The organism is Polaromonas sp. P1_F6 (genome assembly GCF_056405695.1).
Genome location: NZ_JBFUBQ010000002.1, coordinates 732,030 through 779,323 on the forward strand (window position 1 = coordinate 732,030; position 47,294 = coordinate 779,323).

Genomic DNA, 47,294 nt, shown 5'->3' on the forward strand with positions numbered 1-47,294 from the left:
CACCGGCTGCCCGAATGCCGTGAACCGCACTGCAGCGGCCCACGGCAGCATGGCCTGCAGACCCTTGTTGCCGCGGTAGACGCCGCTGGCGCGGTTGGCGCCGGGCTGGAACCATGCCATGTCCGAAGCGCCCCTGGCAAAGATGCCGGTGAAGTCGCCGGCTTCGAGCGCCGTGCGCAGCGCTTGCGCAAAGGCGGCCAGTGCTTCGGGGCTCATCTTCGGGTCGTCTACCGCCATGCCCAGTGAGGCCGCGCTGCTGGCGCCGAAAAACTCCAGCACGTTGCGGGCAACCTGTTCGCGGTCGTTGTCGACGCAGATCATGTGATAGCTGTTTTCCAGCACCACCATGCGGGCTTTGGCGCCGCCGATCTGCTCGACCAGGTAGTTGGCCGAGCTCAGGCTTGTGAGTTCGTCCTCGCGTGCGTGGATGACCAGGGTTTCGCTGGCCATGTCTTTCAGGCCCGTCATCACCCAGCCGCGAAGCCGGTCTACCTGCCGCACGCAGGCCAGCGGTACCCAGCGGTAATGAAAGGCTTCACCACGCGCAAATTTGGCTTTAACGATGGCGCGCAGCTGTTCGTTCTTGATGCCGAAAGGGTCTTCTTCCTCGACCTTCATGCGTGCCGCAACGCCGGGCACGTGGTACATCAGGTGGCGCAGCGGGGTGTACCAGGCGGTGGCCCAGCCGTCGATGTAGATAGGCGGCGCCAGCGCGATCAGCTTGCCGCGCGTGTGCTTTTGCCGCTTGGCCAGCTCGGTGGCCAGCAGCGCGCCCATGCACATGCCCATGATGTGGAAGTTGTCGTGCAGCGCGGCTACCTCGTGGTACTTGGCCGTAACGGCATCCATCCACTGTTCGGCGGTCACGTTCACCAAATCCTCGGGCGTGGTGCCGTGGCCGGGCAGCGTCAGGGAGTGCGTGACGAAACCGGCGTTTTTCAGCCGCTTGTGCATGGAGCCCAAATCGTATTGCGTGCCGCCCAGCCCGTGGATAAGGAAAACGGCCGGCGTTTTCGTGTCCGCGGCCGGCGCTGGCGACTCGGCGGACGCGGTGCTGGAAGTGTCCAGAGCCACGTCAGGCCTCGACTTCCAGCAGCGCTGCAACCTGTTCGACATTGCCGTCGGCGCCGCGCACACCCGACAGGCGCGCGTTCACGCTGGCCACGCGGCCGTCGCTCCAGCGCAGGGTGTTCTTCCACAGCACGTGGTCGCGCTGGCCCTGCGTCAGGTCGCGCCAGTCGGCTTGCAGTCCGGGCTGCTCTTGCGGGTCGGCGTGGGCGATGAAGTCCTGCACGGTCAGCAGCGCGTTGGCGTTGGTGCGCAGCAACTCGCTGGCGCCTTCGCCCCATTCGGCAGCGCCCGTCCTGGCGTCAAAATTGGCGACCACCGTGCGGTTGGAGTCCAGCACCTGGCGGTAGCGGGTGCGCCAGTCCTGCGCCTGCGCCAGGGCCTGTGCGGCGGTGGCGCCCAGGGCATTGACCACGCCGACCAGCAGCGCCATCACGGCGACATAACCCTGGATCTCGATCACGGCCTCACCGGGAAAGCCTTCCACCTCGGCGAAGGGGCCGCCGCCGACGTTGGTCCAGGCTACCAGGGCCAGCGCGCCGATGAGCGTGGCCACCGTGGCGCCGCGTTCTTTCCAGAGGATGGCGGTTACCACCATGAAGGGCAGCGGCAGGTAGGTGAGGGTGGGGCCCAGTGATGCGCTGAACCGGTCGGACACATCGCTCGAAAAGATCAGCCCCGCCACCACAAAGAAAAGCAGAAAGGTGCCGGCGCCCGCCAGGAACTGGCTGGTGGCCATGCCGCCCGATCGCTTGACCTTGAAGCTGGAAAACGCAGTGATGAGCGGCGCAATCAGCAAGATGCCGACAAAGGTGGTGCAGGTCCACACGCGCCATTCGGTCAGCAGGACAACGGGCTCGGGCAGGGCCCAGCTCCAGAGCATCACGCCGATGCTGGCACCCAGCGCGGAGGTCAGCAGTGCGCCCAGCAGCACGCCGGCGTAAGCCTTGCCCGGCTCCATGCCGCCGTCGGGCCCGGTGCTGCGCAGCAGGCGCGCCACCCAGGCGCCCAGGCTTGCGCAGAGGGCTTCGTTCAGGCCAAAAGCGATGGCCGGCAGCACGGCCAGGCCGTCCAGCAAAGCCAGCGCGATGGCCGCCAGCGCGGCGCCCGCCAGCACGGAAGGGCGCTTGGGCGGTTTCACGGCCAGCAGCGCGCCAAAGGTGACACCCGTGGCCAGCCAGACGGATGCGCTCAGCGTCATCGCGTCGCCCATGCTTTGGGACAGCACCGCTGCAACGGCCCAGGCTAGAAAGGTCACGGCAAGGGTGACGATAAAGGACAGGGCCATGAGAAACCTCCTCTGAGAGTCGTTCTGATGCGCGGCGCAGGGGCTACCGGATGATGTGGGCTAGTTTATCCAGTCTGTTGCAAATGTAGAACCGCGGTCTTAAGGGTAAGTCCCCCGCGGCGTCAACATCGCTGAGATCTACACTTTTAGGTGATTTTTGGCCTTTGGGGAAATAGGAACGGGCGCTGGCAGCTATTGAATTGATAGCGGTTCCTTGAGGCCGGTTTGTGTTCCGACTGGGCGCTTTCGTCTAGGAGCTGCTGGCCGGGGGTTGCCCGGCATGCAAGTAACTTTCTTTTGCTTCGCCAAAAGAAAGTCACCAAAGAAAAGGCGACCCTGCTGTCTGCGACCCTTCGCTTCGCTACGGGCAACCTGCGGTGCTCGGTTCAGGCGGGGTCTCGCTCGAACTCGCTTCGCTCAGACAATCGCGATCCCTGATCCGCCTGAACCTCCGCTCCTCGGCGCAGACAGAAGGGGCTAGCGGGAGCGGGGACCGAATACCAATACCCAAGACAAATACCAACAAGGACTCGCCACGGCGAGTCCTTGTTTCTTCCGGAATTTGGGGTTTGTCTTCGGCTGTTGGGTATTGGGTGTTGGCTCCCTCCCACCCCCTTGTGGATGCGCCGAGGAGCGGAGGTTCAGACGGATCAGGGCAAAAACTTGTTTGAGCGAAGCGAGTTGTTTTTGACCCCGGCTGGACCGAGCACCGCAGGCTGCCCGCAGCGCAGCGGAGGGACGCAGGAACCAGGGTCGCCTTTCTTTTGCTTACTTTTCTTTGGCGAAGCAAAGAAAAGTGAGTTGCATGCCGGGCAACCCCCGGCCAGCCGCCCTCGGCAAAGAGTGCACCGCCGGAAACAACAGCAGCCTACTCGAGGAAATTCCTCAAAGCCGCCTCAATCGCAGCCGCCGTTGCCAACGGCTTCTCCATCGGAAACAGATGACTCCCATCCAGCATCATGATCCGCCCCTTCGTCACTTTTTCGGTCATCGCCATCCCAACCTGCTTCATCTCCACCGATTGCCGCCCGCCGATAAAGGCAACGGGGCATTTCAGCGGATGGCGTTTGAGCAAACCTTCCAGATTGTGCGGAAGCGTGTTGTAGATCGCGGTTTCGACGTCGCGGTCGAAGCTCAGCAACTGCTTTCCATCGTCGTCGCCGGTGCCTTCGTAGGTGCCATGCTCGATGTAGTCACGCAGCACTTGTTCGTCCCAGGCGGCAAACGCCTTCTTGCTGCGAAAGTGTTCAAACACTTCCTCCTTGCCCAGCCACTGGTTCTTGCGTTTGCGGCTGATGGCGCCGGGGGAGATGGAGCCCACCAGTTGTGCGCGCTTGGCGACGCTCAGCGCCGCAGCGCGCCAGCCGCCCAGGATGGGGGAGTCGACCAGCACCACGCCCTTGACGGGCTGGCCGCCCAGCACAGGATTACGTGCGGCGCACATCAGGCTTAAAAAGCCGCCCAGCGAATGGCCCACCAGGAAAGCCGGCTGGCCGGATTTTTCAACCTCGCGGGCCGTGAAGTCGGCCAACTGCTGCACCAGGTGCGGCCAGTTGCTGGTGACCGGGTAGCGCGGGTCGTGGCCGAATTTTTCAATCGCCTTGACCTGAAAGCCGCGTGCTTTCAGGCTCTGGAACACCGCGCTGTAGGTGCTGGCCGGGAAGCTGTTGCCGTGGGAAAAAATGACCAGCGGCTTTGCGTTGGCGGGCACGGCTTAAATCAGTTTTTCGTCAGGCGTGCTGATCTTCTTCAACGGCTCATGGCGCGTGGCCGGCATCTTCAACGGGATGTCGGTGTGCGCGTCGTCCCACACCGGGTCTTCGATGCTGTCGAACACCTCGCGCAGCTTCTGGCCCCAACTGCTGTGCATCATGCGGTAGTAGGGGTTGTCGTTGTCGATGCAGACGATCTTGTCGCTCTGGTAGGTGTCGGCCTCATAGACCACCAGGTCCAGCGGCAGGCCAACCGAGAGATTCGACTTCATGGTCGAGTCCATGGACACCAGCACGCACTTGGCGGCTTCGGCCAGCGGCGTGGCCGGGGTGAGCACGCGGTCCAGCACGGGTTTGCCGTATTTGGATTCGCCGACCTGGAAATAAGGCGTCTCGTCGGTGGCTTCGATGAAGTTGCCGGCCGAATACATCTGGAAGAGGCGCATGTTCTCGCCGCGGATTTGTCCGCCGAAGACCAGCGAGACGTTGAAGTCGACATCGGCGTTTTTCAATGCTTCGGCGTCGCGGTCGTAGACGCGGCGTATCGCCGAGCCCAGCACGCGGGCTGCGTCGAACATGCTTTTGGCGTTCCAGATCGTGATGGCTTCGCCGCCGTCGGGGTCCTTGAGCTGCTCGACCTGCAGGATTTCGCGGATCGACTGGGAAATCGACAGATTGCCGGCCGACAGCAGCACCATGAAACGGTCGCCCGGCTTTTCATAGACGATCATTTTGCGGAAGGTGCTGATGTGGTCCAGGCCCGCGTTGGTGCGGGAGTCTGACAGGAACACCAGCCCGGCGTTGAGTTTGGCGGCGACGCAGTAAGTCATGAGGTGGCTTTGGTGGCTTGGAAGTGTGGGGGCGGTCGGGTTGCGCTGGGTCACGGTGAGGCGGAGATCTTTTTCAGGCGGTACAGGGCGTCCAGCGCTTCGCGCGGACTCAGTGCGTCAGGGTCTATGGTACCCAATGCCTTGTCCACGGCACTTTGCTCGGGCGCCGCCGCTTCGGGAGGGGCGGCAAACAGGTCGACCTGGGCGCGGGCTTCGGTCTGGTGGGCTTCCAGCGCGGTGAGCGCATGACGGGCGTGGTTGACGACGGCGGCGGGCACGCCGGCCAGCTTGGCCACGGCAATCCCGTAGCTTTTGCTGGCGGGGCCGGGCTCGATGTGGTGCAAAAACACGATGTCGGCGCCGGACTCGACCGCGCTCACGTGCACGTTGATCGCACCGTGGTGCTGCGCCGGGAATTCGGTGAGCTCGAAGTAATGCGTGGCAAACAGCGTGAAAGCCTGCGTCTTGTTGTGCAGGTAGGCCGCGATGCCGCCGGCCAGCGCCAGGCCGTCGAATGTCGAGGTGCCGCGGCCGATTTCGTCCATCAGCACCAGCGAATGCGGTGTGGCGGCGTGCAGGATCTGCGCGGCCTCGGTCATCTCCAGCATGAAGGTCGATTGCGCGTTGGCCACGTCGTCGGCCGCACCTATGCGGGTGTGGATAGCATCTATGGGCCCGAGCCGGCAGCTGGCCGCCGGCACGTAAGAGCCCACGCTGGCCAGCAGCACGATCAACGCCACCTGGCGCATATAGGTCGATTTACCGCCCATGTTGGGGCCGGTGATGACCTGCATGCGGTGTTTGCCGCTCATGACGGAATCGTTGGCGATGAAGGCGCCGCCGCCCGTCTCGGCCAGGCGTGCCTCCACCACCGGGTGGCGGCCCTGGACGATGTCGATGCAGGGCTCGCGCACAAACACCGGCGCGGCCCAGTTGAGGGTGAGCGAGCGTTCGGCCAACGCGCACAGCGCGTCGAGTGAGGCGAGAGCGCGCGCCAGGCGGCTCAGCGCGGGAATGAAGTCCTGCAACTGGTCGAGCAGCTGTTCATACAGCCACTTCTCGCGCGCCAGTGCGCGCTCCTGTGCCGACAGGGCCTTGTCTTCAAAGGCTTTGAGCTCGGGCGTGATGTAGCGCTCGGCATTTTTCAGTGTCTGGCGGCGTCGGTAGTCGTCGGGCACCTTGTCGAGTTGGCCCTGCGTGACTTCAATATAAAAGCCGTGCACCTTGTTGAACTGCACGCGCAGGTTGGCGATGCCGGTGCGGGCTTTCTCGCGGCCTTCCAGGTCCAGCAGAAAGTCGTCGCAATTGGTCTGGATGGCGCGCAGCTCATCCAGGTCGGCATCGCAGCCGTGGTTGATGACGCCGCCGTCGCGTATCAGCGCGGCAGGCTCGTCCAGCACATAGCGGCCGAGCAGTTCACGGCAGCCTTCCGGCGGCTTCAGGTCTTCAAAAATTTTGGTTAAAAGTGCCGGCAGTCCAATACTGGCGGGCGCAACCAGCTCTGTTTTTTGTAGCGTGTCTTTCAGGGCCACGAGCTCGCGCGGTCGCACCTGGCGCAGCGCGATGCGCGCCGTAATGCGTTCCACATCGCTGCAGCCCTTGAGTTTGGCGCGCAGGGTTTGCTGGGAGCCGCTGCGCAGGTGGGTAATGGCATCCAGCCTGTCGGCGGCCTGTGCCCGGTCACGGCGCGGGGTGAGCAGCCAGCTTTTCAGTGCACGGCTGCCCATGCCGGTGGTGCAGGTGTCCAGCAGCGAAAACAACGTGGGCGAATCTTCGCCGCGCAGGGTCTGCGTGAGTTCCAGGTTGCGGCGCGTGGTTTGCGGCAGCTCGATCAGCTCGCCCGAACGCACCACCTGCAGGCCTTGCACGTGCGACAGTGCCCTGCCTTGCGTGTGTTCGGCGTAGCCCAGCAGCGCCGAGGCGGCGGCGTGCGCCTCATTCAGTGCTTCGGCATTCCAGGATGCGAGCGAGGCGACCTTGAGCTGGTCCAGCAAGCGGCGCGCGCCCAGGGCGGAATCAAACTGCCATGCCGGGCGGGCGCTGACGGCGCAGCGCTGGGCTTTGAGGCGCTGCTCAAAGGCCGGCGTCACATCGACGTTGTAAAGCAGTTCGCTGGGCGCCACGCGCGCCAGCCAGGCTTCGAGTTCGTCATTGGCGCAGTGCGCCAGATGGATTTCGCCCTGCGTCACGCTGAGCCAGGCCAGGCCGCAGGTGTTGCGCGCGCCCTGGTGCACGGCCAGCAGGATGGATTCGGTTTTGTCGCTCAGCAGTTCAGTGTCTGTGAGTGTGCCGGGCGTGACCACGCGCACCACTTTGCGCTCCACGGGGCCTTTGCTGGTGGCGACGTCGCCGACCTGCTCGCAGATGGCCACCGACTCGCCGAGTTTGATGAGTTTGGCCAGGTAGCCTTCCAGCGAATGAAAGGGCACACCCGCCATGACGACCGGCTCGCCCGCGGACTGGCCGCGCCGTGTCAGCGTGATGTCCAGCAGGCGGGAGGCCTTTTCGGCATCGGCAAAGAAGACTTCATAGAAATCCCCCATGCGGTAAAAAACCAGGGTGTCGGGGTACTCCGCCTTGATGCGCTTGTATTGCGTCATCATGGGCGTGTCTTCCGGCGCGCTGCCTGTTGGGTTTTTGCCCCGAATTGTTTCTTTTTGCATCAATGACCTGGCGCATGCGCGCTTCCTTCTTTTCGCATTTTCGTCTCACCTGGCGCCTATCTTAGGGGCCGTTCTTCGATGTTTCCGGACCCTGATTGTCCTTTACTATCAGGCACTTACTGCCACCACCGGCTTTTGCCGGGAAAGATTGCGCTGGACCCGTCAGTCGGCATAAAACCTTACGCTGGAATCCGGAAATCCGCCAAAGAGAGGCATTTTTGGGGAGGTAGACTCGCTTGCATTCATCTATTCAAAAAGCAAACCGGATACGGTCTGCGCCAGGGCCCACGACCTCAACCGAAAGGCAAGCAATGACCGAGCCGAGTATCCCGCCTTTCAACAGCGTAAGCGGGGCGGAGCCGACTGACACTGTGCTGCTTGCCGAGCCGTCCCTGGCCAATAAGGGCCGCAGGGCGGTGCATGAAACTGCCCGTCTTTGCGTGGGTTACCTGGTGCTTGTCGGCGTCAGCCTGGCGGTCTCGTTGCTGGCGGTGGTCATGCGGCCATTGTTGCCGAGGGTATTAAGCAAACGCTGGGGGCGCAGGCTTGTCGCAGCCACTTTCCGGTCTTACCTGCGCCTGCTGGTGTTGATGGGGGCCTGCCGGTTCGACCTGACGGCGCTGGATGCGCTTCAGGCAGGCCCTCCAGTGATCATCGCGCCCAATCATCCTTCCCTGCTGGACGCCATCATGATCCTGTCGCGTTTGCCGGACGCCACCTGCATCATGAAGGCGGACATCGTCAACAGCGTTTTTTTTGGGGCCGGTGCGCGGCTGGTAGGTTATATCCGCAATACGCCGCTGCGCACCATGGTGCAGCTGGCTGTCGCCGACTTGCGCCAGGGCAGCAGCTTGTTGCTTTTCCCGGAAGGCACCCGCACGCGGCGGTTTCCTGTAGGGCGTATGCAGGGAACGACCAGCCTGATTTCCAAATACGCGGGTGTGCCGGTACAAACCGTTTTTATCGAAACCGATTCGAGGTTTCTGGGCAAGGGCTGGTCCCTGCTATGGACGCCGAAAATGCCGGTCACTTACCGTGTTCGCCTCGGCAAATGCTTTGAGCCGGTCAGCGACACGGCGCACTTCACCGCAGAGCTGGAGCAATATTTCCAGACCGAGCTGGGGCGTACCCGGGCGTCCTCCCTGACTGCTTCTGCGCCGCCGGCGTGAAGCTGCACGCAGTTTTCCGTTCAAGCTATATCCCTCGATGAATGACTCCCTTCGCGACATGTCCAGGACGCACCTCGTCCTGATTCCCAGTTACAACCCCGGTGTCAAAGTTGACGAAACAGTTCGCAGTGCGCTTGCGCAGTGGGCGCCGGTCTGGGTGGTCGTTGACGGCAGCACGGACGGTAGCACCGACCGTCTGCTGGCAATGGCCGCAGACGATGCGCGCTTGCGTGTCGTGGTGTTGCCGCGCAATGTGGGCAAGGGTGCCGCGGTGCTGCACGGCATTGAGCTGGCTGCGGCCCAGGGGTTCACGCATGTGCTGACCATGGACTCCGATGGGCAGCACCCCGCCCACCTGATTCCGGAGTTCATGGTCGCGTCGCTGGCCCAACCCGCTGTCATGGTGCTCGGCGTGCCGGTGTTCGCCGCAGATGCACCGCGCCTGCGTGTCAATGGACGCAAGGTGTCCAATGGATGGGCCGACCTGGAAACCCTGTGGGCCGGCATCGGGGACTCCCTGTTCGGCTTTCGTGTGTACCCGATCGCGCCGCTGCGTGATGTGATGGCCGGGCAGCGCTGGATGCGCCGGTTTGATTTTGACCCGGAAGCGGTGGTGCGCATGTGCTGGCGCGGCGTGAAACCAGTCAACCTGCCGGCCACCGTGAAGTATTTTCGGCCCGACGAAGGGGGGGTGTCGCACTTCAACTACTTGCGCGACAACCTTTTGCTCACCTGGATGCATTCCCGGCTTTTCATCGGGTTTGTGCTGCGCTTGCCGGTGTTGCTGGCCCGGCGCCTGTTTCAGCGATCGTGATGAGTTGAGGCCAGGGCCGCGGAGCCGGGCAGCGACTTGACTGCCTGGTATTCTGAAAATACGCCGGCTTCCAGGTGTTGCCGGACATCCGCCAGGCCCGCCGCGCGCAGCGTGGCCAGCACCTGTTCGGGCGGCACGCAGGCTTCTATGCTGTCCCAGTAGTAGCGCCAGATGGACGCGGTTTCTTTTTGCCGCGAAACGAAGCGCGTCAGCAGCGGTATGACGCCGCGCATGTAGGTTTTGAGCAACCAGCGGCCCCAAGGGCTTTTTGCCTGGGTGATTTCGAGCACGCAGAGCCGTCCACCGGGCTTCAACACGCGTTCAAATTCTGCAAATGCCACCCTCAGGTCGCTGATGTGGCGCAGGGCATAGCCCATGCTTAAAAAATCGAAATGGTTGTCTGGAAACGGCAGGGACTCGGCCCGGCCTTCCACCAGCACCATGGTTTTTGGCAGCTTGCTGGCGGCCATCATGCCGGGGCTGGGATCAAGGCCGGTCACCAGCGTGGGGTCTCCGGTCAAGAGACACGCCTGGGCGGCAACCAGGCCGGTTCCCACGCCCACGTCGAGCACTTTCATGCCGGTTTTCAGGCCGCCGCGAATCAGTGCGTCGCGTCGATAGCGTGAACCGCTGCCCCAGGCCAGGATCGCCTCGATGCGGTCGTAGTCCGGCGCCGTGCTGTCAAAAATCCTGCGCAGATAGGTTTGCCGGTCCTGCTCTGTCTGGTAATACTCGGTCAGCGGGACATGAGGTGCATGCACCGTGGGAGTGTTTTCAGGAATGGTCATGGAGTGCCTTTTTAAATCATGCCGCCGTTGATGGAAATAACCTGGCCGCTGATGTAAGCTGCGCGCTCTGAAGTCAGAAAACTCACGAGGTCGGCGACTTCTTCGGGTCGGCCGGCTCGTTTCATGGGTACCAGCTGCGCGATGGCAGTGGCATCAAAACTGTCCTGGCTCATCGGCGTTGCGATGATGCCGGGCGCGACCGCATTGACCGTGATGCCGCGGCTGGCCACCTCCAGTGCAAGGGATTTTGTGGCCGAATGCAATGCGCCTTTGGCAGCCGAATAATTCACCTGTCCGCGGTTGCCTGCCACTGCGGCGACCGACGTGATGTTGATGATACGCCCCCAGCGCGTACGGATCATCGGCATCATCAAGGGCTGGGTGACATGAAAAAAACCATTCAGCGAGACGTCAATGACCTGTTGCCATTGCCGCAGCTGCATGCCCGGAAAGACCGCGTCGTCATGGATGCCGGCGTTGTTCACGATCACCTGGACCGGCCCCTGCAGCAGCAGGGTTTCCAGGGCAATGGCGGTTGCGGCGGCATCAGTGACATCAAACGCCACAGCCTCCGCATGACCGCCTGCCGCCTGGATGGAGGCCACCAGCGCTAAGGCGGCATCAAGGCCGCGGTTGGCATGCACGATGACGTGAAATCCATCGGCAGCCAGTTGCCGGCAAATGGCCGAGCCAATGGCGCCACTGCCACCGGTGACCAGCGCGCGTTTGAGTACGGAGGCGTTCATGCAGTCCCCTTGGATGGTGCGCCGAGCATCACCACGGCGCGGCCTGACAGAAGCAATGCAGGGCCCGCGTGGACCGTGAACCCATAAAGAATACTGCCGGCGTCGCCGCTCGTGCGCTCGGCATGGATGGTGAGCGCGAGGTTGATGTCGTCGAGTCTTTCGACATGCAGGGTGACGCCGCGAACGCTGACCAGGTAGCCGAAGGGGGCGGCATCGCCGGCCTGCGGGTGATTTTCCTGGGTACCGGCCACGGCTTCCGAGATCAGTGCGCCATGCACGGCCATGGCTTGCGCCGCATATTCAATCCCGCATGCGGCGCCCAGCCTTCCGTAGGCACGCAGGGGATTGCCGGCAGCGCGGTGGCTCGTGGCTTCGCAAGAAATTTGACTGTTGTCCCACGCCGTGACGCGTTCAAGCAGGCACATGCTGCCTTGATGGGGAATACGGCGCGCGATCTCGTCGTGCCCAAGGCTCAAAGGCGCGCTGCAGGCCTTGGTGGGCATCAGGCCTGCAAGTATCACGGTGCCACCTGCAGGGCCAGCTGCCGGCCGTCAAGGTAGTCCAGCACGATCCGGCCGCTTTGCTGCCGCGCGATGCTGCGCAGTAGAGGCAGGCAGCGTGCCGCAGGAATGTCTGTGCGCAGCTGTTCGAGCGCGGCGTCATCGAGCCGGTCGGCAGGCAAGGCCGTCAGGCAGTTGTCTGGTTCCAGCGTCCACTGCGCCTGGCTGCGTTCACTGCGGTGGGGTGTCAGCACCAGTCCCAGGCCGAAGGTGTCGGGAATGGGGCGTGTGCTGTACAGCGGCTCCGGGTAATCGGTGTCATAAGCGACCAGCAGCACGGGTATCTGGTCCACCGCTACCTGGGTCATGGCCTCCAGCAGGCCTGCCGAAAAACTTGCATCGCGCGCGCAAAGCACCGAGGACGAAACCATCGAGCCGCTTGAAATGCTCCAGTAGCCGGAGGCGGCGTTGTGCACTGAATTGTGAAAGCGCGTCGGGGAGATCAGCCTGTCGCTGGAGGCCAGCGCATTGCAGATTTCGTGGCAATTGACGGCGTCGCCGCTGGAAGATGAAAACACGGATGCCAGCATGGCAGCTTGCAGGCCCGAAGCTGCAACCGCTTCCTCGCTCACTGCCAGCGACACCTTGACCACCGCGCCGGCCCGGCGGCGTTCGGCCTGCGGCAAAGCCATGGGTGGCGGAAGAACGCAGCGCGTGGCTTGATAAGCGGTGCTGCCTTTGAGATATTCGCGCCCTTGCGCCCACCCCGCCAGTCCGGGGCCCAGCAGCCCGATACCTTCGACAAAAACCGTCAGCGCTGTTGCGGATGGGGATTGTGCTTGTGTCATGTCGGAACCTTAACCGGCACGGCCAAAAATCAGGCTGCAATTGGTTCCGCCGAAGCCGAAGGAATTGCTGAGCACATGCCGGGGGGCGGCCTCCTGGTTGTCCATGAGGTAGTTGACGGCCAGGGCCGGGTCGCGCTCGTGGGTGTTGATGCCGCCGGGCAGCAGGCCGTGCTGCAATGCGAGCGCGCAGATCACGGCTTCAAGCCCGCCTGCGGCGCCCAGCGTGTGGCCGGTGGCGCCCTTGGTGGAACTGCAGGGGGTGCCAGGGCCGAACAGCCCGGACACTGCCTTGGCTTCCGCGGCATCGTTGCTTTGTGTGGCTGTGCCGTGCAGGTTGATGTAGTCGATCCCGGCCGTGGTGAGGCCGGCCATATCCAGGGCCTGCTGCATGGCCAGCCGTGCACCCAGGCCGTCGGGATGGGGGGAGGACATGTGGTGGGCGTCGCTGGATTCGCCGACGCCCAGCAGCAGCACGTCACCTGGGGCGGGTTGTGCCGGCGTGGGCTCCAGCAGGGCGAAAGCGGCAGCTTCGCCAATGGTGATGCCGTTGCGCGCGGCGTCGAATGGCCTGCAAGCCTGGGGGGAAATCAGACCCAGCGAGTTAAAGCCATACAAGGTTGTGAGACACAGCGAATCTACCCCACCGACCACGGCAGCATCGATCAGACCCGCCCGCATCATTCTTCGCGCTGAAGCGAACACCTTGGCACTGGATGAGCAGGCTGACGAGACGACGGCGGCCGGGCCGGTCAGCCCAAGGTACTGGCGCGTGAAATCAGCGACAGAAAATGTATTGTGTGTTGTGCCGTAAATGAAATCGGGGGGCAGGGCGCCGGTTCCCGGGTCGCGCCGGCGATAGGCCAGTTCGGTTTGCAAAATGCCCGATGTACTGGTGCCGATGAAGACCCCCACGCGGTGCGCGCCGTATTTTTTGCTGGCGGCTGCCGCCGCTTCAGTAAAGCCGTCCTGTTGAAGCCCCAGCAGGGCGAGCCGGTTGTTGCGGCAGTCGAAGCGGGCCCATTGCGCAGGAAGCTGCACGCTGTCCGTGCCCGTGACCTCGCCTGCAAAGGTCGGCAGGTCGACTGTGTCGAACGTGCATGGGGCGAGCCCGCCCCGCCGCGTACGCAACGCGTCGAGAGTTTGTGCAAGACCGCGACCCATGCTGCTGGTTGCGGTGAAGTGGGAGAGCCAAAGTGGATACAGAGAAAAAACCAATCTGAAGAAAAAGACACTTTAGCAAATCAGGTGGAAAATCCGGCGCCGTTGCGATGCCGGACACCAGCTGTTACTTGCCTGCGGTGTGCTGTTTGTGAAGATACAGGGACAACCAGGCTGCCACCCCCCCGAGGAGCAGGCCCCCGGCTACGTCCACCGCGACGTGCTGCCTTGTGGCCAGTGTGGAATAGGCAATGCCGAAACACCAGAGCGCGTTTACCGCCAGCAACCACGCGGGTACGGAGAATCGGCGCAGCAGATGGTGCAGCCAGATGCCCGAAAAAAAGGCTGTTGCCACATGAAGCGAAGGGCAGGCGTTGCCCGACGCATCCATGTTTTTCAGGAAAAGCATCTGAGGGTATTTCGGCCAGTCAATGTCTGGAGCGGGTGCGGCCGTGGGCCAGAAATAAAACACCAGCAGGCCCGCCAGGCAGGTCAGCGCAATGGCGCCGCCATAGCGCAAGAGTTCACGCCGGTCACCAAAGAAGAGGGGTGGCAGCGAGACATAAACCCACAGCGAGAGGTAAACCGGCAAGGCCAGTGGTTCAAAACCGATGAGGTGGTCGGGCCAGGTGAGAGGCATCACCGCGATCGGAAAGGCCGGGTGCTTGAGCAGGTAAAAGTAGGCGCCAAAAAATACGCCGATGAAAAGCATCGTCCCGATGGCTTTCAGATAGATGTGCTGAAAGACGACCCGTCCCATGTGTGACCACGGGCCTTGCCGGGTTTGCACGGGATTCATGCGAGGGCCTGCTGCAGGGTCACGGTGCGCAGGTCGGCCGCTGCAATGGACTCCAGCAAGGCGGGCAGGACATCCAGGATGACCGGAACACCTTGCGGTGTGCGTGCCGCATTGCCGTCATGCAACAGCAGGATGGCGCCGGCTTGCAGCCCGGCCGTGAGTTTGCGTTTTACACGCTCGGCATTGGCGACGCGGGTGTCGAAGCCGCGCACGGACCAGCTGGCGAGCTTCAGGCCGAGCCGGGCCAGTACCGGATCAAGAAAGGGGTTGCGCAGGCCGGCGGGAGCGCGAAAGAAGAGAGGCCGCTGGCCTGTCAGGCCGCTCAGTGTGTTTTGCGCTGCCTGCAACTCGCGAAACATGCTGCGCGGGCCCGTCAGGGCAAAGTAGTGGCGGTGGTGCTGGCTGTGGTTTTCAACGGCATGTCCGCGCCGCACCAGCTCGCGGCACAACTCGGGATGGCGGGCGGCTTTGTCACCGACGCAAAAAAAGGTCGCGCGGGCCGCATACCGGTCGAGCAGGTCCAGGACTTTGGGTGTCACGGCGGGGTCGGGGCCGTCATCGATGGTCAGGGCGATTTCCCGCCTGGCGACGGAGGCCTGGGGCAGGCGGGTCCAGTTGGGGCCCAGCCACTGGCTGCGGGGCCACATACCCACGACGGTAAGCAACAGATGGTTGAGGACCACGGCGGCAAGCGCCCAGCGCCACCAGCCGGAATCAACAAGAACGGCCGCAAGTGCCGCCGCGTGTAGCGCGATGCTCGCACGTACCAGGATGCTGGGCTTCCACCGGAGGTCAGGCATGGGGCTTCCTGGCAAAAATTGCGGCATAGACCAGCGCCAGGATGACGCCCGGTGCAACGGTGACACCCATGGCCTGCAGGATGGATACTTTGGAAAATGCGAGCAGGCCAAACCCTGCGACGGTAGTCAGATTGGCCAGCAACATGGACGCCAGGGTTCGGGGCGCTATCGGGGCATGGGGATCAGGCCGGTCAAAAAACAGCGCGTAGTTGGAGCCCACGGCCACGACCAGCAACAGGCCCACCAGGTGCAGGATGATCAGTTGCTGGCCCAGCAGGGCCAGCCCGGCCGTGACTGTGACGACCGCGGCCGCCAGCGGCGCAATGATCCGCAGCACCCGGGAAGGGGAGCGGAAAACCACCAGCAACAGGGCCACGAGGACTGCCAGCCCGCCCAGTGACAGCACGATGGCTTCGTGCAGGTAGCTGGAATACAAACGGTCAGACTCGGTTTTCATGTCGACAAAAAGTACGCCAGGCAAGGGCTTGGTGGCCAGCGCGGCACGAATGTTGTCGGCGTCGATGTTTCGTCCCTGGGACGCAGTCAAAGGTAGCAGGGCGCTCCAGCGGCCGTCCTTACCAATGAGCAGTGCAGCCAGGGCCATGGCCATCGAGGTTTTTTCAAGGTCGGCTGGCTGCAGCAAGGGCTGGCTGCGGGCGGCAGCGACCTCTGCCAGGAAAGGTGAAAACACCCCCGGGCGCACTGGCAGCCCTTGCGTGGCCTGGGTCATGCGGGCCTGCAACACCTCAGCAGCGGGCAGGCTGGCCTGGCGGGCGCGTTGTGTGGCCACGCTGGGGAGGTAGCGGCTGGGGCTCTCAAACCCGGCAATTTCACCGCGCTCGACCTGTGCCTGGAGCAGGGTTGAAACCTGTTCGGCGGTCTGGAGTACCGACTCCTGGCTGGTGCCGGAAACCACCACCACATAGCGCACGTCAGGCGCTCCCATATCGGCACGCAGGCTTTCATCCAGCGCCACATCGGCTTGCGAGACCGGGCTGAGCGAGGAAATCTTGTCGTTGAACAGGCTGGCGTGATTTCCCGCAAGGACGGCACAGGCGGCTATCAGCAGGGCCGCGGCAGGCCATCGCAACAAGGCCGCATGTTGCACCAGCCCCTCCAGCGCCCGCCCGATGGCCGACACATCATGGATGCGGAAATGGCGCGGTAGCAGATGCGGCAGTACATAGCGGGTCACGGCGGCGGCCACGACCAGGCCGGCAATCGAATACAGGCCGAGTTGCGCCAGGCCCGGAAAGCCCGAGAACAAGAGAGAGGCAAAACCGGCTATGGAGGTCAGAACGCCGAGCCGGACGGTCGGCCAGAAGCGCTTGACCCAATGCGCCTGGTCGGCGCCTGCATCTTCGGACTGCACAAAAAGATAGATGGAGTAGTCCACAGCTTCGCCGATCAGCGCTGTGCCGAAGCCCAGTGTGATGCCGTGCACCGACCCAAAACCCAGGCTGACTGCGGCAATCCCCGCCAGCGCGCCGCTCAGCACGGGCAAAAATCCGAGCAAAAGGGCGCTGACAGAACGGTAAACCAGCAGTAACAGCGTCGCGATCAGCATCACGCTGATCAGCGAGAGGTGGCTCACCTGGCTTTGAATGGTTTCGCGGGACGTGACCGAAAATACGCCAGGGCCTGTCATGACGAAGCTGGCACCAGCTGAGGAACCGCCCGCCGCATCGAAGGCCTGGCGAATCGCGGCCATGGCACGTTGCTGGGCATCGGTGTCAGAGCCTGCTGCGTGGGTCTGCAGCAGCATCAGTGCCCGCTTGCCGTCACGGGAAGTCCAGGCGCCATGGGCCTGTTGCGGCTGGCTTCCGCCGTTGAGCTGGCCCAGCAACTGCACCATTTCGCCGGTGGGGTCGCGGGGCAGCAGGGCCTTGACCATCAGGCCTGCGGGCGATGCGAGCAATTCGATGCTGTCAGTGAGGGCCGTGTGCAACCCATCCGCGCTGAATCGTTCCGGCGTCACTGAAGGGCTCAGCAGATAGCGATGGTTGAGCAGGAAATTGCGGTCCCGCTCGCTATTGACGGGTTCGCCATTCGCCACGCTGGCAAAAGCGGAATCGGTGCGCAGCTGCTGCGCCATTTTTTTGGAAAGCGCTGCACGTTGAGGGGCGTCGGAGTCTTCTATGCCTACCAGGACAAGGCGCGAGGCCAGGCCCTCGGTCAGCTGGTCCATCAGCAGTTGTTGCTCGGGTGTGGGAGTACGCGGCAAAAACGCCGACAGGTCGGTCGTGAACTGTGTGCGGCTGATGACAATGCCGCAACCGATCAGGAATGCCAGCCATACCGCAATGGCTGCCATGCGGCCGCGTGCGCCGTTCATCACGGGGCGGCCACTTGCTCGATGGTCATGGTGGAGCTGTCGCCATCGGCCTGGGCGATGTCGATGTTGCGCAACTGGTCACGCACACCCGTAATGCGGATGCGTTGGATCACCGCCTGCATTTTGGGATCGACGGGCTGCAATTGCAGGGTCCAGCGTTCGGCCGTGCCTTCGAGGCTGAGCCGGTAGTTGCGCTCCAGGGCGCTGCGGTCGCCCGCCAGGGTGCCGCGAATGCTGTCAATGAATGCGGCCAGCTCGGGGTACGCCTGGAGCCGCAACTGGTATTTTTGCTTCCCGCGTTCAATCACCAGTTCTCCGCCGTTCACCACCATGGATTCAGGCTTCGGTTTGAGCGTCCGCTTTTCCAGCCGGTCTGGCGCGGTATAGAGCAGTTCCCCGGACGATTCCACCGGTTTGTCGAGCAACGCAATGCTCTTTTTTTCGACGAAGGTGGCGCGGCCCGACTTGGTTTGCGCCAGCGAATCCATCAGTTGCTGAAGGTCCCAGGCGGCCAGCGCTGCCGGGCTCAATGCGGCCAACACCAGACCCACCACAACTGCGGCCACCGCGAAGACGGGCCGTGACGGCTGTTGCGTGATGTGCGATGAGGCGGGGGTGGATGTTTGCTGAATAAGGTGTGTCATATGCTCAGGTGTTTTGTTCGGGCTGGCCGGACTGCCGCGGCGCAGGTCGCCAGAAATCAAAAAAATTGAACCAGTTGTAAGGCGCGCTGCGGCAGTATTGCGCCATCAGTGCAGCATAGCGCGTCATGGCGGATTGCACCGCCGCTGTGCGGCCGCGCGAAGGTAGCGTCGAGAAATCCGCCAGAGGTTCGAAATGAATGTCATAACGATTGCCGCCGCGGTACAGCCCCGTCATGAACAACACGGGGCGTTTCAGTATGGCGGCCATGCGAAAAGGACCCAGCGGCAGCTCGGCGGCGTCTCCGAGGAACTCGATGGAATAGGTGTCGTCCTTACCCAGTGACCGATCACCCAGCATGCCGACGACGGCACCCTCATCCAGCAGTTCGTGCACCCTGATCATGGAATCGATATGTCCCAATGCCACGACGTCCAGCTGCGCTTTGGGATTGATGGCGCCCATCGCCGCGTTGATTTTCCGCGCGTTTTCCTCGTACATCACCATGGCAATGCGCAGGCCCGGTTGCTGGCGCCCGATGGCCCGCAGAACTTCAAAACTGCCCAGATGGGCGCCGATGAGGAACACGCCTCTTCCGTCAGCCACCACCTTGTCGATCAGTTGCTGGTTGTGCACCCGGATATCAAACAGCTCGAAGCGGTCATTCAGCAGGTAAACACGGTCGTGAATGGCAGAAGCAAAACTCAGGAAATGCCGGAACAGATGACGCCAGCCGACCGCAGCGGGCGACGGCAGGTCGAACACGCGCCGCAAGTAGTTTCGCGACGTCCGGCGCGCCGCCGGCGCGAAAATAAGGAAATAGGCTGCAATCCCGTAAAGGACGATGCGGCTGGCGCTACGGCCCAGGTTCAGCGAGATCCCGGTCATGACACGCAGCATGAAGCCGTTGCTGCGTTCCGGGAGCTGCTGCCATTCGGCGCCGGATGTCGCATTGGCTCCGCGTGGCGTGTTCATGGCTGCGGCGATAGCAGCAAGGTTCCGGTGGCAACTTTTCGGTCGCCGCTGGAAATGTCAAAGCGCGTGCTGCCGGAGGCGGTGGTGCTGCAGGAGATGGTCAGCGTCTCACCGGGCCCCACCGTGCTGAGGAATTTCGCCGAGCTGATCTGGCAGACCTCCGGGGCATGGCCGGTACGTGCGTGTTGTACCGCGTGTATGGCGGCGTCGAGCAACACCACACCGGGAACAATGGGTGTACCGGGGAAATGCCCGGCAAGCGCCGGATGGTCAGGGGCGATGGAAAACCGGGTTTCGCCCGGAACGGGAGATTTCTTTTGAAGATGGTCGCGCGCCAGGGTAACCAGCGTATCGCGCGGCAATTTCCCGGTGCTGTTGCGTGGCAGGCTGCCCAGCAGCACGAGGGGCCGCGGGATGAAGATGGCGTCAATCCGCTCCCTCAGTGCCGCCAAAAGGGCCGGCGCCGTCAGGCCCGGTGCCACAACGAAAGCCATCAACCGGACCACGGTGTCGCCGGAACCCTCGTCCGGCATGAAGAAGGCGCCGTCCATCACGCCCGGTATGGCGTGGAGCTGATGGTTCAGGTAGCCCAGCGAGCTTCGCTTGCCCGCGATATTGATCAGGTCGGCAGTCCGGCCGTGCAAAAGAAATTGTGTGTCCGACACCGACTCCAGTTCATCGGCCAGCGGGGTGGGTTGGTCGACATGGCCGCCTGAGGCCCAGGTCTGGCCTTGCCTGATGCTCAGCGTGACGTCCGGAAAGAGTGTCCACGCCAGGGCCTCGGTCATGCGTCGCGTGGCGATTTGTCCCGTTTCGGTGGAGCCGTAGATTTCCAGCAGAGGAACCTGCAGCCGGGCTTCGGTGGCCAATGCCAGCTGGGGTGGCAGGGGTGCCGTGGCGGACAGCACGAGGTCAACCTGCGGAATGTCCAGGCCTGAAGCCAGCAGCGCTTTCAAATGCACGGGCGTGGTCACCAGCATGCGGGGGCGCTCCGCTTGCGCCAGTGCGGCGCAGATATCGGCCGGATAAAACGGATGGGCCGCGACCAGAATGGCGCCACTTTGCAAAGGCTGCAACACGGTGGATTCGAAGCCGAACATGTGCTGCGGCGGCACCGTCGCCACGATGCTGTGCTTGCGGCCATCCAGCAAGCCGAGCCGGCCGGCTTCAGCCCGCGTGCTGCGAACCAGCCCGCCCCAGCTTTTACGGTGCGCCACCGGGGTGCCGGTCGAGCCGGAGGTGAACATGATGGTGGCAATGCGCGATGCGGGAATTTGCGGAATATCGCACTGCGTGCCAGTTGCGGTTCCTGGCGGACGTGGCGTCATCGCATCCGTCCAGCTCAGTAACGGCAGGGCCAGAGACTGTGGTTGGTCCGCGAGGCAAAACACGTCGGGTGCAAAGCTGCGGACCTGTTTCACCATTTCCGGCGTCAGCGTGGGTGGCAGCAGGCTGACCTTGTCTGCCAGCAGGGCGGCCGCCATACCCACGGCAAATCGGTAGCGGTCTGCGCAGACATTGAGAACATGCTTGCCTGAGGGCAGGGCCGCCGCAAGCTGCCTGACATCGGCCAGAAAATGTTCAACGGTAACGGCCTGGCCATGGCTGCAAGCCACAACGTCTTCAGCCCGGGTGTGCGAGATCAGCGGAAACGTCGTCATGGCCGGCGCGCGCGGCTTTCTGCGGAAGCCTGCCGGTAGGCGCGAATGGCCTCCAGCGGACCGGCACGATCTGCTGCCGGCAATGCGTAGCAGCGAACGGCATATTCCGCTGCAAACATCAGTGCGAGCAGGGGAATGCCCAGAAGATTGGCAAAAGTGGACCACACAGCAATGGGCGCCAGCCAGAACAGCAGTAATGAAAAGCCCGCAATGATTCCGAAATACAAGGCCCACGCCAAGGTGGCCGACCGCGTGTACGAAACAAGCGCAGGCGAAAGCTCGCCATGCACGATGCGGGCAAACTGCGCAATCATCGGTGTGCGTCCTTGCACGAGTGTGCGGCCGAAAGTTCCGCATAGCAGGGCATATGTGCCCGCATGCTGAAGCAGGAAAACCCAGTTGTAATGGGTGATCAGCCATTCCCTGAACAGATAAAACCCGAGGCAGGCTACACCACAAAGGGCCAGCATGACAGGGCGCTGCGGTGAACGCCAGGCCAGGACAACGGCCAGCACCAGCAGCGGAAGCACGGCGACCAGCGCCTCAAGCAAGCCCGGCGCCGTCGATGCCGCGGCCAGATGGGAAAGCACGGCGTAGCCGATTCCCAGAGCCGCGATGCCGCCCCAGCGACAGGCTTGGGTAAACCGTGTCGCCAGCACAGCTGTCACTGGGTTCGCCAGGCGGCAATATGGTCGCCCAGGCTTCGCAGCGAATGAAAGATGGCGTGGTTGTCTTCGTGGTCCGCCCTGAGCTGCAGGCCATAGTGCTTGGAGACAACCAGCGCAATTTCCAGGATGTCGATGGAATCCAGCCCCAAGCCGTCGCCGTAGAGCGGTTCGTCGGGTTGTACATCGTCGGCGCTCACCTCAAGGTTGAGGGCGCTCACCACCAGTTCCGCGACCTCGCGCAGCAAGGCTGCATCAGCCGATGTGGAAGAGGTTTTTACGGTGGATTCAGGCATAGTTTTATTACTAGTTATTACCAGGTGCGAAAACAGTTCGGTCGGGGCCGCTGCATGCATGCGACTCCCTGCGCAGTGCGGAAATTTTAGCTGAGGCTATACGGCTCAAGCCTTCATCGCGGCCTTTGCCTACAACGGCTGGTGCTAGAAGGGTGCGTCCGGTGTGGTATCGGGGCGTGCCGCGGGGGCCTTGATCTTTTTGGCGGTCAGCTTTGGTTTGTCTGCGGGCTGGGCGGTGGTGTCGGCGGTCTCGGTGCTCACAGTGTCTTCCTGCAGGGTCTGACGTACCGTGGCTTTGTCGCCGGCGCCGGCAAATTTGCTGTATTTACCCAAAGTGGCCACCATCTGCCCGTAAATGCGCGGATTGCCGGCCACGCATTCGCCGTGGTCGATGAAGTCGGCCTCGCCGGTGAAGTTACCGATCAGGCCGCCGGCCTCGGTGACCAGCAGTGAGCCGGCCGCCACGTCCCAGGGCTTGAGGCCGGTTTCAAAAAAGCCGTCGCTGAAGCCCGCTGCCACGTAGGCCAGGTCCAGCGCCGCAGCGCCCGGGCGGCGCACGCCGGCGCACTGGCTCATGACTTCACCGAGCATGTTGAGATAGCTTTTGAGCTTGTCGCCGGGGCGGTAGGGGAAACCGGTGGAGATCAGACATTCCTGCAGGCGGGTGCGCTTGGCCACACGGATGCGGCGGTCGTTCATGTAGGCGCCGCGGCCTTTGGTGGCGCAAAAAATGTCGTTGCGGGTGGGGTCGTACACCACGGCTTGCTCGACCTTGCCCTTGACGGCCAGCGCGATGCTGACGCAATAGACGGGAAAGCCGTGGATGAAGTTGGTGGTGCCGTCCAGCGGGTCGATGATCCACACGAAGTCGGAGTCTTTGGCGCCATGCTCGCTGCCGGATTCTTCGGCCAGGATGCCGTGGCCGGGGTAGGCGGTCAGCAGGGTTTCGATGATCGCCGCTTCAGCGGCCTGGTCGATTTCGGTGACAAAGTCGTTGGTCTGCTTGACCGAAATGCGAACCGATTCGACGTCAAGCGCCGCACGGTTGATGATGGCGCCTGCAGCGCGCGCGGCCTTGATGGCCACGTTGAGCATGGGGTGGAGATTGCTGGACATAACTTGTAGGGAAGAGCGGAACGAACCGGCGCCGGCGATGCGGGCGGCGGGCAATGCCGGTATTTTCCCATAAACGCGATACGACCCTTTCCAGTCCCCTTTCAACCCCTCCTCAAGGGCGATATCGCGTCCCAATCGTCCAGAAACCTGTTCTAGGCGCCTTCCGCGATCAGGAAATCTGCGTCTGCATGTTGCTGGCGTATCGCCCGGGCCGCCTGGTATTCAGGGCTGGCATAACAGGCCCTTGCGGTCACCATGTCGGCAAACTCCACGACGACGTTGCGCTCGCGCGAGCTGCCCTCCATGCATTCGTACGCGCCGCCGCGCACCAGAAAGCGCGCCCCGAACTTCTCGAAGGCCGGCCGCGCCGCCGTGAGGTAACGAGGATATTCCTCGATATTGCGCACCGAGACGCGCACGATCCAGTAAGCCTTTGCCATTCTTGTTCCTTGGGTGGTGTGAAGTGATGAAGGCTGGACGATACGCGTGACAATTCATTCTGAAAAATGAATAATAAAGATAATTAATATCTTTTCAAGAGATCATGGAGCTGAGCGACCTGGTTATTTTTCGTGCCGTGGTGGAGGCGGGCGGTGTGACACGTGCCGCCGAGCGCCTGCACCGCGTGCAATCCAACATCACGACGCGTATCCGTCAGCTGGAGGAAAAGCTCGGCGTGCCGCTTTTTATCCGTGAGGGCAAGCGGCTGCACCTGTCGCCAGCCGGGCAGGTGTTGCTGGACTATGCCGGGCGCCTGATCAGCCTGGCTGACGAAGCACGCGATGCGGTGCAGGGCGGGCAGCCGCGCGGCGCATTTGTGCTTGGCGCCATGGAAAGCACTTCGGCTGTGCGGTTGCCGGCCCCTCTGAGCGATTTTGTGCGTCTCTATCCGGAGGTCAGGCTTGCGCTTAAAACCGGCAACCCGCAGCAACTGGCCGCAGCTGTGCTGGCGGGAGAGATGGACGCGGCGCTGGTCACTGGGGCTATTGCGGAGGGTCCCTTTGAACGAGAGGCGATTTACACCGAGGAACTGGTCATTGTTGCGAGTGCCGGGCACCCGCCCATTACGGCAATCCACAGTGAGCCTCCGCGTGCCATGGTGGCTTTCGAAAAGGGCTGCCCGCATCGCGCGCGGCTGGAAGCCTGGTACTTGCTGAAAAACAGCATGCCGGTGCAGACGATTGAAATCACGTCCTACCATGCCATGCTGGGCTGCGTGGTGGTGGGCATGGGCATTTCGCTGGTGCCGCGCAGCGTGCTGGCAACCTTTCCGGAGCGGGGCCGGCTCAGCATCCACGCATTGCCGCCGGGCAGCGACTGCGCCCAGACTGACCTGATCTGGCGCAAAGGGGCGAAGTCGCCGAAGGTGGAGGCATTGCTCCGCGTCCTGAAGCCGCCGGCATAGGACAATCCAGCTCCATGCACACGCGATTCATCCTGATCAATACCAGCCATGCCGGCAATGTGGGGGCCACGGCCCGTGCCATGAAAACCATGGGCTTTGACGACCTGGTGCTGGTGGCGCCGCGCTGGGCCAATGTGCTCAACCGCGAAGAAACCATCCAGCGGGCCAGCGGGGCGCTCGACGTTCTCAAAAACGCCCGCATTGTGGCCACCCTGGACGAAGCCGTGGACGGCATGGCGCACCTGTGCGCCACCGCCATGACGCCACGCGACTTTGGCCCGCCCACGCGGGCGCCGCGCCAGCACTTTGCGCAGCTGCTGGGCCTGGCAGGTCTGCTATCAAAAGAGGAGCTGCTTGCGCTTTCCCCTATTGGGCAGAAGCCCGATTCCGTTGCTTTTTTGTTTGGTTCCGAGCGTTTTGGCATGCAGAACGAGGACGTCTACCGCTGCCATGTGGCGCTGAGCATTCCGACCGACCCGAAGTTCGGCTCGCTCAACCTGGGCGCGGCGGTGCAGCTGATTGCCTATGACTGGCGCCAGGCGCTGGGCGGTTTCAGCGTGCAGCCCGCCACGGCGGAGCCGACGCTGGCCGACGCGGCCGCAGTGGCGGGCATGCTCAGGCACTGGGAAGAGGCCTTGACCGGCATCGGCTTCCTGGATCCGGCCTCGCCCAAAAAACTGATGCCGCGGCTTAATCAGTTGTTCAACCGTGCGCAGCTCAGCCCCGAAGAGATCCACATTCTGCGCGGCGTGGCCAAAGCCATGCTGCAGAAGGCCTCCGAAGCCAGGGGCAAAAGCGTGGTCCCAGCAAGCAGCTCACAGCCTCAGTAGACTTCGCCTATGTTTTCCCGACTTCGCTCAGACATTCAGTGCATTCTCGACCGCGATCCTGCCGCCCGTACGGCCTGGGAAGCACTGACCTGCTACCCCGGCGTGCATGCGCAGGTGCTGCACCGCCGGGCGCACTGGTGCTGGAACCACGGTTTCAAGTGGCTGGGCCGTTTCATTTCACATTTTTCACGCTGGGTGACTGGCATTGAAATCCACCCTGGCGCCAAAATTGGTGAACGCGTGTTTTTCGACCATGCCATGGGGGTTGTCATCGGCGAAACCGCTGAAATCGGCGACGGCTGCACGATCTACCAGGGCGTGACTTTGGGCGGCACCTCGCTGTACAAAGGCACCAAACGCCACCCGACCCTGGGCCGCGATGTGGTGGTGAGTGCGGGGGCCAAGGTGCTTGGCGGTTTCCTGGTGGGTGACGGTGCCAAGATTGGCAGCAACGCAGTGGTGATCAAGCCCGTTCCGGCAGGCGCCACGGCGGTGGGCATCCCGGCGCGCATCATTCCTTCCAAGACCGGGGAAAGCGCCGACGTCACCATTACCCAGTTTTCGGCTTATGGCATCACGCAAGAGGATGACCCGCTGTCGCAAGCCATGCGCGGGCTGATCGACAGCGCCGCCGGCCAGGAGCACCAGATCGCCCTGCTGTGGCAAGCGATTGAGAAACTCTCCGGACCGCAGACGGCCATGAGCAAGGATTGCGTGCCGCAGGACGCCGCGCTTACGGAAACCTTTGAGGCCGACAAGCTCAATCAGCTGGTCGGTAAATAAGGCAGTGAGACAGGCAGGCGAATAAGACGGGCAAAAAAAAGGAAGGGCGAGCCCTTCCTTTTTTGTTTTCGCCGGTGGGCTTCAGTTGATCAGGCGAAGCGCGAACGGCACGCGGAAGGCCTTGCCATTGGAGGCGCCCAGCGCGCCCATGACGCAGAACACCAGGTGGCAGATGCCCAGCGCCGCGAACACCAGAAAGCCGATCAGCACAAAAGTCAGGATCAATGCCGCCACATAGCCGATGGTCGCGGTGATTGACCAGTTGAGCGCTTCCTTGGACTGGTCCAGGATATAGGCGTCGTCCTTTTTCACCAGGTAGACAATCAGCCCCGGAATGAAACCCAGAAACAGGGTTCCGATCCAGATCAGCACGGCGGTGTTTTTCGATTCCTTGCTCGGCGTTTCAATCAGGTCGTCCATCTCAGCTCCTCGTGTTGTAAAGCCCGAATACTACGTGAGAAAGAGGCCAGGCCCAAACTGGCGAGCGGCAAGGTTCAGCGCGGCGGGCGTATGGCGCTTTTGGGCCTGAAGGCCCGGCACACCGCTTCATCGGTTTCCAGGTAAGGGCCGCCGATCAGGTCGATGCAATAAGGCACGGCGGCGAAGATGCCCGCCACAGCCTGGGAGCCGTCGGCGTTTTTGAGCCCTTCCAGGGTTTCGGCAATCGATTTGGGCTGGCCCGGCAGGTTCATGATCAGGCATTTGTCGCGTATGACGGCGCACTGCCGCGACAGGATGGCCGTCGGGACAAACTTCAGGCTGATCTGCCGCATCTGCTCGCCAAAACCCGGCATTTCCTTGTGGGCAACAGCCAGCGTGGCTTCAGGCGTCACGTCGCGCAGCGCGGGGCCAGTGCCGCCGGTCGTCAGCACGAGCGAGCAGCCGGTGTCGACCAACTCAATCAATGCGGCGCTGATACCCGCCTGCTCGTCGGGGATCAGGCGCTCTTCAAAGGTGATGGGGTTGCGCAGGGCGCGGGTGAGCCAGTCCTTGAGTGCCGGCAGGCCTTTGTCGACATAGACGCCGGCGGATGCGCGGTCGCTGACCGAGACAATACCGATCTTCACCGCGTCAAAGGCGCTGCTCACGCTTCCGGCTCCTCGCCATCTTCAGGACCTCGTGCCATGCCTTGCCTGACCAGCTGAAAAATCTCGCGGTAGGACTTGCCGTGCCGCGGCGCTTCGCCGGGTTTTTCGGGCTTGGCGTCCTTGCGGGCCTGGCGGATCAGCGCGCGCAGTTGCTGGGAGTCGGTGCCGGGGTGTTCTTCGAGCCAGGCGCCCAGCGCGGCGTCGTCGGCGATCAGCCTGTCGCGCCACTGCTCGGCCAGGTGCAGGGCCAGCGTCAGGTCGGCCGATCCGTTGAGCTGCTCATTGATGGCTTCGCGGATGGGGTCAGGGTCCAGCGGGCGCATCAGCTTGCCGATGAACTGCATCTGGCGGCGTCTGCCCTCGAAGTTGGTAATTTTTTTGGCATCGGCGATCGCGTCGCGCAGCTTGTCGGGCAGGTCCAGGCGCGCCATCAAATCGGCGCGCAGGGTCAGCAGCGCTTCACCGAGCGCCTGTTTTTCGTCGGCCTCGGCCTTGAGCTGGGTTTTGCTGGGCGGGCCGACTTCTTCAAGCGCGATTTCCTCGGGTTTGACGAAGCGGCCGTTGGACCAGTAGCCCTTGATGGCCTTGGGAGTCTTGTTGTTCATAGCAGTCAGTATCATAGCTACCCATATGACCCAAAAAGCTTCTTCTCGCGCCAGCGGCGCAACACGCAGTGCTTCCCGCCCCGTCCCGGGCCCCAAGAGCCAGTCAGCCCAGCCCGAATCCGGTTTCAGCTACCACCGCGATTTTTTCGAGGAACTCGTCGACAGTGCCCTTGGCCATGCCAAAAAACTGGGGGCCACCGATGCCGCCGCGGAAGCCTCCGAAGGCTGCGGGCTCTCAGTCAGCGTGCGCAAGGGCGAGCTTGAAAACGTCGAGCGCAACCGCGACAAGTCGCTGGGCATCACCGTCTACATCGGCAAAAAGCGCGGCAATGCCGCCACCAGCGATTTTTCCAAGGCGGCGATTGAACAGACCGTGAAAGCGGCCTACGACATCGCGCGTTTCACGGCGGAAGACGAAACCTCCGGCCTGCCCGACGACCGCGACATTGCGCGCGTGCATCCGGCGCTCGACCTCTTTCATCCCTGGTCCATCAATTCGGAAGCAGCCGCCCAGCTCGCCCTGCAGTGCGAAGCCGCCGCCCTGAGTACCAGCCGCCTGATCACCAACAGCGAAGGCGCCGGTGTGTCGGCGCAGCAAAGCCATTTTTTCAGTGCGCATACCAAGGGCTTTCGCGGCGGTTACGCCAGTTCGCGACACAGCATCTCGGTGGCGCCGATTGCGGGCAAGGGCGACCAGATGCAGCGCGATGCCTGGTACAGCTCCATGCGTGATGCAGGTGAATTGGCGGCCCCCGAAGCGGTAGGCCGCTATGCCGCCGAGCGTGCACTGGCACGGCTCAAGAGCCGCAAAATCCCGACCACGCAATGCCCGGTGCTGTTCGAGTCGCCGCTGGCAGCGGGCCTGCTGGGCGGCTTTGTGCAGGCCGTGAGCGGCGGCGCGCTGTACCGCAAAAGCACCTTCCTGGCCGACAGCCTGGGCAAGCCGGCTTTCCCCAAACACATCGACATCGCCGAAGACCCGCACCTGCGCAAAGGCAAAGGCAGCGCACCCTTTGACGAAGAGGGCGTCAAGACCAAGGCACGACAGGTGGTGGAAGCCGGCCGCGTTGAGGGCTATTTCCTGAGCACTTACTCAGCCCGCAAGCTGGGCATGCGCACCACCGGCAACGCCGGCGGCTCACACAACCTCATCATGACCAGCCGCCATACCCGCAAGGGCGACGACCTGGACGCCATGCTGCGCAAGCTGGGCCGCGGCCTTTTTGTGACCGAGCTGATGGGGCAGGGCGTGAACTACGTGACGGGTGACTACTCGCGCGGGGCTTCGGGCTTCTGGGTGGAAAACGGCCGTATCGCGTTTCCGGTCGAAGAAATCACCATCGCCGGCAACCTGCGCGACATGCTGATGGGTATTGAGGCTGTGGGCGCGGATGCCTACAACTATGGTGCCAAGACGGTGGGCTCCATCCTGGTTAACCGGATGAAGGTGGCCGGAACATAAAGCCCCCACGGTCGCTCACTTCGTGTAGCTCCCTGCCCCCCGAGGGGGCCGCCCCGCCTGCGGCCCGGCAAAGCCGGTTCCGCGGCTCGAACTGGCCTTAAGAGAGGGGTACAGAGACCAGCCTTTGTTCAGCCGGTTGGTGTTGCCTCTTAGCCGTCGTGTTCAGCCGGCCAGCGCGGCCTTGACGGCGGCAGACACCTGACCCATATCGGCTTTGCCGGCGAGCTTGGCTTTCACCGCACCCATGACCTTGCCCATATCGCCGGGGCCGGTGGCGCCCAACTCGGCGACGATGGCTTTCACGGCAGCGGCGACTTCGTCGGCGCTCAGGCGCGCGGGCAGGTAGGCCTGCAGCACGACCAGCTCGGCCGCTTCCTTGTCGGCCAGATCCTTGCGTTCGGCCTTCTGGAAAGCTTCGAGCGAGTCCTTGCGCTGCTTGATCAGCTTGTCGACGATGGCGACCACGGCCGCATCATCCAGCACCACACGCTCATCGACTTCTTTTTGCTTGAGCGCGGCCAGCAGCAGGCGGATGGTGCCCAGGCGCTCGCTGTCCTTGGCGCGCATGGCGGTCTTCATGTCTTCGGTGATCTGGTCTTTGAGTGCTGACATTGGGGCTCCTGAAGCGAATAGGGTGGGGTGGAATCGACTGGGCCGGGGAGGCGCCAAAAACACAAAAGCCCGCAGAGCGTCCTCGTGCGGGCTTTTTGTTGCCGTGAGGCGGTACTAAAAATTAGTACAGCTTTTTCGGCAATTGCATCGAGCGGATACGCTTGTAGTTGCGCTTGACGGCGGCTGCCTTCTTGCGCTTGCGCTCTGCCGTTGGTTTTTCGTAAAACTCGCGGGCGCGCAGGTCGGTCAGCAGGCCGAGTTTTTCAATGGTGCGCTTGAAACGGCGCAGAGCCACGTCGAAGGGCTCATTGTCTTTTACACGGATGGTGGTCATTGATGAATAGATCCAAAATTTGCGTCGTTAGTGATCTGATCAGAATCAGGCCGGACGCGGGTTTGCTAGCAAAGCCTTGGATTATAGCCCAATAATCCCGGCGAAGCCCTTCTCAAGCGCTCCCGAAGCGCCTCAATCCCCGCGCCCGGCCCCCTGGAGTGTGCGTTTATTCGCGGATGAAAGTCAGCAAATCCTGGTTGAGCCGCTCCTTGTGGGTGTCGGCCAGACCGTGCGGCGCACCGGCGTAGACGATCAGCCTGGCGTTTTTCACCAGTTTCGCGGCGGCGCGGCCGGAGGCGTCGATTGGCACGATCTGGTCGTCGTCGCCGTGGATCACCAGGGTCGGCACGTTAAAGCGCCTGAGGTCCTCGGTGAAGTCGGTGGCCGAGAAAGCCGCGATCGAATCATAGGTGTTCTTGTGGCCCGCCTGCATACCCTGCACCCAGAACGACTGGATCAAACCCTGCGAGACTTTGGCGCCGGGGCGGTTGAAGCCGAAAAACGGGCCCGAGGCGATGTCCAGGTAAAGCTGCGAACGGTTGGCCAATTCGCCCTGGCGAATGCCGTCGAACACCTCGATCGGCAGGCCGCCCGGGTTAGCTGCGGTCTTCAGCATCAAGGGCGGTACGGCGCTGACCAGCACAGCTTTTTTGACCTTCGCGGTGCCGTAACGGCCGATGTAACGCGCCACCTCGCCGCCGCCGGTCGAAAAACCCACCAGCGTCACGTCTTTCACGCCCAGCGTGTCGATCACCGCTGCGAGGTCGGCGGCGTAGTGGTCCATGTCGTTGCCGTCCCAGGGCTGGCTGGAGCGCCCGTGGCCGCGCCGGTCATGGGCGATGACGCGGTAACCTTTTGAGGCCAGGAAAATCATCTGCGACTCCCAGCTGTCCGAGTTGAGCGGCCAGCCGTGGCTGAAACTCACCACGGGGCCATTCTTCGGGCCCCAGTCCTTGTAATAGATTTGCACGCCATCCGGGGTGGTGACGTAGCTGGCGCTGCGTGAGGCCGACGCCGCTGGTTGCGGCGCGGCGGCGTCTGCGGCCATCGCTGGGCTGGCGGTGACGGCGGCGGCCAATGCGGTGGCGGCGGCGAGACGGGTGAGAGCGTTCATGGCTGTTCCTTTGAGAGGGTTGCAACAAGTCGGAATCGACAAACTGAACTTTACGCTTCACAAAATACGATAAGTCGCTAATAATCCTAAAAAATTGATCTGGAGTATTTATGAGTGACCGGCTTGAAGCGCTCTTGCGGCATTTCTCGGTGAGCGCGAATGTGTTCCATTCGGGCGCACTTTGCGGGGTCAACGAGCTGGGCGAGGAGGAGGGCACCGGCCAGCTTCACCTCGTGCGCAGCGGCGAAGTTGGTATCAGCCATGGCGGTGCCGAGGTGATGCGTGTCAGCGGCCCCTGCCTGCTGCTTTACCCAAGGCCGATGGCGCACCGCTTCATCACGGATACCCGGCATGGCGCCGACTTTGTGTGTGCGCACCTGCGCTTTGAGGGCGGCGCGGCCAACCCGATCGCTGCGGCACTGCCGTCCTTTGTGTGCCTGCCGCTGGCGCAGATCGAGGGCGCCGCAGGCGTCCTGCAACTGCTGTTCGAAGAGGCTTTTGAGCAGCGCTGCGGCCGTCAGGCGCTGTTGGACCGGCTTTTTGATGTGGTGCTGATCCAGGTGCTGCGGCACCTGATGGAAAGCGGCGAAACCCGCTCCGGCATGCTGGCGGGGCTCTCGCACCAGCGACTGCGCCACGCCCTTGTCGCGATGCATCAAAGTCCTGGGCAAGAGTGGAGCCTGGAGGCGCTCGCCGATCATGCGGGCATGTCGCGCAGTGTGTTCGCCAACCAGTTCCGCGATACGGTCGGCTGCACGCCCGGCGTGTATTTGCAGCGCTGGCGGGTGGGTCTGGCGCAGCAGGCGCTGCGCCGTGGGCGGCCGCTCAAGCTGATTGCCGCCGAGGTCGGTTATGGCAGCGAGGCGGCGCTGTCGCGCGCCTTCAAGGCGCAAAGCGGCCAGTCACCGCGCGAGTGGAAGCTGGCCCGGCAGGCCTAGCGCGCCGGTGTCAGTGCTTGCGCGCAGGCGTGCGCGGAGGCCCAGGCCCACTGGAAGTTGTAGCCGCCCAGCCAGCCGGTCACATCCACCACTTCACCGATAAAGTACAGCCCCGGTTGCTGCGATTCCATAGTTTGCGACGACAGGTCGCGAGTGTCGACACCGCCGACGGTCACCTCGGCCTTGCGGTAGCCCTCGGAGCCGTTCGGCGTCAGTTGCCAGTCTGACAGGCGCGCGGCCAGACCTAGCAGCGCTTTATCGGTCGCCTCGCTGATGGGTTTTTGCAGCGCCGGGTCGGTGCCGGCCCAGGCGTCGGCCAGGCGGTTGGGCACCAGGGTGGCGAGTTCGTTGGCGATCAGTTTTTTGGAGGTGGCCTTGGCGCGCAGCAGCAGGGCCGGAAGGTCCACGCCGGGTGCCAGGTTGATGCGGATGGGCTGGCCTTCGCGCCAGAAGCTGGAGATTTGCAGGACTGCCGGGCCGCTCAGGCCGCGGTGGGTGAAGAGCAGGTCTTCCGAAAAAACCACGGCCTTTTTGCGTTGCTTGGGCGTCGCGTCGGCGGGGCTGGTCTCGATGAGCACCGGCAGCGCCAGGCCTGCCAGCTGGGCATAGGGCGCCCAGGCTTCGCCGTCAAAGGTGAGGGGTACCAGTGCCGCGCGGGGCTCGACCAGGCGCAGCCCGAACTGCTTGGCGATGCGGTAGCCGAAATCGGTGGCGCCAATCTTCGGGATCGACAGGCCGCCGGTGGCGATGACCACTTGCGGCGCTTCGACCGGCCCGCGATCGCTCTCAATTTGATAGCTGCTGGCGCCTGTTCCGTCTGGGCTGGAGCCGTATTTGATGCTTTTTATGGCGCAGGGTTGCCAGCGCGTCACGTGCCCGGCATCGCACTCGACCAGCAGCATATTGATGATGTCTTCGGCCGAGCGGTCGCAAAACAGCTGGCCCTTGTGCTTCTCATGAAACGGGATGCCATGGCGCTGCAGCAGTTCGATGAAGTCCTGCGGGGTGTAGCGCGACAGGGCCGAGCGGCAGAAGTGCGGGTTCTCGCTCAGGAAGTTGGCGGGCGTGGCGTCGCGGTTGGTGAAGTTGCAGCGGCCACCGCCCGAGATCCGGATCTTCTCGGCGACCTTTTCGCTGTGATCGACCAGCAGCACTTTCAGGCCGCGCTGGCCGGCCTGGGCAGCGCAGAACAGGCCGGCGGCTCCCGCGCCGATCACGACCACATCGAATGATTGGACGGGCACGCTCAGACCGCCGCTCGCCGTTCTGCGAGTTTCAGCCAGCAGGGGCCGCGGAACCGGCTTTGCCGGGCCGCAGGCGCAGCGGCCCCCTCGGGGGGCAGCGCATTACGCGAAGCGAAAAGCGTGGGGGCCAAGTACTTCAACCTTTCCAGGTGAAAGGAAACTTCAGCTGCTTCAAAAAGCCATTCGGCACGTAGTCGCCCAGCACGCCGTAGCGCTCCGGCCAGAGCCGGGTGCTTTTCACGGCTGTGCCGAAGAGGTAGTCGATGAAGGCATAGTGGGCCGAGTAATTGCGGTCCAGTGCTTCCTGGTCCTGGCTATGGTGCCAGTGGTGGAAGTTGGGCGTGACGATGACGTAGCGCAGCGGGCCGAGGCGCACGCTCACGTTGGCATGGTTGAAGACCGCCTGGAAGCCGACGATGACGATGTAGGCGTCGATCACTTCCTTGGAAAAACCCAGCACGTAGATGGGTGCCAGGATGAGCGTGCGGGTGATCAAGAGCTCCAGGATGTGCTGGCGCGAGCCGGCGAGCCAGTCCATGCTTTTGGCGCTGTGATGCACTGCGTGCAGGCGCCACAGCACCGGCACCTCGTGGTAGGCGCGGTGGGTCCAGTACTGCACCAGGTCGGCCACAAGAACGATCAGCAACACGCCACCCCAGAAGGGCAGGCCCTGCACCCAGCCGCGTATGCCGTCGTTGGCGGCCCAGCCGAAGAACTTGTGTACCAGCAGGTTGGTTGCCAGCAGCACAAAGCCCACGATCATGTGGTTGACGATGAAGTGATGAAAGTCGGTTTGCCATTCGGCGCGAAACACCGGCTGCTCCTTGCGCAGCGCAAACAGCTTTTCAATGAAGATGAAGATCAGCGAGGAGCCCAGCAGGTCGAGGATGAACCAGTCCAGGCCGATGTAAGGCGTGTTGTCGGCGAAGTCGTTCACCGGCACCTTGTGCCCGCCCAGCAGCGCGGTGGCCACCACCAGCAAAAAGGCGGCGCCGGCCAGCCAGCGCGAGCGGTTGAAGATGATGTTGACCAGCGAGATGCCGCCCGCGATCACCAGCGACGTAAACATCACGATGCGGATCACGTCAACGTTGTAGCTTTTGCGCAATTCCGGTGTGGTGAGGTATTCGGGGAAGTGAAAGGCCAGCACGCCCAGGAAGCACAGCACACCCAGGCTGAGGGCGATCACTCCGCTCATGAGGCCCTTGCCGCGGCGCAGCTCGCCGTGACTTTCCGTCAGTTCATTGAGTTTTTCAAGCATTTTTCGCCTCTCCAGCGGGTGATGTGTTTGCAAGGAGTTTAGCTGGCGGCGACTGCGAGCCAAAAGTGATCGTGCGTGGGCAAGAGTGCGCAACTGCTGCTGTATTCGGTAGTTTTTGGCACTCCTTGCAGATTGACGGAATGGCGCCGTCTTGAGCCGGGGCACACTGGCGCGCATGAATGGAGTGATTCGATTTGCTGTCAGGGGGAGGGGCTTGACGAAGCGGGAGGCCGTTCTGGCCGCTGCATTCCCGTTTGTTGCGCTCAGCTTGCTGAATGACTTTTACCGCGGCTGGCTGTTCTCGTTTAACCCGGGCCTGTACTGGTTGGTCGATGTTGTGCAATTCATCGTCGCACCTGCTGCGGGCTGGTATTTTTTCCTGCGACCCGCTGGCATCACGTCCCGTGATTGGGGAATGCCAGGGCACAAGAGACCGCACGAACGACGCGACGGCGCCGCTGTCATGCTGTTCGTTGCGTTTTTGCTGGTGGCGGCCGACTGGCCAGTGATCCTGTTGACTCAACGCCTTTACTGGGCGTATGCGGACCATTTTCAGCCCGTTCAAGCCATGCCCGTCGGCTTCTCCGCAAAGCTGGCGTTAGCCGTCTACATGTCGGCAAGTGCGGCAATGGTGGAAGAGGCCGTATGGCGCGGCCTGGGTTGGCTCTACCTGTCGGCGGTTCTTCCGCCCAAGAGGCTGCACCTTTGGTATGTGCTGATCACGTCGGCGGCCTTTGCACTTGCCCATTCGGAGCAGGGCATCGGCGGCGTCATCGCCGCTTTCTGGTTTGGTGTTCTGGCCGCAGGGCTCTACACGAAGCTGCGAATCCTGTGGCCAATCGTTCTGGGCCACTTCATCATCGACATGATTATTTTCGGCCCGTGGTAATGAGACAGGGCAGATAAAGAAGGTGCCAACAATTGTGGCCCGTACGCCGTTTTACCGCGCGGCAGGAGACGGTAATTAGGCAGCGCGCCCACCCACCAATGCGCGGTCATGCGAAACAGCAGCAGCCACACCACGAACCACGTCCCCGACAACGATCACCGAGGGACTGGCCAACTGTTCACGCTCAATGGTCAGATGCAGTTCACCGAGCGTGGTGACAGCATGACGCTGCGAAGCCAGGCTCACCCCTTGAACGATGGCCACGGGGGTGGTGGCAGGCAGGCCACTCAAAAGCTCGTCCTGGATGCGACATGCACTACTGACACCCATGTAGATCACCAGCGTGAGGCGTGCGCTGTGTGCGGTGGCAGCCAGCGCTTTCCAGTCGGTGCCGGTGTCGCCGGGCTTGGCATGCCCGGTGACAAACACCACGCCGTGTGCATGTTCGCGGTGCGTGAGCGGCACGCCCAGCGAAGTGACGGCGGCCAGGCCTGAAGTAATGCCGTTGATGACGTCCACCGTAATGCCCGCGGCGCGCAGGTGTTCAACTTCTTCGCCGCCACGACCGAAGATGAATGGGTCGCCGCCCTTGAGCCGCACCACGTCTTCGCCTTCGCGCGCGGCCATCAGCATGAGCTTTTCAATAAAGGCCTGGGGTGTGGACTTGCAGCCGCCGCGCTTGCCCACATACACGACGCGGGCTTCGGGCCGCGCAAACGCCACGATTTCGTCGCTGACGAGGTCGTCCACCAGCAGCACGGTGGCGCGCTGGATGGCTTTCAGGGCCTTGAGGGTCAACAGTTCCGGGTCGCCGGGGCCGGCGCCTACCAAAGTGACTTTTCCGTTGTTCATGATGTCGTGATGTGAGGCAGCTTGATTTGAGGGAGCAACTGCAAGATATGTTCCACTTGCCGTGCAATCGAAGGCGGCACAGGCACGCCGCCTGCCAGCACGGCGCGAATGTAGTCCGCTGTGGTGGCGGCGTCCACTGTTTTGGGAAAGTCGGGGATGGAGGCGAGCGTGCCGGCCTGGGTTTCCTGCAGAAGTGAGCGCTGCCCGCCGATAAAAGCGTCCATCTGCGGCATGCGGCGCGCGTCGGCCACCACTTCGCCTTCGGTGCCGCGCAACAGCAGTGCATTGGCGCCCGTCAGCTCAAAGGTCTGCGCCATCGACACAGCGTATTCCGGGTGCGTGTAGCTGCTCACGACCAGGCTCTTGCCCAGGCAGGGTGTCATGATCTTGACCAGGCTGTGCGCCGGGTTGCGCAGGCCCACGGCACGGCGCACGTCCAGGAGGCGCTTTAACGCAGGCAGCAGCAGCTCGGTGGGGGCAAATACCACTTTGCCGTTTGCTATCTTTTTAATAGCTGTCTGCGCAGGTATATCAAGGGCTAGAAGCACTTCTGATGCAAAAATCCGGCTCGATTCGGTGGGTGTTCCGTGGATCAGTACCGGAACGCCTTCACGCGCCAGCAGCAGCGCCAGCAGCGGCGTGAGCACCGGCAGCTTGCGCGCGCCGTTGTAGCTGGGCAGCACCACCGTGGGGCTGTCGCCGGCGGGCAGATGATTGAGGCGCTGGTGCAGCGCATCGAGGAAACCCGCCATCTCTTCGGGCGTTTCACCTTTGATGCGCATGGCCAGGCAAAAGCCGCCGATTTCCAGATCAGTCACGGTGCCGTCGAGCACCTGACCCATCAGGTCCGTAGCCTGCTCGCGTGACAAAGCGCGGGCGCCATCCTTGCCGCGACCGATTTCCTTGATGTATTGGCTAATGCCCATAAGCGTGATTGTCCGCCAATGCAGATAACTTCTTGTTATGAGCTTAAGCCACTTGCCGGATAGGGATCACGGTACGGGGTGCTGAAGGCGGTGCGTCGTTGCGCGATGACCGCACCCGGCGTTTGAGTTCGGGCACACAGGAGCCGCAATTGGTGCCGCACTTCAGCGTGGATTGCAGCGAGGCCAGGCGCTCTTCATCAGTGCCCAGATGGCCGGCGCCGCCACCACCGGCCACTAACAGCGACAAGTGCTCGTCGATGGCCATGTCGCTGACGTTAAAGCAGGTGCACACCGGCTTGCCGCGCGACTGCACCGCCACCGGTGGCTTGGCGCCGGGCAGCAGCAACAGGCGTCCATACGATTGCGCGGCCAGCTCGTCCTGCAGCAAGGTTTTGATCCAGGCCTGGGCGCTGGTGTCGCCCGCCAGTACAAAGCCGGCGAGGTGGACGTCGCCTTCGCTGCGCATCAGTCGCATGGTGCGGCGCTGGCCTTTTTTGCGGTCGGCGTAGCGCAGCACATCGGCCGCATCCAACCCGAGGATGCGTTCCAGCGCGGCCAGTGTTTCGTCAGGCGGCGCCTCATGGCTGGCCGCGCGAAACAGCACGCCGGTGCGTTCGCGGCTGCGGTCGGCCAGCGGGGTGTTGTTGGAAAACGGCACGCAGCTGGTGAAGGGAAATTGCGCCATCAGCGGCTTGAGCTGCTCACGCGCCGCCAGCGCATCGCCCTCGGGCAGCCAGGCCATCGCCAGCAGCGTCCACGGCATTTCGGCTTTCAGGATCTTCACCGCAGCGTGCTTGAGCTCGGGCTGTTTGGAGCTCGGGCAATAAGCCGACGTGGTCAGCGCATTGACGCCTGCCAGCGGCGTGCCGCCGGTCGACTGACCGCTTAAATACTCTTCGCCCCAGTGCATGGCCATGAAAGCCTGGCTTACTGCCACTTCAGGTGAAGACTGCAGCGGCACCACGATGGAGCCACGCTTGGACGTGACATGCACCAGATCGCCGTCTTTCAGCAGGCGCCGCGCCATGTCCTGCACGTTCATTTGAATCGAGGGTTCGGCCACGTGGCCGAACAAGCGCCCCAGCGTGCCGGTGCGGCTCATGCCGTGCCACTGGTCGCGCAGCCGGCCGGTGGTAAGCGAAAACGGGTAGCGCGATTCGCGCGGCTCGGCTACCGGCTTGTAGACCGTGTTGACAAAGCGGGCCTTGCCGTCGGCGGTGGGGAACACGCCGTCTTCATACAGCCGCACTTTGCCCGCCGTGTCGCCCGTCTTGAAGGGCCACTGTTGCGGTGCGTCGTCGAGCAGTGCGTAACTCAAGCCGGTGATGTCGAGGTCGCGGCCGCGGGTGGATTCGCGGTGCTCGTTCCAGATGGTTTCCGCGCCTGATGCTTCCTCGGCCAGCGAATAGGGGAAGAGGGTGGCGCCGGCTGCCGCGCGGCTGGGCAGCAGCTTTTCAAGCCGCAGTGCAAAGTCCACCGCGATGGACCAGTCATGGCGTGTCTGGCCTGGCGCAGCCACGGCCGGCCGCACTCGGCTGATGCGGCGCTCGCTGTTGGTCACCGTGCCGATCTTCTCGCCCCAGGTGGTGGCCGGCAGCAGCAGGTCGGCGTAGTCGCAGCTAGACGTGGTGGAAAAAGCCTCCTGCACGATCACCAGCTCGGCGCGCTCCATGGCGCGGCGCACGGTGGCCTGGTCGGGCATGGACTGGGCCGGGTTGGTGCAGGCAATCCATAGCGCCTTGATTTCGCCATCGGCCGCGGCCTGGAACATTTCGACGGCAGTCTTGCCTGGTGCTTCGGGCACGGATGGGATGCCCCACAGCGCGGCGACTTCGGCGCGGTGATCCGGGTTGGCCAGGTCGCGGTGCGCGCTCAGCAGGTTGGCCAGGCCGCCCACTTCGCGTCCGCCCATGGCATTGGGCTGCCCCGTCAATGAAAAGGGGCCGGCGCCCGGTTTGCCGATCTGGCCTGTGGCCAGGTGGAGGTTGATGAGTGCGGCATTCTTGGCGGTGCCGCTGCTGGACTGGTTCAGGCCCTGGCAGTACAGGCTCAGCGTGGTGGCCGAGGTGGCGAAGAGTTTGGCCGCGGCCAGCAGGTCTTCTTTTTTGATGCCGCAGGTTTCGGCCACCAGGTCGGGCGTGTAGTCGCGCACCGTGGCCTTGAGCGCGTCAAAGCCCGTGGTGTGCGCCGCAATGTAAGCGGCGTCCGTCCAGCCTTCCCACAGCATGATGTGCAGCATGCCGTTGAAGAGCGACACATCGGTGCCCGGCTGTATGCCCAGGTAGAGGTCGGCGATCTCGGCCGTGTCGGTGCGGCGCGGGTCGCAAAAAATGATCTTGAGCGCGGGGTTCGCGGCCTTGGCGTCTTCAATGCGGCGAAACAGGATGGGGTGTGCGTAGGCGGTGTTGCTGCCGACGATAAAAATGCACTGCGCATGATTCACGTCGTCGTAGCAGGCAGGCGGTGCGTCTGCGCCCAGCGTTTGTTTGTAACCCGCCACCGCGCTGCTCATGCACAGGCGCGAGTTGGTGTCGACGTTGTTGGTGCCGATCAAGCCCTTGGCCAGCTTGTTGAAGACGTAATAGTCTTCCGTTAGCAATTGGCCTGAAATGTAAAAACCGACCGCATCGGGCCCATGCTCGCGGATGATCTGCGCAAAGCTTTCGCTCGCAAAGCCGAGCGCGTTGTCCCAGGACACCGGCTTGGGCGCTTCATGCCGATGTTCGCGCCGCATCGGCTGCAGCAAGCGCGTCTGTCGCGTAACGGCCGCCGTCGCGGTCAGCGCCAGCGTTGAGCCCTTGGTGCACAGCCGCCCGAAATTGGCCGGGTGATCCGGGTCACCGCGTACCCCGGTGATTTCGTCGCCTTGCGATTCAATGATGACGCCGCAGCCGACACCGCAATAGGGGCAAGTTGACCGGGTCTCAGCCATGATGGACGAAGCCAAGGCTGCGGCCTTTGTCGTGCATCGCAAAGCGATCAACAGCATGAGCTGTTAGATCGCAGCCGACACCGCAATACGGGCAAGTTGATCGGGTATCAGTCATGAATGTTCAGGGAGCCTTCGCGTTTATTCCGGTGATGCGGCTTATGCCGTGTGAGGCGCCTGCACGCTGAAGCTTTCGTCGCCCAATGCGCCACTGGTTGCACCCGGGCCGGCGCGAGGGGGCTGCAAATCCAGCGCCAGCGTGTCCAGCTCGACAGCGTCCAGGAAGACCTGGCCTGTTTCTACCTTGCAGGTGAATTTGGGCGTGCAGCCTTCGTCGGGCTGCTTGGCGCAGCCGTCCGCCAGGCCTATGGTCCAGTTGTGCAGGGGACAGGCCACGCTGGTGCCGAACACGATGCCCTGCGACAGCGGGCCGCCCTTGTGCGGGCAGCGGTCCAGCAGCGCAAACACCTGGTCCTGGTCATTGCGGAACACGGCCACATCAATACCTTTGGCGCGTGAGACACGTCGCGAGCCAAGCACCGGGATGTCGGTGACCAGGCAGATTTTTTTCCATTCAGACATAGTGATCTCTCAAAATTCGGCCGGTCAGGCGGGTGTGAGTTTTTCAAACTGGCGGGCATCCACAGACGCTTCTTTCAGGTCGAACCAGGGGTCCGGTTCACCGTCCAGCGCAAACTGCAGCTGCTCCCACAGGGCTTTGCGGCCTTCGTGGTCTTCCAGGATTTTTTTCTTCACATAGTCCAGGCCGACGCGGTTGACGTAGTGCACCGTGCGCTCCAGGTACCAGCCTTCCTGGCGATAGAGCTCGCAGAAGGCACCGGTGTATTCGAGCACCTCGGCCGCGGTCTTGAGCTTGGTGAAGAAATGGGCCACTTCCGTCTTGATGCCGCCGTTGCCGGCGATGTACATCTCCCAGCCCGAGTCGACGCCGATGATGCCGACGTCCTTGATGCCGGACTCCGCGCAGTTGCGCGGGCAGCCGCTCACCGCAAACTTGACCTTGTGTGGTGCATACATGCGCCACATGGCGCGCTCCAGGTCCTTGCCCATTTGYGTGCTGTCCTGCGTGCCCATGCGGCACCATTCGCTGCCCACGCAGGTTTTCACCGTGCGCAGGGCCTTGGCGTAGGCGTGGCCCGAAGGCATGCCGATGTCTTTCCAGACGTTTTGCAGGTCTTCCTTTTTCACGCCCAGCAAGTCGATTCGCTGACCGCCTGTCACCTTGACGGTCGGGATCTTGTATTTGTCGACCGCGTCGGCAATGCGGCGCAACTCGCTGGCCGTGGTTTCGCCGCCCCACATGCGCGGGATGACGCTGTAGGTGCCGTCTTTCTGGATGTTGGCGTGGCTGCGTTCGTTGATGAAGCGGCTTTGCGGGTCGTCCTTGGCCTGTTTGGGCCAGGTGCTGATCAGGTAGTAGTTGACGGCCGGGCGGCAGGTGGCGCAGCCGTTGGGTGTCTTCCAGTCCAGGAACTTGAAGGTGTCGGAGATGCTGAGCAGCTTGTTGGCGCGTATGGCGTCGCGCACCGCCTGGTGACCGTGGTCGGTGCAGGCGCACATGGCCTTGAGCTTGGGCGTGGCCGAGTAGTCGCCGCCGGCGGTGAACATGAGGATCTGCTCGACCAGCCCGGTGCAGGAGCCGCAGGAGGCGCTGGCCTTGGTGTGCTTGCGCACTTCGTCAAGCGTGAAAAGGCCTTTTTCCTTGATGGCCTTGCAGATGGTGCCCTTGTTGACACCATTGCAGCCGCAGACTTCCGCATCGTCGGCCATCAGCGCCGCCTTGTTTTGGCCTTCGTGGCCGGCGTCGCCGAGGTTGGACTCTCCGAAAATCAGCTTGTCGCGGATGTCGCTGACATTGCGGCCGTCACGCAGCAGCTTGAAGTAATAGCTGCCGTCCACGGTGTCGCCGTAAAGGCAGGCGCCGATGAGTTTGTCGTCCTTGATGACGAGTTTTTTGTAGACGCCGCCGAAGGGGTCGCTCATCACGATTTCTTCAGCGCCGTTGCCGCCCATGAATTCGCCGGCGCTGAAAAGGTCGATGCCGGTGACTTTCAGTTTGGTTGACGTGAGCGAACCGGAATAGCGGCCTATGCCGAACTGCGCCAGGTGGTTGGCTGCAACCTTGGCCTGTTCGAACAGCGGGGCCACGAGGCCGTAGGCAATGCCGCGGTGGGCTGCGCATTCGCCGACCGAGTAGATGCGCGCATCGGTGACGGTCTGCATGGTGTCGTTGACCACGATGCCCTTGTTGCAGTGCAGGCGCATGGATTCCGCGAGCTGTGTGTTCGGCCGGATGCCGACCGCCATGACCACGAGGTCAGTGGCCACTTCCGTGCCATCCTTGAATTTGATCGAAGTCACGCGGCCGTCTTCACCACCCACCAGTTCCTGCGTCTGCGCGCCGATCATGAACTTGAGGCCGCGGTCTTCCAGGGATTTTTGCAGCAGCTTGCCCGCCACGTCGTCAAGCTGGCGCTCCATCAGCCAGGGCATGACGTGCACCACGGTGACTTCCATGCCGCGCAGCATCAGGCCGTTGGCCGCTTCCAGGCCCAGCAGGCCGCCGCCGATGACCACCGCTTTTTTGTACTTCTGGGCTGTGGCGATCATCTCGTTGGTGTCGGCGATGTCGCGGTAGGCAATCACGCCCTTGAGGTCTTTGCCGGGCACGGGCAGGATGAAGGGGTTGGAGCCGGTGCACATCAGCAGGCGGTCGTATTCCTCTTCGGTGCCGTCTTCGGCGCGGACCACGCGCTTGATGCGGTCCACTTCAACCACTTTTTTGCCGGCATGCAGCGTAATGTGGTTGTCCTTGTACCAGTCCCAGCTGTTCAGCACGATTTCGTCGAGCGTCTGCTCACCGGCCAGCACGGGGCTGAGCAGGATGCGGTTGTAGTTGGGATGGGGCTCGGCGCCGAAGACTGTAATGTCGTAGAGGTCGGGGGCGACCTTGAGCAGCTCCTCAAGGGTGCGAACGCCGGCCATGCCATTGCCGACCATCACCAGTTTTGATTTTTTCATGGGGCTACTCCAGATTGATTCGATGTCATGTTCAAGGTCCAATGTGCAAGCGTCATGCCACGGCGAACGCGGCAGCAGATGGGCAACGGGCGGGCTGGGCGCGGTGAATGGCCTCGGCGCCAGGATGAGGCGCAGCAACGCAGCGGTAGTTCGCCAACACCAGCGGATCTGTCTGATTTGTCAAAAATTGAGTGGAAATCATGATGCTCTCTCCCGGAAAAAGGGATCCGGGCTGTCAACCCGGTATGAGGCACACCATTACGCACGTCGTTGTGCGCAGAACCCGCAGTGCATTCGCTAAGGTTGGGCGCGTCGTTACGCCCGCTGCAAATGACGCAAGACTTGTGCCATATCATTGGGATTCGCAGCTTTCCCGGCACCGGCGTGGCGGTGGCATGGCCTGCGACTTGCGAACTGTGTCGCTGTTCCCCGCTTAACCTCTTGATTTGTATGACCTCCGCATTGGTAAACCTGAACGGCCCTGGTGGCGCACATCCCCTGGTTTCAGACCTGGTGGCAGCTGGTATCCAGGTACTGGGGCCTGTGGATGAGCGCAGCAAACTGGTGCAGGAAGTGCTTCGGCAAGCACCCGATGTGGTGATTTGCCATGACCCGCTTCCGGGTGATGAGCTTTTCAAGGTGCTGCAGCTGGTGGCTGACACGGCGCCGTGTCCCGTCATTGTTTTCACCAGCGACACAGACGCGGGAAAGATCACACGGGCCACCGAGGTGGGGGTTCATGCCTATGTGGTCAACGGTTATGGTGCGCAGCGCCTGCGGCCCCTCATTCACCTCGCCAAGGCGCGTTTTACCCGCGAGCAGGCCCTGCGTGCCCAGGTGCAGGAGGCCGCCAGCCGGCTTGAAGAGCGCAAGGCGGTGGACCGGGCCAAAGGTATTTTGATGCGGGCCCGGCAGATGTCGGACGACGACGCTTTCCACATTTTGCGGACCGCCTCCATGCATACCAACCAGCGGCTGGGGCAGGTGTCGGAGCACATCATCCATTCGGCGCGCTTCGCCGAGGATGTCAACCGTTCCGGCCAGTTGCGCATGTTGTCGCAGCGGCTGGTCAAGCTTGCCCTGCTGCAGCTTGCGGGGGTGCAGGCCGCCCGGGCCAAAGAGCTGCTGAAAGAGTCGGTGCTGCGCATCGACGCCAACCTGGTTTCGCTGGGGAAAAGCCTTTCGCAGCCCACATTTGGAGACCTGCTCGGGCAGGTGTCCATTACCTGGGGGCGGCTCAAGATTGCCTTGCAGGACACGCCCACCGCTGGCAGCATGGCTCACCTGGATGAACTGGCAGACCTGCTTTTGCAGGATGCCGAGCGCATGACCAGCAGCCTGGAGAGCGCCGGCGCAATGCCTCCCTTGCAGATGCTGAACCTGGCTGGCCGGCAGCGCATGCTGAGCCAGCGTTTTGCCAAATATGCCCTGCTCAGGGCCACGGGTGGCAAGGCAACGCTGGCCCGCAGCGAGGCCGGCATGGCCGAGTCCCAGGCGGCATTCGAGCAGGCCTTGCAATACCTGAACGACATTCCGCTGACCAGCAAGGACATCCGCCTGTCGCTGGACCGGGCGGCCATCAGCTGGCAGCACATGCGCGAGGGCGCGCTTGCCATGGACAAAGATCCCCGGCGCCTGGAGGGTCTGGCGACGGCCAGCGAAGACCTCCTCGACGTCTTTGAGCAGCTGTCGGCCCAGTACGAACACAGCATGCAAATGCTGGTGGGCTAGGGCCTGCACGCCAGTCGTGCATTGTTGCGATGCACCAAATTCGGGCATTAAACTTGCTTATCTTGGTGCATGGCATTTGATCTGGACATTGGCTTCGCTTCATTGGCGGGCCGCAAGAACACCAACGAAGACTTTTGCGCTGCGATGCTGCCCGAGGCGGGGCAGGAGGGTATGGGTTCCATCGTGGCGATTGCTGATGGCGTGAGCACAGGCGGCATGGGCCGGGAGGCGGCGCAGACCACCGTGACCAGCCTGGTCCGTGACTACTACGGCACGCCCGAAACGTGGGACACCACCGTGGCCCTGGACCGCATCATCGGGGCGCAAAACGCCTGGCTGGCGGGTATCAACCAGCGCCGCAGTCCGGCCATGGGCCTGACCACCCTCACGGCGCTGGTACTGCGCGGGCAGTCGTACACGCTTGCGCATGTCGGCGATTCGCGGGCCTATTTGCTGCGCGGCGGCAAAACCCAGCAGCTCACGCACGACCATGCAGTCAATCACCCGGACTTTCGGCACCAGTTGCTGCGTTCGGTGGGGGCCGAGGACCATGTGGTGGTGGACTACATGCAGGGTGACCTGCAGGTCGGCGACGTTTTTGTGTTGCTGACGGACGGCGTGCACGGCGTGGTGCGTGACGCGCGGCTGCAGGGCTTTGCCGATCTTGAGGAGCCTGGAGGTGCCCAGCTTGCAAGCCAGAACCTCGTCGAGGCGGCCCTGGCGGCCGGCAGCAACGACAACGTGACGGCCGTGGTGGTGCGGGTGCGCGGTTTGCTCGACGCAACACTGCAGGACGTCAACCGCATTGCGCAGACCCTGCCCATCCCGACCCGCCTGAAGGTGGGCGATGTGATGGACGGCCTGAGCGTGACGGCGCCGGTGGCCGACAACGGCATCAATGTGCTGTATCAGGTGCGCGATCCCGCTACACGGGTGCTGTATGCCCTCAAGACGCTGCACTCGTCGAGGTCGCATGACGAAGAAGAGCGTGCCATGCTGGCTCACGAGGCCTGGCTGGCCATGCGCATGCAGTCGGGCCGGGCGGCGGAGCATCTGGTCAACCTTCATGAGCGCCTGCCGGGCGGGCAAGAGCGCAGTGCGTTTTACCTGCTGTATGACTGGCACAGCGGCGAGACACTTCAGCAGCAGCTTGACCGCCGCCACAAGTTCAGCGTGGAGCAGCTGCTGGGCGTGGCCACCCAGGCCGCGCGGGCCTTGGGCCGGCTGCACCGGCAGTGCGTCATTCATCGCGACATCAAGCCGGCCAACCTCCATCAGGGCGAAGATGGCGTGCTGCGGCTGCTGGACCTCGGCGTGGCATTGAGCGGGCGCGAGCCCGAAGCGATGCGAAAGCTGCACGCCGGCACGCCCAGTTTTATCAATCCCGAGCAATGGGGCTTCAGCGCAAGCAGCACAGATGGGCCGGAGGAGCTGCCCGATGCGCAAAGCGATTTGTTCGCTCTGGGTGTGACGCTGTACCAGTTGCTGACCGCGCGCCTGCCGTATGGCGAGGTGCTGCCCTACCAGGCTGGGCGGTATTACCGCGACCCTGTTGCGCCCAGCCGCATCAATCCCGAAGTGCCGATCTGGCTGGACCACATCGTGCTCAAGGCCGTGGCGCGTGACAAGCGCCGGCGTTTTGAAACCGCCGAAGAGCTGCTGCTGGCGTTGGAGCGCGGCGCCTCGCGGCCCTTGACTGCACCGCAGGCGACGCCGCTGATCCATCGGGATCCTGTGGTGTTGTGGAAGCTGCTGCTGGGTGTGAGTGTGCTGGTCAATTTATTGCTGATTTACTGGCTGCTGTTTTTGCCTCGGTAGGGTGGTTGAGTATTGAATTGACTTCTGGGGCAATGGGTACAGGCGCCAGCAGCTATTGAATTGATAGCGGCCTTTTTTTGGGGTTGTTGTTGGTTTGATGGAGGCGCTCTCGTCTGAATCCTGCTGGCCGGGGGTTGCCCGGCATGCAACTCACTTTTCTTTGCTTCGCCAAAGAAAAGTAAGCAAAAGAAAGGCGACCCTGGTTCCTGCGTCCCTGCGCTGCGCTGCGGGCAACCTGCGGTGCTCGGTCCAGCCGGGGTCAAAAACAACTCGCTTCGCTCAAACAAGTTTTTGCCCTGATCCGTCTGGACCTCCGCTCCTCGGCGCATACACAAGGGGGTGGAGACAGGAATACCAAACAGCCAAAGACAAAACCCCGAATACCTGAAGAAACAAGGACACGCCATGGCGTGTCCTTGTTGGTATTGGAGTTGGTATTTGTCTTCAGTCCCCGCTCTCGATTACCCCTTCTGTCTGCGCCGAGGAGCGCAGGTTCAGGCGGATCAGGGATCGCGATTGTCTGAGCGAAGTGCAACGTAGCGAGTTCGAGCGAGACCC

The 47,294-nt window shown here is 62.8% G+C and carries 45 protein-coding genes (1 of these 45 only partly in view); 10 read left to right on the plus strand and 35 right to left on the minus strand.

Annotated elements, in window-relative coordinates; genetic code table 11:
• From AC1DY9_RS09415 to mutS, 5 genes are all read right to left on the minus strand, one after another.
• Positions 1 to 1,074, minus strand: partial view of an acyl-CoA-binding protein gene (locus AC1DY9_RS09415; RefSeq protein WP_477666372.1) — the 5' portion only. It extends 432 nt beyond the left edge of the window; only the first 1,074 of its 1,506 coding nucleotides appear in the window; its start codon is at positions 1,072 to 1,074; its stop codon lies off the left edge, out of view.
• Position 1,075: 1 nt separating this feature from the next.
• Positions 1,076 to 2,356: an MASE1 domain-containing protein gene (locus AC1DY9_RS09420; protein WP_477666373.1), complete on the minus strand. Its 1,281-nt coding sequence runs from the start codon at positions 2,354 to 2,356 to the stop codon at positions 1,076 to 1,078.
• Between the two features lie 868 nt (positions 2,357 to 3,224).
• Entirely contained in the window at positions 3,225 to 4,067 is an 843-nt protein-coding gene (locus tag AC1DY9_RS09425) for an alpha/beta hydrolase (protein ID WP_457279119.1), read from the minus strand.
• Positions 4,068 to 4,070: 3 nt separating this feature from the next.
• Entirely contained in the window at positions 4,071 to 4,898 is an 828-nt protein-coding gene (locus tag AC1DY9_RS09430; RefSeq protein ID WP_477666374.1) for a proteasome-type protease, read from the minus strand.
• A 50-nt stretch (positions 4,899 to 4,948) separates the two neighbouring features.
• Complete coding sequence (mutS, locus tag AC1DY9_RS09435; RefSeq protein WP_477666375.1) at positions 4,949 to 7,561, minus strand: DNA mismatch repair protein MutS; 2,613 nt, start codon at positions 7,559 to 7,561, stop codon at positions 4,949 to 4,951.
• 311 nt (positions 7,562 to 7,872) lie between these two features.
• On the opposite strand from mutS, the gene AC1DY9_RS09440 reads away from it, so the two are divergent.
• Together AC1DY9_RS09440 and AC1DY9_RS09445 are read left to right on the plus strand one after the other, a co-directional pair.
• Positions 7,873 to 8,730 carry a lysophospholipid acyltransferase family protein gene (locus AC1DY9_RS09440; RefSeq protein WP_457279116.1) on the plus strand — a complete coding sequence of 286 codons (858 nt, stop codon included), beginning with the start codon at positions 7,873 to 7,875 and terminating at the stop codon, positions 8,728 to 8,730.
• 37 nt (positions 8,731 to 8,767) lie between these two features.
• Complete coding sequence (locus AC1DY9_RS09445; protein WP_457279115.1) at positions 8,768 to 9,544, plus strand: glycosyltransferase family 2 protein; 777 nt, start codon at positions 8,768 to 8,770, stop codon at positions 9,542 to 9,544.
• Here AC1DY9_RS09445 and AC1DY9_RS09450 read toward each other — a convergent pair.
• From AC1DY9_RS09450 to AC1DY9_RS09520, 15 genes are all read right to left on the minus strand, one after another.
• Positions 9,532 to 10,332 (minus strand): class I SAM-dependent methyltransferase, encoded by an 801-nt coding sequence (locus tag AC1DY9_RS09450; RefSeq protein WP_477666376.1) that lies wholly within the window; start codon positions 10,330 to 10,332, stop codon positions 9,532 to 9,534. The genes AC1DY9_RS09445 and AC1DY9_RS09450 overlap by 13 nt on opposite strands.
• An 11-nt stretch (positions 10,333 to 10,343) precedes the next feature.
• Entirely contained in the window at positions 10,344 to 11,078 is a 735-nt protein-coding gene (gene fabG, locus AC1DY9_RS09455) for a 3-oxoacyl-ACP reductase FabG (protein ID WP_457279113.1), read from the minus strand.
• Entirely contained in the window at positions 11,075 to 11,581 is a 507-nt protein-coding gene (locus tag AC1DY9_RS09460) for a hotdog family protein (protein WP_457279781.1), read from the minus strand. Before AC1DY9_RS09460 ends, fabG begins: the two co-directional genes overlap by 4 nt.
• Before the next feature lie 14 nt (positions 11,582 to 11,595).
• Positions 11,596 to 12,426 (minus strand): beta-ketoacyl synthase chain length factor, encoded by an 831-nt coding sequence (locus AC1DY9_RS09465; protein WP_457279112.1) that lies wholly within the window; start codon positions 12,424 to 12,426, stop codon positions 11,596 to 11,598.
• Positions 12,427 to 12,435: 9 nt separating this feature from the next.
• Positions 12,436 to 13,629: a beta-ketoacyl-[acyl-carrier-protein] synthase family protein gene (locus tag AC1DY9_RS09470; RefSeq protein ID WP_457279780.1), complete on the minus strand. Its 1,194-nt coding sequence runs from the start codon at positions 13,627 to 13,629 to the stop codon at positions 12,436 to 12,438.
• Between the two features lie 82 nt (positions 13,630 to 13,711).
• Positions 13,712 to 14,383 carry a phosphatase PAP2 family protein gene (locus AC1DY9_RS09475; RefSeq protein WP_457279111.1) on the minus strand — a complete coding sequence of 224 codons (672 nt, stop codon included), beginning with the start codon at positions 14,381 to 14,383 and terminating at the stop codon, positions 13,712 to 13,714.
• Positions 14,380 to 15,183 (minus strand): polysaccharide deacetylase family protein, encoded by an 804-nt coding sequence (locus AC1DY9_RS09480; RefSeq protein WP_457279110.1) that lies wholly within the window; start codon positions 15,181 to 15,183, stop codon positions 14,380 to 14,382. Before AC1DY9_RS09480 ends, AC1DY9_RS09475 begins: the two co-directional genes overlap by 4 nt.
• Positions 15,176 to 17,518: an MMPL family transporter gene (locus AC1DY9_RS09485; RefSeq protein ID WP_457279109.1), complete on the minus strand. Its 2,343-nt coding sequence runs from the start codon at positions 17,516 to 17,518 to the stop codon at positions 15,176 to 15,178. Before AC1DY9_RS09485 ends, AC1DY9_RS09480 begins: the two co-directional genes overlap by 8 nt.
• Complete coding sequence (locus AC1DY9_RS09490; RefSeq protein WP_457279108.1) at positions 17,518 to 18,162, minus strand: LolA-related protein; 645 nt, start codon at positions 18,160 to 18,162, stop codon at positions 17,518 to 17,520. The genes AC1DY9_RS09485 and AC1DY9_RS09490 overlap by 1 nt, the downstream gene beginning before the upstream one ends.
• A gap of 4 nt (positions 18,163 to 18,166) precedes the next feature.
• Positions 18,167 to 19,135: an LpxL/LpxP family acyltransferase gene (locus tag AC1DY9_RS09495; RefSeq protein WP_457279107.1), complete on the minus strand. Its 969-nt coding sequence runs from the start codon at positions 19,133 to 19,135 to the stop codon at positions 18,167 to 18,169.
• Positions 19,132 to 20,796, minus strand: coding sequence for an AMP-binding protein (locus AC1DY9_RS09500; RefSeq protein WP_457279106.1), 1,665 nt, complete (start codon positions 20,794 to 20,796; stop codon positions 19,132 to 19,134). Before AC1DY9_RS09500 ends, AC1DY9_RS09495 begins: the two co-directional genes overlap by 4 nt.
• On the minus strand, positions 20,793 to 21,464 hold the full coding sequence (locus tag AC1DY9_RS09505) for a COG4648 family protein (RefSeq protein ID WP_457279105.1): 672 nt from the start codon (positions 21,462 to 21,464) through the stop codon (positions 20,793 to 20,795). Before AC1DY9_RS09505 ends, AC1DY9_RS09500 begins: the two co-directional genes overlap by 4 nt.
• Positions 21,461 to 21,757, minus strand: coding sequence for a phosphopantetheine-binding protein (locus AC1DY9_RS09510; protein ID WP_457279104.1), 297 nt, complete (start codon positions 21,755 to 21,757; stop codon positions 21,461 to 21,463). Before AC1DY9_RS09510 ends, AC1DY9_RS09505 begins: the two co-directional genes overlap by 4 nt.
• A gap of 144 nt (positions 21,758 to 21,901) precedes the next feature.
• Positions 21,902 to 22,873, minus strand: coding sequence for an inositol monophosphatase family protein (locus tag AC1DY9_RS09515; protein ID WP_457279103.1), 972 nt, complete (start codon positions 22,871 to 22,873; stop codon positions 21,902 to 21,904).
• Positions 22,874 to 23,025: 152 nt separating this feature from the next.
• Entirely contained in the window at positions 23,026 to 23,313 is a 288-nt protein-coding gene (locus AC1DY9_RS09520; RefSeq protein WP_457279102.1) for a DUF1330 domain-containing protein, read from the minus strand.
• A 104-nt stretch (positions 23,314 to 23,417) separates the two neighbouring features.
• On the opposite strand from AC1DY9_RS09520, the gene AC1DY9_RS09525 reads away from it, so the two are divergent.
• The 3 genes from AC1DY9_RS09525 to cysE are packed head-to-tail and all read left to right on the plus strand — an operon-like array spanning position 23,418 to position 25,891.
• Positions 23,418 to 24,278, plus strand: coding sequence for a LysR substrate-binding domain-containing protein (locus tag AC1DY9_RS09525; protein ID WP_457279101.1), 861 nt, complete (start codon positions 23,418 to 23,420; stop codon positions 24,276 to 24,278).
• 14 nt (positions 24,279 to 24,292) lie between these two features.
• Positions 24,293 to 25,108 carry an RNA methyltransferase gene (locus tag AC1DY9_RS09530; protein WP_457279100.1) on the plus strand — a complete coding sequence of 272 codons (816 nt, stop codon included), beginning with the start codon at positions 24,293 to 24,295 and terminating at the stop codon, positions 25,106 to 25,108.
• Between the two features lie 9 nt (positions 25,109 to 25,117).
• Complete coding sequence (cysE, locus tag AC1DY9_RS09535) at positions 25,118 to 25,891, plus strand: serine O-acetyltransferase (RefSeq protein ID WP_457279099.1); 774 nt, start codon at positions 25,118 to 25,120, stop codon at positions 25,889 to 25,891.
• A gap of 81 nt (positions 25,892 to 25,972) precedes the next feature.
• Here cysE and AC1DY9_RS09540 read toward each other — a convergent pair whose 3' ends face one another.
• The 3 genes from AC1DY9_RS09540 to yjgA form a co-directional block, all read right to left on the minus strand.
• Positions 25,973 to 26,311, minus strand: coding sequence for a DUF4870 domain-containing protein (locus tag AC1DY9_RS09540; RefSeq protein WP_457279098.1), 339 nt, complete (start codon positions 26,309 to 26,311; stop codon positions 25,973 to 25,975).
• Positions 26,312 to 26,385: 74 nt separating this feature from the next.
• Positions 26,386 to 26,979 (minus strand): molybdopterin adenylyltransferase, encoded by a 594-nt coding sequence (gene mog / locus AC1DY9_RS09545; protein ID WP_457279097.1) that lies wholly within the window; start codon positions 26,977 to 26,979, stop codon positions 26,386 to 26,388.
• Entirely contained in the window at positions 26,976 to 27,584 is a 609-nt protein-coding gene (yjgA, locus tag AC1DY9_RS09550; protein ID WP_457279096.1) for a ribosome biogenesis factor YjgA, read from the minus strand. The genes mog and yjgA overlap by 4 nt, the downstream gene beginning before the upstream one ends.
• A 25-nt stretch (positions 27,585 to 27,609) precedes the next feature.
• On the opposite strand from yjgA, the gene pmbA reads away from it, so the two are divergent.
• Positions 27,610 to 29,046 carry a metalloprotease PmbA gene (pmbA, locus tag AC1DY9_RS09555; RefSeq protein ID WP_477666377.1) on the plus strand — a complete coding sequence of 479 codons (1,437 nt, stop codon included), beginning with the start codon at positions 27,610 to 27,612 and terminating at the stop codon, positions 29,044 to 29,046.
• Positions 29,047 to 29,208: 162 nt separating this feature from the next.
• On the opposite strand, the gene AC1DY9_RS09560 is transcribed toward pmbA, so the two are convergent.
• The 3 genes from AC1DY9_RS09560 to AC1DY9_RS09570 form a co-directional block, all read right to left on the minus strand.
• Positions 29,209 to 29,658, minus strand: a complete 450-nt coding sequence (locus AC1DY9_RS09560; RefSeq protein WP_477666378.1) for a GatB/YqeY domain-containing protein — start codon at positions 29,656 to 29,658, stop codon at positions 29,209 to 29,211.
• A 121-nt stretch (positions 29,659 to 29,779) separates the two neighbouring features.
• On the minus strand, positions 29,780 to 29,992 hold the full coding sequence (gene rpsU / locus AC1DY9_RS09565; RefSeq protein ID WP_007872347.1) for a 30S ribosomal protein S21: 213 nt from the start codon (positions 29,990 to 29,992) through the stop codon (positions 29,780 to 29,782).
• A 166-nt stretch (positions 29,993 to 30,158) separates the two neighbouring features.
• A complete protein-coding gene (locus AC1DY9_RS09570; protein WP_477666379.1) occupies positions 30,159 to 31,106 on the minus strand; it encodes an alpha/beta fold hydrolase in 948 nt (315 codons plus the stop codon).
• Positions 31,107 to 31,216: 110 nt separating this feature from the next.
• On the opposite strand from AC1DY9_RS09570, the gene AC1DY9_RS09575 reads away from it, so the two are divergent.
• Positions 31,217 to 32,044: a cupin domain-containing protein gene (locus AC1DY9_RS09575; protein WP_477666380.1), complete on the plus strand. Its 828-nt coding sequence runs from the start codon at positions 31,217 to 31,219 to the stop codon at positions 32,042 to 32,044.
• On the opposite strand, the gene AC1DY9_RS09580 is transcribed toward AC1DY9_RS09575, so the two are convergent.
• Together AC1DY9_RS09580 and AC1DY9_RS09585 are read right to left on the minus strand one after the other, a co-directional pair.
• Positions 32,041 to 33,288, minus strand: a complete 1,248-nt coding sequence (locus AC1DY9_RS09580) for a BaiN/RdsA family NAD(P)/FAD-dependent oxidoreductase (RefSeq protein ID WP_477666381.1) — start codon at positions 33,286 to 33,288, stop codon at positions 32,041 to 32,043. The two genes, AC1DY9_RS09575 and AC1DY9_RS09580, sit on opposite strands and share 4 nt — an antisense overlap.
• Before the next feature lie 136 nt (positions 33,289 to 33,424).
• Entirely contained in the window at positions 33,425 to 34,549 is a 1,125-nt protein-coding gene (locus AC1DY9_RS09585) for a sterol desaturase family protein (RefSeq protein WP_457279092.1), read from the minus strand.
• Positions 34,550 to 34,763: 214 nt separating this feature from the next.
• On the opposite strand from AC1DY9_RS09585, the gene AC1DY9_RS09590 reads away from it, so the two are divergent.
• On the plus strand, positions 34,764 to 35,438 hold the full coding sequence (locus AC1DY9_RS09590; protein ID WP_477666382.1) for a CPBP family intramembrane glutamic endopeptidase: 675 nt from the start codon (positions 34,764 to 34,766) through the stop codon (positions 35,436 to 35,438).
• 75 nt (positions 35,439 to 35,513) lie between these two features.
• Here AC1DY9_RS09590 and cobA read toward each other — a convergent pair whose 3' ends face one another.
• From cobA to AC1DY9_RS09625, 7 genes are read right to left on the minus strand one after another with little or no spacing between them, the layout of a single operon-like run.
• Positions 35,514 to 36,290: a uroporphyrinogen-III C-methyltransferase gene (gene cobA, locus AC1DY9_RS09595; RefSeq protein ID WP_457279090.1), complete on the minus strand. Its 777-nt coding sequence runs from the start codon at positions 36,288 to 36,290 to the stop codon at positions 35,514 to 35,516.
• Positions 36,287 to 37,216 carry a DNA-binding protein YbiB gene (ybiB, locus tag AC1DY9_RS09600; RefSeq protein ID WP_457279089.1) on the minus strand — a complete coding sequence of 310 codons (930 nt, stop codon included), beginning with the start codon at positions 37,214 to 37,216 and terminating at the stop codon, positions 36,287 to 36,289. The genes cobA and ybiB overlap by 4 nt, the downstream gene beginning before the upstream one ends.
• Positions 37,217 to 37,259: 43 nt before the next feature.
• The gene (locus AC1DY9_RS09605; protein WP_457279088.1) at positions 37,260 to 40,148 is read right to left on the minus strand and encodes a nitrate reductase; all 2,889 of its coding nucleotides are present in this window, start codon (positions 40,146 to 40,148) and stop codon (positions 37,260 to 37,262) included.
• Complete coding sequence (locus tag AC1DY9_RS09610) at positions 40,141 to 40,263, minus strand: hypothetical protein (protein ID WP_457279087.1); 123 nt, start codon at positions 40,261 to 40,263, stop codon at positions 40,141 to 40,143. Before AC1DY9_RS09610 ends, AC1DY9_RS09605 begins: the two co-directional genes overlap by 8 nt.
• A gap of 41 nt (positions 40,264 to 40,304) precedes the next feature.
• Positions 40,305 to 40,727 (minus strand): nitrite reductase small subunit NirD, encoded by a 423-nt coding sequence (nirD, locus tag AC1DY9_RS09615; protein ID WP_457279086.1) that lies wholly within the window; start codon positions 40,725 to 40,727, stop codon positions 40,305 to 40,307.
• Between the two features lie 24 nt (positions 40,728 to 40,751).
• On the minus strand, positions 40,752 to 43,187 hold the full coding sequence (nirB, locus tag AC1DY9_RS09620; RefSeq protein ID WP_457279085.1) for a nitrite reductase large subunit NirB: 2,436 nt from the start codon (positions 43,185 to 43,187) through the stop codon (positions 40,752 to 40,754).
• Between the two features lie 52 nt (positions 43,188 to 43,239).
• On the minus strand, positions 43,240 to 43,389 hold the full coding sequence (locus AC1DY9_RS09625; RefSeq protein WP_457279084.1) for a hypothetical protein: 150 nt from the start codon (positions 43,387 to 43,389) through the stop codon (positions 43,240 to 43,242).
• 248 nt (positions 43,390 to 43,637) lie between these two features.
• Here AC1DY9_RS09625 and AC1DY9_RS09630 point away from each other — a divergent pair, with 248 nt between their 5' ends.
• Both AC1DY9_RS09630 and AC1DY9_RS09635 read left to right on the plus strand, forming a co-directional pair.
• A complete protein-coding gene (locus AC1DY9_RS09630) occupies positions 43,638 to 44,918 on the plus strand; it encodes a type IV pili methyl-accepting chemotaxis transducer N-terminal domain-containing protein (protein ID WP_477666383.1) in 1,281 nt (426 codons plus the stop codon).
• A gap of 69 nt (positions 44,919 to 44,987) precedes the next feature.
• A complete protein-coding gene (locus tag AC1DY9_RS09635) occupies positions 44,988 to 46,736 on the plus strand; it encodes a bifunctional protein-serine/threonine kinase/phosphatase (protein WP_477666384.1) in 1,749 nt (582 codons plus the stop codon).
• Positions 46,737 to 47,294: the final 558 nt, after the last annotated feature.

What these genes read in the sequence shown, in the direction of transcription:
- AC1DY9_RS09480 (WP_457279110.1), bottom strand. Translation starts at nt 15,183, where the DNA reads ATGCCTGACCTCCGGTGGAAGCCCAGCATCCTGGTACGTGCGAGCATC.
- fabG (WP_457279113.1), bottom strand. Translation starts at nt 11,078, where the DNA reads ATGAACGCCTCCGTACTCAAACGCGCGCTGGTCACCGGTGGCAGTGGC.
- AC1DY9_RS09575 (WP_477666380.1), top strand. Translation starts at nt 31,217, where the DNA reads ATGAGTGACCGGCTTGAAGCGCTCTTGCGGCATTTCTCGGTGAGCGCG.
- AC1DY9_RS09440 (WP_457279116.1), top strand. Translation starts at nt 7,873, where the DNA reads ATGACCGAGCCGAGTATCCCGCCTTTCAACAGCGTAAGCGGGGCGGAG.
- AC1DY9_RS09465 (WP_457279112.1), bottom strand. Translation starts at nt 12,426, where the DNA reads ATGACACAAGCACAATCCCCATCCGCAACAGCGCTGACGGTTTTTGTC.
- AC1DY9_RS09585 (WP_457279092.1), bottom strand. Translation starts at nt 34,549, where the DNA reads ATGCTTGAAAAACTCAATGAACTGACGGAAAGTCACGGCGAGCTGCGC.
- AC1DY9_RS09430 (WP_477666374.1), bottom strand. Translation starts at nt 4,898, where the DNA reads ATGACTTACTGCGTCGCCGCCAAACTCAACGCCGGGCTGGTGTTCCTG.
- AC1DY9_RS09515 (WP_457279103.1), bottom strand. Translation starts at nt 22,873, where the DNA reads ATGTCCAGCAATCTCCACCCCATGCTCAACGTGGCCATCAAGGCCGCG.
- nirD (WP_457279086.1), bottom strand. Translation starts at nt 40,727, where the DNA reads ATGTCTGAATGGAAAAAAATCTGCCTGGTCACCGACATCCCGGTGCTT.
- AC1DY9_RS09490 (WP_457279108.1), bottom strand. Translation starts at nt 18,162, where the DNA reads ATGACACACCTTATTCAGCAAACATCCACCCCCGCCTCATCGCACATC.
- AC1DY9_RS09635 (WP_477666384.1), top strand. Translation starts at nt 44,988, where the DNA reads ATGGCATTTGATCTGGACATTGGCTTCGCTTCATTGGCGGGCCGCAAG.
- AC1DY9_RS09605 (WP_457279088.1), bottom strand. Translation starts at nt 40,148, where the DNA reads ATGGCTGAGACCCGGTCAACTTGCCCCTATTGCGGTGTCGGCTGCGGC.
- AC1DY9_RS09500 (WP_457279106.1), bottom strand. Translation starts at nt 20,796, where the DNA reads ATGACGACGTTTCCGCTGATCTCGCACACCCGGGCTGAAGACGTTGTG.
- AC1DY9_RS09630 (WP_477666383.1), top strand. Translation starts at nt 43,638, where the DNA reads ATGACCTCCGCATTGGTAAACCTGAACGGCCCTGGTGGCGCACATCCC.
- AC1DY9_RS09570 (WP_477666379.1), bottom strand. Translation starts at nt 31,106, where the DNA reads ATGAACGCTCTCACCCGTCTCGCCGCCGCCACCGCATTGGCCGCCGCC.
- AC1DY9_RS09460 (WP_457279781.1), bottom strand. Translation starts at nt 11,581, where the DNA reads ATGCCCACCAAGGCCTGCAGCGCGCCTTTGAGCCTTGGGCACGACGAG.
- AC1DY9_RS09495 (WP_457279107.1), bottom strand. Translation starts at nt 19,135, where the DNA reads ATGAACACGCCACGCGGAGCCAATGCGACATCCGGCGCCGAATGGCAG.
- AC1DY9_RS09540 (WP_457279098.1), bottom strand. Translation starts at nt 26,311, where the DNA reads ATGGACGACCTGATTGAAACGCCGAGCAAGGAATCGAAAAACACCGCC.
- AC1DY9_RS09520 (WP_457279102.1), bottom strand. Translation starts at nt 23,313, where the DNA reads ATGGCAAAGGCTTACTGGATCGTGCGCGTCTCGGTGCGCAATATCGAG.
- AC1DY9_RS09525 (WP_457279101.1), top strand. Translation starts at nt 23,418, where the DNA reads ATGGAGCTGAGCGACCTGGTTATTTTTCGTGCCGTGGTGGAGGCGGGC.
- AC1DY9_RS09450 (WP_477666376.1), bottom strand. Translation starts at nt 10,332, where the DNA reads ATGACCATTCCTGAAAACACTCCCACGGTGCATGCACCTCATGTCCCG.
- AC1DY9_RS09560 (WP_477666378.1), bottom strand. Translation starts at nt 29,658, where the DNA reads ATGTCAGCACTCAAAGACCAGATCACCGAAGACATGAAGACCGCCATG.
- AC1DY9_RS09445 (WP_457279115.1), top strand. Translation starts at nt 8,768, where the DNA reads ATGAATGACTCCCTTCGCGACATGTCCAGGACGCACCTCGTCCTGATT.
- cysE (WP_457279099.1), top strand. Translation starts at nt 25,118, where the DNA reads ATGTTTTCCCGACTTCGCTCAGACATTCAGTGCATTCTCGACCGCGAT.
- AC1DY9_RS09510 (WP_457279104.1), bottom strand. Translation starts at nt 21,757, where the DNA reads ATGCCTGAATCCACCGTAAAAACCTCTTCCACATCGGCTGATGCAGCC.
- AC1DY9_RS09610 (WP_457279087.1), bottom strand. Translation starts at nt 40,263, where the DNA reads ATGACTGATACCCGATCAACTTGCCCGTATTGCGGTGTCGGCTGCGAT.
- pmbA (WP_477666377.1), top strand. Translation starts at nt 27,610, where the DNA reads ATGACCCAAAAAGCTTCTTCTCGCGCCAGCGGCGCAACACGCAGTGCT.
- cobA (WP_457279090.1), bottom strand. Translation starts at nt 36,290, where the DNA reads ATGAACAACGGAAAAGTCACTTTGGTAGGCGCCGGCCCCGGCGACCCG.
- yjgA (WP_457279096.1), bottom strand. Translation starts at nt 27,584, where the DNA reads ATGAACAACAAGACTCCCAAGGCCATCAAGGGCTACTGGTCCAACGGC.
- mutS (WP_477666375.1), bottom strand. Translation starts at nt 7,561, where the DNA reads ATGCAAAAAGAAACAATTCGGGGCAAAAACCCAACAGGCAGCGCGCCG.
- ybiB (WP_457279089.1), bottom strand. Translation starts at nt 37,216, where the DNA reads ATGGGCATTAGCCAATACATCAAGGAAATCGGTCGCGGCAAGGATGGC.
- AC1DY9_RS09475 (WP_457279111.1), bottom strand. Translation starts at nt 14,383, where the DNA reads ATGAATCCCGTGCAAACCCGGCAAGGCCCGTGGTCACACATGGGACGG.
- AC1DY9_RS09530 (WP_457279100.1), top strand. Translation starts at nt 24,293, where the DNA reads ATGCACACGCGATTCATCCTGATCAATACCAGCCATGCCGGCAATGTG.
- AC1DY9_RS09625 (WP_457279084.1), bottom strand. Translation starts at nt 43,389, where the DNA reads ATGATTTCCACTCAATTTTTGACAAATCAGACAGATCCGCTGGTGTTG.
- AC1DY9_RS09420 (WP_477666373.1), bottom strand. Translation starts at nt 2,356, where the DNA reads ATGGCCCTGTCCTTTATCGTCACCCTTGCCGTGACCTTTCTAGCCTGG.
- AC1DY9_RS09485 (WP_457279109.1), bottom strand. Translation starts at nt 17,518, where the DNA reads ATGAACGGCGCACGCGGCCGCATGGCAGCCATTGCGGTATGGCTGGCA.
- rpsU (WP_007872347.1), bottom strand. Translation starts at nt 29,992, where the DNA reads ATGACCACCATCCGTGTAAAAGACAATGAGCCCTTCGACGTGGCTCTG.